The following is a 57,671-nucleotide window of genomic DNA, read 5'->3' on the forward strand; positions in this document are numbered from 1 at the left end:
TGGATGAATTTGATTTGGCTCACCGTGATCCGGGTCGTCCACCCAGAACAAATTGTGATTATAGTTCAGATCGGAATAAGATTTGCCCCCGAGCGAAGCATTGTCACCGGCGTCGCTGAACACGACGCCCCAAAATTGCTGAGGTGCCATCTGACTCTGAACCCTGAACTACGGCCACTGACGGGTAGTCATGTGGAAATACAGAATGTTTGAGCGATGGCGTGACAGCTGTCAAATCTATACAGACAAATCTATCTATAAAGACAGGCCGTCACAAAATACGTCACCGCCCGGTTTCTACGGTGATGGAGCAGGCAGTCTCAGCATTGGTGGCTGTCGGTGACGACCAATTCCGGAGCAGCAGATCATCAAGCCGGTTGATCTTGTGATCATGGATGCGGCGCAAGACGTCGACGAGGCAGGCTTGCGGGTCGAGGCCGTTCATCTTGGTGGTTTCTATGATGGTCATGGCCCGGACCAGCGTTTCGGCTCCGGTATCGGCCCCGGCGAAGAGCCAGTTGCGGCGACAGCTATCCTGCCGAGAAAATTCTACGTCCGCATCCCCTTAACCATGGGGAGGATTACCTCAGGATTTGAAAGATTGCCCGCCACGCTGACAGGCTGCCGCGAGCGCCTGCACTGCTGCGACTTCTGCGAGGAGATGTCCTCGACGCCGGGCGGCCAGCCACGTCGTTGCCAGTCCGATACTGGCGAGCACGGCGGCGATGCCGGCCACTCCGATCAGGCGCCAGGTCGGATCCAAGCTGATGGCAGCGAGAATGACGGCCGCGCCCGCGTATCCCACCGCCATGCAGCAGATCGACCAGATTCGGACCCGGTGCAAAATGAGGTCTGCCTCGCAGCTCAGATCCGCCATCACCCGGTGGATGAGCGCCGGAACCGTTATTCCAAGATTCTCGTCATCATACGAGGTGAGCACATGCTCGAGATGCTGCAATCCGGCAGGGTCCTTGGCCAGGAGGCGTATGTCGGCCGCAAGCAACTGCTGCTCGACACACACGGGGCGGCGGGTCAACGCCTCGGCAATGCGAACGGCGGCCTTCTCGGGATCATCGGTGCGGGAATGCGTCATGATCAACCTGCCGCAGCTTCAGAACGATATCTTCGGGCTTCGTAACGGCCCGGTTGCCCTTGCAGTTACCCATATGTCTCGGATGATGGTGTTTCGGCGATGCGAGCGCCTTCGACAAGATCGGCGAGGCGGGAGAGGCCGCGCCATATGACGGTGGTTCCTGGTGGCGCATCGGAGGTCCGATCGAGATAGCCGCCGAGCCGCGCGACGAGTCTGACATAGAAATCGAGGTCACGCGGAAGCTTTTGCTTGCTCTCGGGCGCTGTGCGCTCGAGCAGTTGGCGTTCGGCGTCGGTGAAGACGGCAGCAGGCGATGCTTTCGGCACCTCTCGGCCGAGCATCGTCATCCATGACACGCGCCAGGACACGACGCAGCACAACGCGATACAGTTTGCCAGTCGATCAGCCGTGGCCAGGCGCAGCTCTTCGATCCGGCACCCGGTCTTCAGGGTCCGGAAGAATGTCTCGATCTTCCAGCGCAGCGCATACCATTGGAGCTTGTGGATTGCGTCCGCGTGGGTCGCCACCGGCAAGTTCGTGATCAGCTTCCAGAAGACGGGCACCCGGCCTTCCGGCGGGTCAAGCTCCTCGGCATGGATGATCTGAAGATTCTGATGCCGGTATTTCCGCTGCTTTCCGATCGGCGGGCGGACCGTCATTGTAGCGTGCCGGACCGAGAGCACGGCGCAATGATCCTTGCCCTGCGCATCGCGGAACCGGACCTCGTGGGTGCCGCTGGACTGCACCTCTGCCATCACCTTGGCAATGGTCGTGCCGCCATCCTCCGCCAGACGGTCGACGCAGCTGCGGACGAGGAACCCGGTCCCGAGTTCTTCGGACAGGCAGTAGAGTTCGTATATGTCGCTTTCCCGATCACCGATATGCACGCAGCGCTCTGGCACCCCTGTCAGTTCGGTGGACAGGCGCAGATTGTCGAGCCAGCGCATGCTTTCCTTCTGTTCGATCGGCACCCGGGTCGGATTGATCTTCCGTTTAAGAGCGGCGGTTCCCTTGAACTTGCTGCGCGACCAGAACTTGGCCGCCGTCAGGCCGAGCGGCAGCCCATCCGGCGTGATGGCCATGCTGGCATGCATCAAAAGCCCGCAGACCGCATGTTTCTGATAGCGACCTTCCTTCAGTTTGCGTCCAGTCGACACCGTCGTGAACCCCACCTTCTCCGGAGCCGAACGCTTGAAGGAGAATTCCGTGGTGTCCTGCAGGATCAGGATGGGACCATCGGTTGCCCGGATGCGCAGGGCAGAGGCAGCGAAATGGCCCTCGAGGATCTTGTCCTCGCTGACATTGCCGTTAGCAAAGAAGCGGTAGGCGGCCTTGGTATTCGACCAGTCCTGGAATGCCGTCGGCAGCGATTTTCCCGGCCGTTCCCCGAGGGCCTCGAGCATTGCCTCAAGCCGCCTGTTCAGCCTGACATCTCCCAGATCGCATCCGGCCGTTTCCGTTTCCACCCAACTCTGTCCCATGTCTGCACCTCAATTATTCGGTGCCACATGACGAATCATGATCGCTTGTGCTCAGGCAAGGCCAAGTCTGGTGGGTGAATCAATTCGCCGCACCACTTGTGGGTAACTGCAAGCCGGTTGCCACCGCCTTTTGATCTGGGTCTCGGACCTTAAGCTACGTCGTTATTGACGTCCTTACCGACGTCGTATCGGGGAGCTGAGATCTGTGGGTCATGTTGGGGTTCTGGGACGGGAGCGTCGCCGTAGATGGTCGGATGCCGAGAAGATTTCGGTCCTGGAGCGCGTGGGTGTCAACGGCAGGACGGTGACGGATGTTGCGCGCGAGGCCGACCTGACGCGGCAACACATCTATCAGTGGCGCCAGGAGATGCGGCGCAAGGGGCTTTGATCGTTACGACATCTCCGACCGACCATCCATCCGTGATGTAGACCCGCTGCTGTCCTGCGAGCGTGTATGTCGTCATGATCTGGACCTCGCTGCAAGCGATGCGGACCGGGCAATCGTGTCGATCGCATCGGTCGTTCCGTGGAGGACCGGCATCTGCGTGGCGCCGATCTGAATGATGACAGGCTGCAGGTTCCGTCCACCTTGCCCGGCCTGGTCGGATGACGGGAGCGGCGCTGCTGATCGATGAGATGGACGACCAGGGCGAGACCGCATTCCGCGCGATTGCCTTCGAGATCCTGGACATTGCCGATACCCCCGATCCTGACTTTGTCCGGGTCATCGCTGAGCGCGTGAACGCCGCCTTCCAGCTCGAGCTGCATCAGATCAAGCTCGGCATCGCCTACGACCGCTATGCCTGACCGCCTTTTCCGCCGCGCCGCCCTTCGTCGGCGGCGCGTATGGTGATCGACATAACCCCGGCCGCGCGGGGCCCTCGATCTAAGATCAGGGATAGCGCGGATGCAGATCAGCGGGTCGTGCTGCAGTCATGATCAACGCCCGCAGCCATGGCCAGCGCCTCCTTCGCAGGTGACATGGCCGTCGATGCCGGGGCCGACGAGACCCGCTCCGGATTTCAAAGCCGGCGCAATGCGCCGGCCTTTCTAGCTCTGTCGCCAGCATTTGATTGTGGCAGTCTCTGGAGATGCCGGGTGGGCTTGGGGAGCGGATTCACTGAGCAGGGAAAAGCGGCGGAACATCCATTGGCAGCATGATCGCACCAACTCCTTGAAGTGTCGCCGGACTGTCATTTCCAAAAGTAACAAACACCGGTTTGTCCCCGCTCTTCGACCCCTTGCCAGCATCCGGTTTTGATGCGGCAACTCGCCTGGGAGCGGGCCGTCCATCTGTCATCAGCTGCGGACTGAGTTCAAACTTGACGGTGAGCGCATTTGTCAGGGAGCTGCCATTGGAAACGGTTGGGTTAAGCACCAGCGGCCCCAATGCAAAGAAGGCGCCCCCGTTCTGCTGATTGGCCTTCACGAGCTTCAGCGTAGCAAAGTTTCCATCTCCAGGCGCCCAATTGAGACAACTTGGTCCGATCTTCTGGACCTCATACTGGCTCAGCATGAAATTGTTGCGCAAGGTGAGGAGTGTTGCGGCAAGCGGGGTGGTCCCTCCAGGCCGCGGTTGAATTTGTTCACCGATCTCGACAGCGTAGCTGTAGTTCATCGAGCCCGTTCTGGATCCACCGGCTCCGAAGAGGGCTCTGGTCATGGCGCCACCGGTCCCTGCCATTGTGGTGTTCAGTCCGCCGCCGGACGAAGTCTCAAGCGCCAGGCTTGCCACGGCAGAGGTTATGTCGAGCCGAATACCTCCTGGTCTTCCACAATAAATCGGCGCCCCCTGGTAGCGCTTCAGCACGGGATCCTGCTCAGGATGCAGAGCGAGCCAGTCCATGTGACTCTGGTAGTCGATGAGCTGGCTCTTGACGTCTGCGAAGGCGAGATAGGCCTCTTCCTGCTGGATAACCTCGACGCGATCGCCTTGGGCGCAGGCTGCAATACCGACAAGGATGGATATGGAAAAGGAAGCACGAAACATACCTGATTACTCCGTTAAAAAACAAGGATCGTTTCGAATTGTATTTCCGGACCTTCTGGCCTTGAACATTTCAAGAAGTAATCCTGATACTTCAGATGCACGCCATTCCGCACCTCCTCCACGGATCGAGACCATCCCTCGGAGGCTTTGGTTTCGCATGGGGGGGTGGGGGTTGGGGGTGGGTGGGGTGACCTTTGGTTCCTTCGCAGGCCCTGGCGTAGGCTTCAAGGGATCCGCCGATATTTCAACCAGACTCAGGATATAACCCATCTCTCGATCGGTAAGGCAAAGCGGATGATTGGCCGAGCGGCGGCAATGCGGTTGCGAAATCGGCCTGAGCCGGTTAGCGATTAGCCACTCCTTGAATTCCACCACTATCGCTTCATCGTCCCTACCTGCTGTCGCAGTGAAACCGGTTGCATCACCATTCTTCAGGATGGGCAAGCCCGCGAGAAGACGATGATAGCTAACCGCGAGTGTCGGCAGGATCACCGGCTCCTTGTCAATAACGGCTGGCACTTCTGATGAAACTGGTGCCGCTTGCTCGGCTGGCGGAATATCTGGTGATACTTGTGTCTCCGATGGTGACGTGGGTGTTTCCCCTTCAGCCGCCGGAGGCGATACGGTTTCTTCTGCTATCTCCAGATAGCCACCTACTAACCCCGCCGGGAAAGCTAGAGAGGCCGTGGCAATTGCAGCATCTTCTGTATTATCCGGCGCCCCGTTTGAAAAAGTAACTCCTGCCAGATCTTTAAGGGCCATGTTGATGTATTCTGCCTCCGCGGCATCCAGAGCTGTCAACGAGCAATCGAAGTTCTCCACGCAATCCCAGAGCAGCTTGTCGATGTTTCGGGCAGTGCGGAGCGCGATGTCACGATGTTCCTTAACCCGTGATTCCCCTCCCGCAAGAAAGATGGCGTAGCGGCGTGGCTCGCGAATGACTCGATCATAATCGGCCGCCATATCAGAGAAGTTGTAATAGCTGAGCACGAGGTATTCTTGGTCGACCGGGCTGACCCGGTTCTCGAGACTGGCAGGCCAATTTGCCAAAGATCTGTAGTTCTGCGTGTGAAAGACATAGGGCCGAGGGTTGAAATTCTCATCGACCGTGTATGTGGTAAACTTCGTCGTGAACTCGTCAAGGGTTGCGGGGATGCTTGTAAAAGCGCCGCCGACCTGCTCAAAGGAGATCTCAAGATTGTTGCTAGCGGATGCCGTCTCGACGCTCTTTCGGAATGAGGCATTGGCACTGAACCCCCCGAAACCACCCTTCGCTTCGGCCTCGATCCGTTCCTTGTCGGACTTGGCAAGGTTCGAGATCGTCAGCAAGGCATTCATCCGCCCGCCACGGCGGTAAGATGTCACGAATGAATCCCCGCAGGCCTGCACGAAGCGACTAGGCCCCTCTGGACCAGTCAAAAGCTTCAGGGCATCATCGCTCAGCCGAACAGATTTCTGTGCGCCAGGTCCGATAAATTCTCCGCCGGTATCCACGACCGTGCTCATGACGAGATTCAGGTCCTAGTTGCTGAAGCTCTTTTCCTTGTGATAGCTCGCCGACCCGCCGAATGGCCCGTAGCTTCCCCCGACCGAACCAGAGATGGACTCGAAGTAGGATGCCCGGTCCTGAACCGAGGAAAAACTCGCTGCGAGATGCGTGCCAACGAGCGGCAGCACGGTGCCCTCGATGCAAACATTGGAACTTGGGCGGTTCAGGAAGCTATTCCACCCCTGTCCGATCTCGACACCAGTGGGCGGATACTCCCGAGCGGTTCGCTCAACAAGCTGGCGGTTCAGGATGAACCCCGTCACCTTCTCTGAAGGAGCGGCGGCGCTAGCAAATGGCAGCATTGGAAATGTGGCGTCTAACCCCGCGCCAGCACTTTCTTCAGATTGCACGGGCAGCGTGGACGAAATCTGTCGTCCCTTGCCGCTGGTTTCTTGTTGAGGAATTGTCTCTTGTGCCGGTTCTTGCGCGAGGGCGGACGTTGAAACAAGAGCTAAAACAGCAACATAACTACGCATTACGCACCCGATCACGAAGAATCATAGCATCGTGATCATCGCATGGATCGTCGTTTTGTCCAACAAGAAACAGGCGACGCCACCTGCAGCGAATTATTTTTTCTCGCAGTCGGCTGGTCTGGGTCCAAGTCCCTGTTTCAATCGGATCGATCATCACTGCTTTGACAAGAGTTTTCCGGATTTTTGTTCCCTTATCGTTCCTGAGACTCCATGCCGACCCCGGCACCAAGCAGAACACGCTTGGCCTCTCGCGTTTGTTACCCGCGCGGCCGCAGCCCCATGTTTGCACATATTATTTTTCCAACCCGCCCCCGACACCTAGCGAAATGCCCAGCAATCGTTGGGCTTCCGTCGGCCCTGCGACACCGCCGTCATCGGATAAAGTATTTCGCAACCCATTGATAGATATATATATTACACTTTAAAGTTGTTGAGCGGCCGGGGGCGGCGGGGTATCTTTGAGTCATCGAGAGCGGCAATGTAGCCGCCAGGAACGAAAGGACCAAACCCATGCCGAACGTGACCCCCATCGACAGCGCCGAGACCTACACCATCGCCTATGTCAATGACGCGCTCATCGCTGTCGTGCCCGATGGCGACACAGATGCCCTCGATGATGCGATCAAGCTGCACATCGATATGTGCATGGCCCGGGATATGGACCCCGAGGAGCCGATCATCCACCGCGACCTGACTCTCTATGAGATCACCTATGATGCTGAGGAGGATGGCGCGGCTATCATGTGGAGTGACCGCGATACCGTCGCCGCCCTCCCGCCGTCCGCGGCCTGATCCAACCTCCAAAGCCCCGGCCATCGCGCCGGGGCTTTCTTTTTCCGGAATCTGACATGCTCCCCAATCTTCCCGATCTCCCTGGTCGAGCACCTTCCGGAACAGATCCGGATTTTTCGCGGCCAGGACGCCGACGATGGTTTCGGCTTAGGGCCGAGATCGTCCTTCTGGGCATCACGCCGGCGATGGTCCGGCAGGCCATAGAAAACGCCGCCTGAAAGGCCCGGATTCTGAGGGGGCGTTACCGTTTGGTAACGAGGGCGCACCCCAAACCGCTAGCTGGTTCGGCGGAGATTTCTGGAAAATTCAACGATTTCAGGATGTTGTGGCGGAGACGAAGTCCGTCACTTCAAAATCTCGACTCAATAATATCAATTACTTATACGTAATTTACGCTCCATATTGTGAACCTAACTGTGAACCAGTCAAGCATACCCGCAACGGCTCAAACCGGCTGATCCGTCGCCCCAATCTTGTATCCATTCCGGCAACACGGGCAAGCGCGGATCGCGCGCGCGGCTGCATTTCTGATTCGGGGGTGGCGCCGTGAACGCGCGCCCCGAAATCCTGACCGGTTCCGAGATCACCACCGGCCGCCGCAAGCCGTCCGAGATCGTCGCTGAATACGAGGCCAAGCGCGAGGCGCTAGAGGGCGCGCTGTCCGAATACGAGGCAGCCGGAAGCGCGCTGAAAGCCGCTGCCACGATCGGCGGCACATGGGGCAACGTCACGCTGGACACCGGGCGCGGCATCTATCTGAGCAACCTGAAACAATCGCTGCTGCAGTCGGCGTGGCGGCATGTCTATGACCTCTACGGGCTGGAGGCGATTTCCAGCGCCACCGACAAGCGCCGCTATGAACAGATGTTCAGCGCGCCGCCGCCCTTCACTGTCGAGAATATCCGCGATGCGTTTGGCGATCTGATATCGGATCCATGGGGCAGCGTCCTGCGCGGCATGGCCGAGGTATTCGCCCAACTCGATCCGGCGTTCAAGAGCCACGAGAAGATGAAGATCGGCGTCAAGGGCCTGCCCAAGCGCGTAATTCTGTCCAACGTGACCGGCTATGGTTCGTGGGGCCGGGACCGCCTGCGCGACATACTGAACGCTCTGGCCGCCTATCAGGGCAAGCCGCTGATCGAATATCGCGAGATCGAGGCGCTGATGAGGGACGGAGAGGCGCTTCTTGAGGCATGGACCGCGCCGGGGGATGGGCACCGGCCCGAGGTAGAATTTCCGCCGCGTGGCGTCTGGCTCAAACGGTTCGCCAACGGCAACGGCCATCTGTTTTTCGATCTCACCACGCTCCGCGACATCAACCGGGCGCTGGCCGAATATTACGGCGACGTGCTGCCCGACTGCCCCGAGGATCGCCCGGCCCGGCAGTGCACCGGCACCGATGTCAGCAAGGACCTTCAATATTACCCGACGCCTGTGGCGGTCGTGGAGCGGGTTTTGGCCGAGATCAAGTATCGGATCGAGGGCCAGCGGGTGCTGGAGCCGTCCTGCGGATGCGGGCGCTTCATGGACGCGCTGCGCGCCGTCGGGGCCGATGTGGTGGGCTGCGAGGTTGATCCGGTCCGCGCGGCGATGTGCGAGGCCAAAGGCCATCGCATCATGCGCATGAACTTCCTCGACACGGCTCCAACGCCGGATTTTGACCGGGTGGTGATGAATCCGCCCTTCGCTGGCCGTCACTATGCCAAGCATGTGCGCCACGCGCTGCGGTTCCTCAAGCCGGGCGGCACGCTCACCGCGATCCTGCCCGCAACCGCCCGCTATGACCACGGCGAACTGGATGACCTGCGACCGCATTGGGATGACCTACCGGTCGGATCGTTCACCGAGAGCGGGACCAACATCAACACCACCGTCGCGACAATTCATGCACCGAAGGAAAAGCGCCGTGACTGATCTAGCTTCCAGGAAGGACGACAGACATTTCGATGTCGATGTCATCAGGTTCCAGATCTACGGCCGCGGGATGGCTACTGGCGAGCGCCGAGCGGACAGCAGCTGCCGCCATTCCCATGCCTTGATCTCCGGGGTCCATGATGGTGTCTGTCTTGATGATTACTCCATCAGCCTTTCTTTTCGCGGTGTAATGATAGGTCGTGGTCATTGCGATGATCCTGTTCAGGAGATTCCTAGACCGACTATCGCCCAGGCGGGTGTGATCCGTCCAACAAATTGCTGCGTGGCGCGCCATGGCTGCTAGGATCACCTGCTGCACGCCGGGCTGCCACCGAACCTGCATCAATAAGCGCGGCTGGTCGGAATGGATCTGCCAGCGCCATTGGTCTGCCGTCCCGAAGGAAATGCGCCGTACCTATGCCCGCGTAAAGCTTTCCGCCTCCGCTAATCGCCTTTTGGCAATGCCTTTAGATTCCGCTTGTCAATTTGCAAACGCACGCCCTCTGGAAGCCGGTTGTGCATATCGGCAAGCCTTTTTGCATGGGATATTGTTTGCTCCACAATGTAATTAATAATCTGAAATAAAGAAATTGCGGTGTCACGGTTGTCATCGAGTAATAACGTTTCGGCTGGATGAGCCGCATTATTCCCTGTTACTCGTAGCACGTCGCACGCTTTTGTAACGTCCGGTGAAACGCCCTTCGCCACCAGTTCACCGATTTTTTCATTAATTCTATTATCAGGGTCGCAACCAAGTTCATGGGTGAGTTGCTCTAGCGCAACGCGCAATAGGGCTGCAGCGCCGCGAGGGGAGGCATCAACAATTTCAGCTGCTTCATGGTATATCGTTGAAACGGAAGCCGGCATGTCCTCGTGCGGTGGATCCACGTTCAAATTTGGGGGGAGCATTAATCTATCTTTTATCCATATTGAAAACTTGTGGCAGTGCTCACAGACGCTTATATTTATGCCATTAAGTATTTGCATCTTCTGACTATGGCTGGAGCGTGTAACGTAGCAATCATCATCAACCTCGCTAGCATTGGCACCTCCGTTGTACAGCATCGTGTAGCCGACCCAACCCCATGACTGCCTTGCATACACACCGCAATATGGACAATTAAATGCTTTCAAGTTAAATTCTGCGGGCGTAAACTTCACCATCATTTCCTCGGAGTAAACTTTTTCTGAACAAACTGTGGCACGTTGCGAATATTTTTCAATAGATTTCTTGTCCAACGGTTTAAAATTTGTTATCGTCTATCAGGTCCAAGCTGTCATCTGGCAGCGGCCGCTGCAACATGGCCGCCGCTATCCCATCCATCCACGCATGCCAATCGTCCGGCTTGGTCAGGATCACCGGCATGGCTTTGGGGTGAACTGCCTTCACCTCGGCGTTGGGCTCGCAGGTTAGGAAGGCGAACAGGTCATCTTCTGTCGGGCCGTCCTTCACCTTGCGCACCGATGTCCAGCTGCGGACCTCGATCCCAGCAAAGAACATCGTGGCGTCGGGGTCTGCCGAGGCGAACCACTGGTTGCCCTTCCCCTTGATCGGCTCCGCGAATGCACTGACCGGCACCAGGCATCTATGGGCCCGGCCAAGCCAGCGCCGCCAATGCCCCGATCCGAGATTGCGCACGTTTGTCACGCCGGGGTCGCGTTCCGTTTTCAGCGCGAATTTCGGAGAAGGCATGCCCCAGCGCGCCTTCACCAGTTCAAGGCCCTCGTCGTCATTGCGGATGATCGGGGCCAACTGGTCGGGATAGATCAGCCCGGGCTGGATATTCCCGGCCCGGTCGGTCATTCCCTCAAAAAGCCGCCGCAGCGCGTCCTGAGATACCTTGCTGGCAAAGAGATTGCACACGGCCATTCCTCCATCATGCTTCGGAACGCGATGCCCTATAGCCCGGCCGACCTGACGCGCTCACCGATCCCCGACCGTAGCGCATCCGCAATTCGCTTCAACTCTCGCGACCGCAGTCCCGAATTTGTGATGGTCAGCCCCTTCCACCAGGCAGCGCGCAGAAGATCGCCCTTTGGATGGCATCCACAGACGATATCCAGCGCCCGGGCGACCTCCTTAAATCCTCGCAAATCCTCGTAAAGTGTGTCGGTTACCGCTTTGTCGAGGCGCTGCATGGACGCTTCCAGAAGCTCATCACCCACAATCTGCTCTGACCATGCCCCGCCGAAAGCGACGTTGCGCAACTGTGCTTCCCTGTCCATTTCGACCCCTTGCCCAACTAGAACAAAAAGAGAACATAAGGGACCTCACAGAGATTCGGCAAGACAGTCATGGGACCATTTCGGACGCTCTACATCGACATGAACAGCTTCTTCGCATCGGTCGAGCAACAACTCGATCCAATGATCCGTGGACGGCCTGTGGCCATCACGGCGATGGAGAATGAAAAGGGATGCTGTGTGGCGGCCAGCTATGAGGCCAAGGCCTTTGGCGTCAAAACCGGAACGAGCGTTGGCGATGCGCGGCGACTCTGCCCGGGCATCGTGTTCCTGCCGTCGCGCCACCGGCTCTATGTGCGCTTCAACCTTCGAGTCGCCGCCGTGCTTGATCGCTATGCCGAACTGGAGCGGATCAGGAGCGTGGACGAGTTCCAGATAGGGCTGTCGGGCGAGACATCCGGGCTGGACGGCGCGCGCGCCCTGGTCACGACGCTGAAACAGGCTGTCGCGGTCGAAGTCGGGGAATGCCTGCGGTTCAGCGCCGGCATTGGCCCCAATCACCTGCTGGCGAAGATCGCCGGGAAGCTGGAGAAGCCGAACGGCTTTCAATGGCTGTCGGCCGAGAACATGCCGGAGCGCATTGCGCATCTGGCGTTGGATGATCTGCCCGGCATATCCCGCTCGATGAAGGCGCGACTGATGCGGGCCCGCGTCTATGACGTTGAGGCACTGTGTCGGCTCGATCCGCGCCATGCACGCCTTATCTGGCGATCGGTCGAGGGCGAGCGATTTGTGCGGATGCTTCAAGGCATGCAGATCGAGATCGCGCCGACCAAGCGCGGAGGTTATGGCAACAGCAAGGTCTTGGCGCCCGATCTTCGCCGGCCGCGCGAGGCCTATCTTGTATCCCGTTGGCTGATCGAGAAGGCGGCCGCCCGCCTGCGCCGGGATGGGCGCGTGGCCGGGTCATTCAGCCTGCATCTATCGCCGCTCGACGCGCCGCGGTGGGCACGATCCGTCAAGACGGCGGCAACGCAGGACACGGCCGAGTTTCTGCGGATCAATCGCACCCTCTGGATTGAGGCATGGCCGCGCATCAGCCGGGTGCAGCTTCTGGGGATCGGGGTGCAGCTTGGCGATGTCGATATGCTGGATAACCGGATCGGGGATCTGCTGGCCCCTCTGGCACCGGCCGAACGCAGCACGGGCGAGCGGGCTTCGGCGGCGGTGGACTTCATCAATCAGCGTTTCGGGGCCGGAACCATCACGTTTGGCGTCAACAAGCCGCATCCGGGGTTCTTCGAGCGGGGGTGAGTTGCGGGGAGAACAGTTTGGGCTTAGCAATGACAGCTAAGCGGACAATCCTGCCATTCGCTACGTTGCAGAATTCACCTCGCTCCCGCAAAAACAACGACTCACGCGGCCGGGAAGCGGCCGCTTGTTGCGAGTGAGACAGTCGGTCACGTCGTGCAGCAGGCAACAGTTTGATCAACAGCAGGGTTTACCTGCGCTGAAAATCTGCCACCGAAAAGGGGCAGCAGATGAGCCTCGCCTGAGGCAAGGCTTATCAGCGTTCATTCATGTAAATTACGCAGGGCTCAACATTTCAGCGGCTATATTGTTGAGACGCTCGGACCTGATCGCCGCCATCGACAACCCGCTTTGGTCAAGCGTTTTCGCAGCGTCTGCTCGCCATGCGAGGTCGCCTTCCCGATGCAATTGAGTTTTAAGCTGGCGCAGCGTTGCTAAAGCATTAAAAGCCCACGCTCGGAAATCTTCCGTGGACCAGTAGGATACGGTTGTAAGGTGAGGGAATGCCCCCTCATGTGCCTTTGTCACCGGGCCTACTAAGACGGACAGTATGTCACATCCCTCTGCAGCAGCAACTTTCTCTTTCAACCACCTCGGGTGGCTAGCTGCCTGCCGTGCTTTGTTCGCGCCCAACGTCTCTTGCTCAGCACCAACATAGTCCTCGAATACGATACCAGTAGTTTCTCCAAGCCACCAGGGATCAGGTGCCGCATCGCTTTCATCATTTCCTGATGAAAATCCTAGAAGATCACCGAGCAAAACCTGAGCTCTCTCAAAGTTCTTTGTACCGTTTATACCCTGTAAAATTTCTCTCTCTAGTTCGGCGAATTTTCTGTCATGACTCATTCCGAGTTTGATGAGCTTACCCTCAATTCTTTCTACCTGAAGCGCAATTTCTCTATCAGTGCTGATTTCCGCGTCATTCAGTTCATTTTTGGGGAGGAGGGTTGATGTCCACGGAAGATTGGTGGCCGCCTTGATTGCAGACCTGAATTGGTCTTTAGAGGTTTCGGTAGCTGCTCGGTTGCCCTGCAGACTTAGCAGGAATGCTGCCGATCCTGCTAAGTAATGCCAAAGCGCTCGGTATCCACGCAATTCAGGTGCCGAAAGATGCCCGAGAACTGACCGCGCTTCTTCAAGGGCTTTCTCATAATCTGAGGCCCAAATTGCTTTCTGGTATCTAACTTCATTCCGAACGGACGCCGCCAGTTCAGCCGATGCAGGAAAATCAATTTTCTGCATAGTTTTAATTTCACTGATAATGTTCCCGTCAACCTCATGCCAATCATCACCATTCTCGAGGAATATCTCATAATTGTCTTTGAAATCTGAAGACGAAACGCCGATTGACTGCTCGACACCAAAATCGATCTCTGCCTGAAGTTCCGGCAGAAGGTGCTGGCGCAGATTTTTATCGGTTAAATAGTCCTGCAGTTCTTCGCCAGAAATAAAGACCGCCGACCTATCCTGCAGGCTTCGTGTGCATCGACCAATTGCTTGAATTACTCGCGTCTGGATGCGAGAACTGAGCAGAAGCTCCGCTCCCATCTTTCTCGAAAAGAACCTTTCTTGCAAGTTGGACGCCTTAGGAAGGTTGTCCACACAAAGCATTCGGCACTCGTCATCTGGAAAGTCTAGTCCGTCGTATCGCCCGGCTAGAACGGCAACCGCATTTTTCTCTTGAGTGAAAGCCGTTTTAGATACTTCAATATCCTCTGCGGAGAAGAAAGGAAAACCAATTTCCTCGATTTTCTCGATTGCCTTCAGGGCGACTTTCTTGCTCGGCGTCAAGATCACAGCGCGACCCGATTTTTTAATTAGCTCTAGGCGTAGATCCTGAATATCGCCTTCTTGCAGCGACATTCCAGGGAACATGAAGAATCGCCGCCCAACGCTTTCCAAGTTGTAGCCAGATGGTGCCGCTAGTCTGGATACAACTTCTCGACCAGTCAGCCTCTCCAGATCGCCTCCTTCCCCCAAAGTCGCAGACATATAAATTCTGTGCTTTGCAGCTTCGAAGGCGCTCAACGTCCAAGTTGGTGGAACTAAAGGCCTGATCAAGATTTCGCCATAAGATATGTAGACATGACAAGCCATGAGGTGTTCACGAAGCAGTTGCCAAGAGAATGAGAGATCAGTGCCATGCGCATGAACATCCAATGCCTCGGTCAATGGATCAGCGATCTTGCATAGGATTGGCGTGGGGATCTTATCTACCCATCCCACATCGGCGAAAGATTTCGCGTCCCCATTTAGAATCGAGAAATCTAGCCGGCCGATGTGAGGCTTTAGGATGTTGGATACTGCTTGCAGAGCCGCTTTGCTTTTCTCATCTGTAATGCTTAGCTCTAGAGACCACATTTTGCTGATGTAGTTCTCAGCAGCATGGGCATCATCAATGATGATCGTATCTGCGTCATCAAAGAATGGTCTAGTATTAAACACGCTCTGATATGTTGTAATTGCAATTTTGCGGCATTGTCTATATTCTGCAATAGCGCTCGGGTCATAAATCTTTTTAGACCCCGTAAAGCCAAGAACGTCCATTCCGTATTTTTCCCGACACTGCTCGACCGTTTGGTTTACAAGCTGTCGAGTTGGACAGAGGAAAACGACTCGTTGGTTAAACTTTCGGCGGCGCCATTCTCCAATAAGAGTCCCCACGAGTGTTTTACCGCTACCCGTCGGAAGTTGCAGCGCAACGTCTTTGCTTTTAAGAGATTCCTTGACGTATGATTCTATTATCGCACGCTGATGCGGCATTTCGGTGGGAAACTTGCGACGAGATAGCGATCTGAACAGATCGATGGGGTTGTCATGAATGTCTTGCTTTGACCTGTTCTTCTTGAAAGCCATCTCGCGCCTCACTGAGTTTCGCGCGCATTTTGGCATTTCCAGCGCAGCTTTCAAGCGGCAGATCGGGGTGAGCACCACATGGCCCTGTTGTATCATCCCTTCGTCAGGCTGAACCAAGTGCGGGTGCTTGGCGAGGTGCGGTGTTGACTGCCGACGGTCTGCTCTTGGCCGGCCTCCATGCTGCGGCTGCGGCTCGCGCGTCCAGCGGAAATGACTGCAGTGGGCTCAAAGCTACCGCTCCACCATCCACTCCACAAGACACCGCAGCGCAAGGAAAAACCAGCACGTCGCTGTGGCTGGTGATCTGAACCAACTGCCTCCGGCTTTTCGAACCGAGGCAGGAATAGGATCTGAATAATACCCGCCCAAAATGCAAAAGCCCCGGCACGATGCCGGGGCTTTCCTGTTGCCCGGTCGAGCAGCCTTAAAGCGCGCCCGCCTTGGCCAAGGCATCGGCCAGCTTGTCAGACTTCACCTGCTGTATAGCATCGCGGACATAGGTGCCGATTCGGTCGTCAGTGATGCCCGTGGCCTTCACCGTGCCGGGGTTGCCGGTCTTGATATAGCTGATGCCGGTGCGGATCAGGTCGGACAGGTCGGGCTGGCCGATCGTGGTGGCGCCAAGATAGCGGGCTTGCAGCAGGTCGATGATGCTGTTCGCATAGCGGGTGGCCGATTCCTCGATGGTCTGCCGGTTCAGCCGCTCGACCAATCGAATACCGATCTTCGATCCGAACCACGACAAAGCTGCAAAGCCCGCAGACATGACCCCACCCACGATCCATGTCACGATCTGGACCTGAGCAGTGTCGATGATGGGGTTTGCGATGGCGCCGATACCAGCGGCAGACACGGGCAGCGCGAGCAGAATGAAGGCGGCCGCCAGCAGCGGGGCGAGGCGCCACAGGAAGATGATCGCGCAGACGATCAGCACGACAGAAAGCAGAAAGAAGATGGCAGTCATGTTAGGCGGCTCCTTTAAGCCATGTGGGGACGTTGAAACCGGGACAGGCGCGCGCCGCATATTGGTTGTGTCCGGTGATCCGCTTGATCACCGTGCGGGCGCTAATGGCCTCGATCAGATAGGCGTTGTTGCAGAAGTCAGTGTGTGAGCGCAGTTTTCCCTTTCCGCGTTGAGTTCATGCCACGCGTTTGATCTCGGCGGATCCGAGGGCATTGAAGCGGTTCATGAGGGCGATGCGGATATGGATTTCGGCGGTCTGGCGGTCCGGGTCTCGTGATGAGATGCGTTCACCGAAGGCCTTGAGGCAGCGCATCCTTGCCTCGATCCTGCTTCGGACGTGATAACCTGACCAGCGCTTCCATATGGCCCTGCCCAAGCGCTGGGTTGCCCGGAGGATCTCGTTGCGCGCCCTGGCTGCGGGGCAATCCTCCTTCCAGAGACGGCCATTCCTCCGGATCGGGATGATGGCGGTGCCGCCTCGATCCAGGATCGCGGTGTGGCAGCGTCGGGTGTCAAAGGCACCGTCGCCGGTGACGGTGCCGATCTGTTCATCCTCTGGGATCTGGTTGAGCAGGTCGGGCAGAACAGGGCTGTCGCCTTCACGGCTTGAGGTGAATTCGACGGCGCGGATGTCACCTGTAGCCGTGTCCATCGCCAGATGAACCTTACGATATTGGCGTCGGCGATGCGGGCCATGCTTGCGGGCAAGCCATTCCCCATCACCAAGAAACTTGATCCCGGTGCTGTCCACCAGCAGGTTCAGCGGCCCCGGCGCACGGCGGCTCGTGATCTGAACCGTGATGCGCTTCTGCCTGCGGCTCAGGGTCGAGAAATCGGGCACCCGCCAGTCGAGCCCGGCCATCGAAAGGATGCTCGCCACCATCCCTGTCGTTTGCCGCAGAGGCAGGCCGAACAGAACCTTCACCATCAAGCAGAACTGGATCGCGGCATCAGAGAAGACCGGCGGCCGACCATTGCATCCGGATTTGGGTGCGCGCCAAACCATGTCCTTGTCCAGCCAGATCAGAAGGGACCCGCGCCGCTTCAAGGCATCGTTGTAGGACTTCCAGTTCATCGTGCGGTAGCGGGTCGGCTCAGGCTTGCTCATACTCGCCCCTTAGCCCACTGGATTCGCAGTGTGAATCCCTCAGAAAACGGAGTTCTGCAACAACGCCGATCAGATAGCGCAGGGACGAGTCCTGGCCGGCAGTGAAGTTCTTGCTGAACGGGTCGCGTTCGGTCGAGCCCAGGCCGCCCAGCAGGCAAATGCCGATGGTGCCGCGGTTCTTGTTCTGCTGGCCCGTGTGGGCGCCGATCACGTTCTCGGCCCGGCCGGGCAGGAACTGGCCGTCGCGGTCGATGATCCAGTGATAGCCGATATCGTTCCAGTTGTTCGACGGCGATGTGTGCCATCGCCGGATCTCGGCCAGCTTGTCGGCCAGAGGGCGGCCAGCCAGCCATGCCGGCGCCGTCGCGCTGCAATGCACAATGATCTCGTCCACGGGATACCGCGCAGCCCCCTGATAGATCATCGCCCCCGTGCTGGAGACGGGCTTTTGGGTGGCTGCGGCCTTGCCGTCGGCGGCCAGCCAGCGTTCCGCAGCGGTGCGGGTCTTTGGGCCGAACAGGCCATCAGCCTTGCCTGGATCATGCCCCAGCGCGGCAAGGCCGGTCTGGATCGACCGGATAGCGTCTTTCGTCATGGCGTTCTCCATTGAACGGGGTGCAGATTCATCACCGGGCACTCACCAGAAGCGGATTTTCGTGGGGTGCATCCATGCCTTCCACCACGGCCAATCCGCTCGCTCGTGAGCGGGGATCAGGGCTTGGCGGCATTTCAGGGCGCAATAGATCGACAGCATCATCAAGCCGCTGAACACGACGTTGAACATCCGACCGCTGACCAATTCCGACCACGCAGCAGCAGCGCCGGGCGCATAGGCGCGCGCCAGCGGCAATGCCACGTCCCAATAGAGACCCCGCAAGATCAGGATGAACGATAGGAGGGCGAACCCGACGACGAACCACCACGTCGCCTCGCCAACCACCCGCAGGCTGGTGCGGAATGCCCAGACGATCATCACCAGACCGACCGCGTTGATAATGGCGATTGTCCCGATGATCAGTGCCATGCCGTGGTGTCCTTCTGTAGCTGGCGCACGAGCCTTTCAACCGTGGCCACATTTTCACTGATTTTGCGCTTTTCAGGGGCGACGGCTTCCTTGTGCCGGCGCAGTTCTTCGTCGGCCTCGGCTTCGCGACGGCCCTTGCCGCACAGTTGCCGAATGATCCGCATCATTTTCGACCCTCCAATATTCGGACGGCCTGCTTGATTGCCTCACCATAGGCATTGATTACGGTGTTCGTTTGGGTCGTCAGTTCGCGAAGCTCTTTCGACATTTCGCGTGTGACATCGAGCAGCTTGTCCTGAAGTTTGTTGTTCTGACGATGCAGAGCGATGATCGCGCCAACTGCGAAGGCCAGCATCAGCGCGAGGATTTCCATCGCGTTGCCGGATGCCAGCCGGTCAACTGCCTTTGACGGGTCCATCACGCCCCCCTTTGCCGGGGAGTTCCCGGCGTGGATTGGTTGCAGAACTGATGGGTGCAGCGCACGGAAGTATCCTCTTGCCTTGAAGCAAGGGCGCACTTCCTATGTGCCCGTCAGTGGTGTTTTAGCACTAAATGAACGCCACTGGTAGATGCCGCGGCAGGTCCGCGCGAATGTCGCCTATCATTCTTCCTTCAGTAGACCCTAAAATTCTTGACGCATCATGCCGTCAGGAGGCACAATTTCTGAAGAAAATTCAGGATTGAGGGGCTTGAGATGAATAGTGCAGATATTTTTGCCCGAGGGATGCGCCGGGCACAAGGCGAGATCGACATGGAGGACGAAACTCAGGTAGAGACCGCTATGTTTCTTACGGGATTGGCTGAAAAAATTCGGAAACTGGAATCGCCTATTCCCCTAACCGTTGCGGAATACAATAATCATATGATTGTTTCGTTGCCAAATTCTCATGAAAATTTTAATTTTTTTACTGTGCGCTGGCACAATGGTTGGATGATCGATCAGGGTGAAAATCTACTATCTGTCCAAGACCAAGAGCGACTTTTCACAACCCTACCTGACGGTAGAGGTGAAGGTTTCGATGCGGCTGATATAATAATAGAAGCACTGGGATACTGGGTGAAAACATCGTCCAATTCCGACTAACGGTCAGTATAATCTTTACTGATCGAGGGCCAGCGTTGCGGCGACATAGGCCAGCAGGGCGATCAGCCCTGCGCCAAACGACAACGGATCGTCAAATCCCATCGTCCCGACGGCATCCACAGCGCTGAAAAATGCGTCCGCGGCGGTGAACAACGCCACCCCCGCGATCTTCGCTCGGACTAACCACCGCACGTCTCGACATTCGGATCATGCAGCGGACAGCCTCTAGTCAGCCACAGGTCGCCCCAACGCTCGTTGTCCTGCGGCTCGCCGTCTCGGGCGAGGCAGGTGCAGCCTTGCTGGATGGCGTCGTATCCGCCCGGTTCTAGTTCACGTTCCTCGCTCATGCCGCTACCGTTGCTCCTGTGATACAGCCTGCCACCAACGCGATGTTGGTGGTCTCGCAAATGACCTTCTCGAATGCCGCCGTGATTTCCACCTGCCCGCCTGCAAGGGCGACGTTCACCGGCTGGATGCCAGCCCAATCTGACAGGTCGATCACGTCGCTGGCAGTCAACCCGCCGATGGTCTGGACCTGTCCCGTGCGCATGACCCGCACGGTGTCCGTCCCGGCAGCACCGGTCCAGACGAAGTGCGAGCCGTTCTGCAGAATGATCAGATCCTCACCAGAGTCAGCGTTGATCCGGTCGTTGCCAGCATCAGCGATGATCGTATCGTCGCCGGCCCCACCACGGATACTGTCATCTCCGGCACCACCAATCAGCAGGTCGTTGCCAGCACCACCCATCAGGGTGTCATCGCCGGCACCGCCATAAAGCTCACTGTTGCCGGGACCAAAGCCCCCGGTTCCGCTGCCGCCATAGATCAGATCATTGCCGCGACCGCCGTAAGCAATGACCCGACCGCCAGTGACGGCAGCGCCGCCGTTGGGCGATCCTGACAGGGTGTCATCGCCATCGCCCATGATGACGGTTCTTGTCGCACGGCCGCCAGCCAGGGTGATGAAGTTGCCGCCATCGTTGCCGACAACGGTTGCCCCGGTGGTGGTGTTGCGCAGATAGATCGACCCGACCCCCAACGGCATCTTGATCAGCCTGTCAGCCGGATCGCGCCAGATGGTCCCCATCTGATACATGCGACGATAGTTCGGAGAACGGGCGCGCTCGTCCAGATCGCCCATAACGAACAGTGAGTTCGTGGGCGAGTGCGGAGACGGTTCCCATCCCAGCAGCGAGGCAAAGGGAGTGCCGGGCCTGATGATGGCGCCGTCAGCCACGATATCGAGGCCCCAATCCCGGCAAGCCTCGTAGAGCATGTCCCGATATTGCAGAAACAACGGGTTGTCCGGCTCTCGTGCGGCGATGTTGTCCTTCATCCACGGGTCGGTCATGACGTTGTAGAACTCGAAAGTCTCGTCCTGATAGACCGAAACCCGCCAGTCATCGATGCCGCCCGAGGCCGAACCATAATGGAAGCTGGGGATCATTCTTTCAGGCATGGTGCCGCCTTCGACCAGCGGACGAAGCGAGATGCCCCGGAAGTGATCCGGCAGATCAACCCCGAGATAGTCGCAAACCGTGGGGCCGATATCCACGAGGGACACCGGCTGCCACACTGTGCGTCCCGTGGTCTGGCCCGGCGCCGAGATCAGCAAGGGCGCGTTGCAGGCTTCTTCCCAAAGGCTGAACTTGTGCCAGACGCCCTTGTCGCCCAGGTGATAGCCGTGATCCGACCAGCAGGTGATCAGCGTATTGTCGTTGAACGGGCTGGCCTCAAGGGCATCGAGGATCACCCCCAGCTTTTCATCTGCGAAGATGACGGCGGCGATATAGTTGCGGACGCTTTTCCGCCACCAGTCAATCCGTTCTTCATCCCATGTGCTGGGGCTGGGCGAGCCCAGATGCTGGCCCATACCGGTGAACGCCACGGCAAACGGCAGAAGATCCCACGACAGAGGCCAGTCCTCCGGCATGACGATATCGTCAAGATCGATGCTCTCATAGATCCTGTTCGGGGTGTACCAGGGATTGTGCGGGTGATGGAATCCAGCCTCCCAGTGCCAGAACCGTCCTTCTGCGGCGATGCCCGGCGCGATATTGGCGAGGAAGTCAGCGGTGGTTTCGCTGACCATCACATCATACCAGTGTTCCTCGTTGTCGAAGCCGATCCCATAGAGGCCACCCCAATCGGTCCGCTCAGTCGAGGGGTTGTGGATGACGGTGAAAGGTTCAGAGTCATACAGTGCCTGATAGACGCTGCTGGGTTGTGGCACATACCCATGAAACACCTTGCCGACAGTGCCCATCCAATAGCCGGCTTGTCGCAGATGGTAGGACCAGATCTGCTCGACCTTGATATGATCCCGCCAGTTCTCGTCGTTCAGCACCCCCGTCTCATAGGGGCTATAGCCCGACATGATCGAGGCCCGGCTGGGACCACAGGCAGCGATCGTGCAGGCAGCGCGCCTGAACGATGTTGAGCGGGCTTCCAACCGCGCAAGATTCGGCAGCGACACCTCGATACCGAACGGGCTGCGCCCCCACTTGCCTGACGCCTGAATGAAGTCCTTGTAATTGAACAGATCGTCAAAGGCGATCATCAGGTGGTTGACCATTGGATTACCCCGGATAAGCCGTCTGGTTGTACTCGTTCCATGCCGTCATCAACTCGGGCATGGTGCGAACGTCGCCGTGAACGATGGCGAGATCGGAGATCCTTCCTTCGGCAAAGGGCTGCGGAGGTGTCCCTTCCCCCATCCATACAGTCACATCGCCAGCAGGCGGCATCGAGATCGTCCCCCCGGATGGGCTGACGCCCTGGTCGAAGTCGCCGTTGTTCAGGCTGTGGAAGATCTGGCCTGCCGCGAAGTCGATCACTACCGCGTTGAAGTTCCACTGGTCGAAGGGGGAAGGGTTGGCCGTGAAGTCCCAATGACTGCCATTGTTCGCGGTGGCGCGGCTGCCGTTGCGGTTGGGCTGGAACCACCAGAAAGAACCATCCGGCCAGCGAAGGCTCCATGCCTCTGTAGCGCCTTGAGAGACGTTGCCGTTAAGCAGGACAGAAACAACGTTTCCGAGGTTTGGGATGGTTGCCCGATACCTTCCAGTGCTTCCCCCAAGGTTAGGAAAGAACGGCACTTCATACCGGCCACGGCTGCCCCATTCCACAGCGTCATCATTGGCGGCCATGGGAATATCGCCTTTGCGAGCGGGGATGCGCAGCAGACCATCCGTAGGGTCGCGATAGGTCTTTTCACGAATGGCCGTCCACATATGCTGAACCTGAGGCTCAGCATTCAGGACCGAGGTGAAGTGACGCAGATCCGTAACCGGCCGGTCGATGATGGTGTTGATCTTCTGGGTCATGACGAAATCCTTACTGAACGTTGACGCGGCCCGAACGGGCATAGCGGTGGAGGATGTTGCCGGGCACATGCAGGGAAACATGCTCCCACTCATCGGTCAGACTGCCCCGGTTGGCAGCAAAGCCGTCCCCCGGATCGCCAGTCTGGCCGAAGGCGTATTGCAGGGTCAGCGGCCCGGTCGGGGCCGAGGCCAGCGTGATCGTGGCGTAGCTGCCCGAGACGCTGACGCCGCTGATCGCGGGTGCCCCAGCCTCTGCGAAGCTGAAGCCGTGGTTCGCCGGATCCCGGATCACCAATGGCGACATGGTGGCGCAGCGGGCCGTGATCGTGCTGCCGTCGATCGTGGCTTCTTCCAGTGACGGGCAGAACCATTCGCGCCCCTGACCCAATTCGGCCAGCGCCAGCGTCTCGATCTCGCGGATCAGCAGCCGGGCATCCCGCGTGGGCGTGGCCAGCGTCCCCGGCTCCAGCGGATAAGGATAGAGCGGCGTCGGGACTACGAAGCCCACCGAGTAGAAATCCCAATCCAGACGGCCCTCGGCCAAGATCACCTCGGACGTGCCATCAGCCCGCGTCCCGATGGACTGGTTCACCAGCAGCAGGGGCGCAGCACCTTGGCCGGTGGCTTCGGCTACATCCAGACGCAGGCCATTGCCGACCATGCCGTAATGTTCCCGTGCCGTGGCGAAGGGCGTGGCAGGTGCGCCGCTCAACAGACTCAGCTTGATCCATGCCGCCATCAGTGTCTTGCCGATGGTCTCGGCGCTGGCGACCGCAGATTGAACGCGCTCGATGATCTGCTGACGGCGAGGGGAACCCGCCAGAGCATCCGCCTCGGTGGTCGAGCTGATGACCTCGGCAATCGGGAACATGATCGACCGTTCCCGCGCCTCGCGATGCTGCTTGGACAGGTAGGCCGCTGCCAGACCGTTTGCCGCCGTGCCCATGTCCTGTGGCTCCAGCGTCTCATCGAACACATGCCAGCGGTGTTCTTCCAGCGACGATTCAAAGCCGGTCTCGCCGCCCCCGAAGGCCAGAACGGCGATGGCAAGCTGCTGGGTGTCGGCGAAGAAGATCCCGTTACGCTTTTCCAGCCCCAGCATTTCACCATCGGCAAGCCGGGTCAGGAACTTGATCGTGCCATTGGCATCCTCGACGGCACCGAACACATCCCCGGTAAACTCGGGGTCAACGAACTTGACGCCGGAACCGTCCGGGTCAGGGTTCGGTCCGGGATTGGGGCCGGTGCCAAGGCCGTAGGGCGAACCGTCGCGGGCATCGAAGCCGAACAGGACCACATTGTTCAGGCTTTCATAGGCCGGGATGATCCAGTCCCCCGGCCAGCTCGACAGTGCATCTGCCTGACCATAGGGCGAGCCATCCCTGACATCGATACCTCGCAGAACCACACCGCGAGCATCGACCAGTTCCTCGGCAATCCAGTCGCCTGGCCATTCAGGCTCTCGCAGAAGCAAGGTGGCCTTCATGTCGCCTTCGCCGGTCACCACCACGGCGGGACCATTCACGGCTTCGACCAGAACGGCATCCTCATCACCGGGCCAACCGTCATTGAGCAGGCGCTGACGCACCTCCCCGGCTTCGCCTGCGCGCAGCATATCTTGGTAATCCCCCGCGAACACATCGTCGGCCGAGAAGGTGCCTCTGGTAATGCCATCGCCCTTTGTGACCAGAGCGGCACCGTTCACCGCGTCAACGACGATGCTGTCGTCGCCCGGCCATTGATTTCCATCAAGTTCCGCGATGGCTTCGATGCGCTCGCGGGCTTCAGTCGAGATGGCCTCGTTCAGTTCTTCGCGTGTTGCCCGTTCAAGAACATCAGCGATCAGAGCATCGATCACCCGGTAGGTGGGGATGCGGTCCAGAATGCCCCAGGTCGGATATCCTTCGAACAGCGGATCATTTCCAGCATTTGGCCCCCGAACATTGACCCAATCGCCCTCGAATGTGAGGACGCGGCCAAGGGCCGGGGCAAGGTTATCCTGACCCGCGTTCACGGCACCTTCGCGAGATGAAAAGACCTTTCCGCTGTTGGTGATATCGGCCTTGCCGCCAATCAGAAACGACAGGGCAGCCAGTTCCACGCTGGTCGCGTCACCATTCGCCACGCGAAGGTTACCGCCACGCCGGCGCAGTTCGTAACTGCGTCCAACCACGAAGGAATCGGCAGGCCATGCAGAACCATCTGCATTGCGAATGCCAAAGGTCTGGCCGCCGATCGCCAGAGTCGGGCTGTTGCCGGTATTGGTAGCGACCGGAATATACTCGATCACGGAGGCCCCGCCGAGAGAGGTAATCCCTGCCTCGATGAATGATGGGGCGATATCCGCTGTGATAGCGTCTCCGGTTCCCCCGATATTGACCGTTGTGATGATTCCACCGTCCCGGATGGCATTACCGACCGCAGCATCCCGCATCCGGGCCCACCAGCGGCCATTGGCATCCAACTTGACGTTATCCGTCTCAAGGCCGTCCTCGGGTGCACCACGGGGACGCCAGTCCCTCGTCGTTCCGCTGGCGTTGTGGCCGGTGGTGACGAAATCAGCCCAGGTGGGGATATCCGATCCACTCGGATCAGTGTCCGCCGAAGCGTAGTATACCCGGCCGTCGCGGACCTCGGTGCGCAGGTCCGCCAGTTGCTGTGCCGCCGTACCGGAATCCCAGGCCCTGATCCACCATTGGCCGGTTGCGTCCTGCTGGTGAACAGCTGGATCGAGAGGATCGGGCTGACTACCAGTAGATACCCAGATGCTGAAGGAGTTGTTTTGCCGCTGGATTACGGTGTCGGTTCCACTGGGGAATGTCGTTCCCGAGAAGTTAACAATCCAGATCGAAGCCACCCGGCGCGACGATAGAGAGGCCGACAATCCGGTCAGGTCATTGACAGTCACGTCACCGCCAACGACGCGAAGGACATTGGCACGACGCCGCAGCTTATAGCTTCGTCCCACCACGAAAGCCTCCGCAGGCCTTGTGCCGCCATCCGAGTTTCGGATGGGGAAGGTGGTTGCACCAATCGTGATCGTGGGGTTGGCTGCGCTGTTCGTTGCGGAAGGGATATATTCGATTTCGGATGCGCCGCTTAGCGTCGTAATGCCAGCGTCTTGAAGCGTGGGATGCAAATCCGCCGTAATAGCGTTCCCCGTCCCACCGATGTTGGTCAGATTGAGGATTCCGGTATCGCGCAAGGCAAGGCGCTGACGGTTGATTGCCGTATCGCGGGCTGTTGCCTCGGCTGCAACCGATGTCGCAATCTGATCCAGAAGATATTGAAGCGCATTGCCTCGAAGAAGCGTGACGTTGGCCATGGAAAACCCTTGCAAGGTTGCGAGGGGCCACGTCCTATGGCGCCGGTTATTGCGGCCAATCTAACAGACTGGCCGCCCATAGGTCTAGTTCCAGAACGACTGCCGCGCGAATGGGCCGTCAGCCCCCATAGAACGACGGAGGCTGACTTTCCCGCAAGGGCCGGTTCAGGCGAGGATTGAGAGCAACGCCGAGTTCGTTGCGATCACTTGCGCGCTGACGTGCCCTGACCGATTGGCGGATGCTGTCGGCCGTGATCGCCCATTCCGGGATATCCTGATTGAAGCGGCGCATCTTCTCGACTGCTGAGTCGGGGATTTCATCGCCCTTGCGCACGGCATCGCCAATCTCGCGCACGATGTCCTTGCGGCGCTTCTCGATCCTCGACTGCTTGTTCCGCAGGCGGTTGTTGATCTGATAGCGTTCCGCAACCTCGGCAGGGGTGAAGCCTTGCAGCTGCATCAGCAACTGCCACGGGCTCACGTCCTCGACCAGAGGATCGCCATAGAAGGTGTTGACCCCTTCGGTCGCATAGCGCGTCGTCTTGATCGTGTTGCGCGCGAATGTCGGCACCATCTTCTCCATTCCGCGCATGACATGGCCTTCGCCAAGGGTCGCCGCACCAGAAACCATGCTGCCGACGATGCCGACGGCTGGTCCCGCGATCTGTTCGAGATAGTAATGCCACAGATCCTGCCCTTCCAGATCACGTTGCGACGACTGGAACCAGAGATCCGGCATGCCGATCCGATTGGTCAGGTTGATGCCGAGGGCGTGACCCGGCGCACCGTTAAGTGCCAGACCCATCGTCCAGTTCCAGGCGGCAACGCCCAGCCCGTCGCCCTCGATCAACAGGGCATCCTGCAACCATGCGTCGATGTCGTCGCTATCGTCGGCGCCGGGGAAAAACAGGGACAGAAGCCCGGTCAGCAGCGCATATCCCCAGACGCCACGGATGCCAGCGTGTGACATCATCGACAGCGTGACACCGGCCAGCTGGTTGCGTGCCTCGCGACGGGTTTCAGCATCGGCCCCATGCAGCGCCTGATGCGTGTCGCGGAACATGCGGAACAGCATGTTGACCTGGAAGTTTCGGAACACGGTAAGGATCTTCGCCGCATCGCCGGTCATAGCGCGCGGCTTGCTGGTGTTCTGATAGTCGAAGTGGACCTTCCAGGTCATGCTGGCCGCGCTGCTGATCGCCGCGTCGTGGCTCAAGCCTTCGCCGCGCGCCAGCCGATAGGACGCCAGATAGGTGACTTCGCGGTTGAACCGCTCCGCGTGGTGGAACATGAAGCCGATCACGCGCATGACCCGCTCGCGCCGGCCGCTGTATTCGACGCCCGAATCCGCGACGGCCGCCAAATCATTCGCCTGCGTCTTGTCGATCACCCCGCGATCATAACCCTGCTGCATGGCCCGGCGCTCGTCGGCGGTCAGGTTCGGCGCGTTATCGACCGACCATTGGTCAGTCCATACGGGCATGCCCCCGACGCGCTTGGACACCTTTCCTTTGCCCCGCATGAAATCCGCGGATGCGGCGGTCAGGGCCTTGATGGACCCGCCGACACCCGCCTTGCGGAAGCGCGTGGCCATCAGCGGGACGCCCACCACCGTCGTTTGCGACACGTTGACCGCGGCGGCGGCCGGGCTCATCCCCAGATACCAGACAAAGGCCGCGCTCGTGGCCATCGTCACCAATGGGTTGTTGGTCGGCTGCATCGTGAAGGCGTGGCGTTGCTTCATTTCCCGCACGACGAAACCGGCCCGGTTCGGATCCGGCTCGCTCTTGGCCTGTTCTTCTGCGACCTCCAGCGTATCCTCCATTTCGGCACCGAAGCGCAGGCGGGCCTGCTGGTGTGCGCCGTGGAACATGGCGCTGGAAAAGGCGCGGATCGCGTCCTTGTTGAAGCCCGCACGCCCTTTGCGGTGGATCTTGTTGGTGCGAACCGACTGATCGGGCAGCGTTTCAAGCCAGCGTTGCCATACCTGATCCATGAGTTCCTTGCTGGCGCCGGATTCGGCAAGCAGTTCCTCGACATCCGCAAGGAAACGGGGATCGACCTGCTCACGCAGGTTTACGTCACCGCCCAGAACACCGCCATCGACCTTTCCAAGACCATCCTTGCGGGCCTGTTCCATGAACGCCTGTTGCTGTGCGGCCTTCTCGAACCGGCTGAACGACACAACCTTGCCGTCACCGTCCCGGATCGTGACAAAGTAATTGCCGAAACGAGACAACGGGAAATATGGCCCGGACAAGCGGTTGTCCTCGAAGATCTGGCGCATCTGCTTGAGCCGCGCCCCTTGGCCGGTGGCCGCCCGAGCGTGGGCATTGGTGCGCTTCTTGTTCGCCTTCTCGATCGCCACGGCCCGAGCCTCGCCGGTCAGGCCCTCATCTTTGATCCGCTGGAGTTCCTTGCGGTGTTCGCGGTCTGCCTTCCTGACGACCATCTTTGCCGACGCCCTGATATTGTCCATCAGCGCGGCATCCATAGCGTCGGCCATCGCCGTGTATTCGTCGCGGATCTCGCCATAGAGTTCCTGGAAGGTTGGTGGCAGGGCATCATACATTTCGCGCAGCCGGTTCCATTCGGCCTCCCGCTCCTGCGCCTCGTTCAGCGTGATCCGCGCCCATTCGTTTTGAGCGGGCGACGGCTTACCCTTCAGCATATCCCGCGCCTGATCATCGACCGGTCGGCGCCATGATCCATCCTTGCTGGGGTCGATACCGGCAAGTGTGGAATCGTGCATCAGATCCATGAGGCCCATATTCGCGGTCGGGCTGCGGCGCGCGGCTGCGGTCCATTTATCCACCATTTCTGCGGCGCGGGCCTGCCACTTGTTCCGGTCAGCGTCCATCCTCTCTTTCAGGCCGATATAATCCTGTGCGGCGGGGATGTTCTTTGCCAGTTCGGTGAACAGGGCCCGGCCCGGCACCAGCGACAGGACGTTGAACCGTGCATTTCGGCCCATGGCATCGGTAAGCAGGTTCGACATCAGGTCTTTCGCCCCGGTCCAGCCGTCCTTTCCGATCATCCCCAGCGACTTGCCCTTGGACCGGAACAGAGCCTCTTTCAGCGCGGACAGGTTGCGCTGTTCCTTGGCCGGTTCCGGGCGGCTCCCGCTTCCCGGTCCATCCGGGCCGCGACCACCAATCTCGCCATTGGCAATCCGCTCCATGATCGAGGCCGCGTCCTGGAAGCCTTCGCCGCGCAGGGCCGCTGCCATGGCATTGAAGAACGACCGGATGCGGTCGAACGCCCGCCCCAGCGCGCCCGGTGGGTTCGCGGCCCGGCCGGTCGCCCAATCGGCATAGAGTTCGGCAATCATTTCCTCGGTCTGGGCCGCCGTCGTCAGATCAGGATAGGCTTTCTCGACCGCTTCACGGACGGCGCGGTTCGCGCGCGCCGCGCGGGCCAGCGCCTGCCATTCCTGCTGGCTGAACAGCCCGTAATCTTTGCCCCAAAGGTTCGCATCGCGCAGAGCGTGGATGATCTCGTGACGAACCACATGGGCCGGATCGGCCGCACCAGCGTTCACGTTGATCTCGCCCGCGCGGTATGTGCCGAGGATGCGGGCGCCGCTTGCCGAAAGCAGGTTCCGCACCACCCGAGGGGAAATAGAGCGATCAAGGCCGTGATGGGCGACGATCGACCGCACCAAAGCCGCAATGTCGCGCAGGGCAGCAGGAGCGATAGAAGCGTTGCCCGAATCCGATTCGATCTCTATATTGATCGTGTCGGGGTCGCCATCCAATGCCGGAGCGAATACCTGATCCCTCTGGGATTTCAGATTCACCGCGGGCCCTTGTGGCCTGGCCCCGACATTATCCTTCGCCAGACGGTAGTGGAATTTCCCGCTGGTGGTTTCGCGGACAATAGCGAATACACGCTCAACACGTCCGTCCACTTCAACAGGTGCAGAGAAGCGATGGACAGCCTTGATGCTCGGGCGGCCTTTCCTATCCGGCTCAGATCCCTGATAGTCTGCATTTGCCAGAATGTCGGGAAGGGTCGGGATTAGCGCAAGAATGTCATCACCCGTGCGCTGGACGGTCTCTTTGGCCCCGCTCATGTTGAAGCTGATCTGGAACCCCGTCTGCTTGTTCTCGATTGTCTGACCAACGAGATTGTCGCGGAACCAGTTTATCGCTGCGCGCTGTCTCTCGGGCAATGTTGCGCCTTTGATCGTTTCAAACGACTTCACCTGCGCGACCGGCTCTGCCATGTCGCGCTGATACAGTTCTACGCCGCTATCCGTTTCACGGGTCTGGATTGCTTCGAACAACGCATCGAAGGCCGGGCGCACCGTCTCGACCTCATCCGGCTTTAGATATGGATAACTGTCGCCCAGACCCGACATTTCTGCGTGGATCTGCCAGACGGTCCCTTCAACGATATTGGCCAGGTAGTCGTTGGCAATGCTTTGATCTTGCAGTTTCGCGATCACATAGGACTCGAAAGCGCGGGCATGGAGTTCAACGCCGGTGCCCCAATATGCCTTATGGCGCAGCTTGTCGATGTTCTCTGACCGCTCTTTCAGCTTCGTCTTTCCGATTGCTTGCCGAACGACGACAAAGGCGTCCATCACTTCCGGGCGAACGCCTGTGACCGGGCTTTCCGGATACCGACTATCGGTAATATAGCTTCCAGGCTTCCCATCGGTGCGCTGTCGCTGGAAATAGTTATCCATCGCATGAAACCACTCATGCGCCAGTGAACCCGCACCGTTCATCTTGGTCAGGTTGATGACCACCTGTCCGGGCTCGAAATGCGCCGCAGCAGGGGACACGCCGCCGCGGCCTCGCGCACCGAACGCCAGCCCCAGCGTCCCGTTCAGGGAAATGGCGCGCGGAGGGATATCCAGAACGCCTGCCAGATCCATCAGCGCGTCAAAGGCGTCGTTCAAGTCTTTCTGGCGGCGCCCACCTTCCACCCAATTCCCGAACTGGACGCCACGAAACCCAAATTGATCCTCGAACTGCTCAGGTGTCACATCCAGACCACCGCGATGATCGAAACCGACACGCGGCGCATTCTCTGTGCGCCGGTCAGCCGGGATTTCGCGCATCTTGTCGAATTGCTCCTGTAACAGATCGGCTTCGTCACTGATGATCCTGCGCGCTTCCTTCACGTCACCGACGCGGCGCAATTGAATATAGGTGCTGCCGATCTTCGTCCCGACAGTGAAATATTCCCCGCCATTATGGCGATACACGAGCCATTTGCGGCCTGTGCTGGCCTTTTCTTTTTGTTGACCCAAAGTCCCATAGGCTTTCTTGAACGCATCAAGTGCCTCGGCCTCCGACTCTGCCCGCGCAATGGTTCGCGGCATGTTCGAAAACGCCGTGGCCCTTACTTTCTGCGAGACTTCCCAGAACCCCTTTGGTGTGTCGTATCGGACGCCACTGAGCATGGAATATGCGACCTCGCCAAAGGACATGCCTTTCAGGCTCTTTCCGTGGCCGACCGCATCATACAGCTTCATCTGGCCCTGAATGTCGCGCAGCGAACGCCCGCCCTCTTTCAGCGCATCATCAAGGTGCCTCTGGTCGATTTTGCCATCCATGATATCCTGGGCAAGCCCACGCAATTCTGTGACCGCTTTGACCCAGCTTGAGAGGCGATAAGATTTCTGTGGCTTTGTCGGGATACTGTCACGCGCGGCGCGGATGAACCCGACTTTCCAAGGCTCGACGCCAGCATCTATCAGCTTCACATAAACGGGTGCGGGCCATGACTTCGACAAAGGTTCAGCAGCAATATCAACCGTAGCGGCGTCCTGCATCCTGTCCGCATAGGCCATCCAGGTATCCTTGCGCGCGCCCTCGATCTTCTCACCGAAGTCCTCGATCCTATCGGGGGTCGCCGGGGTGGACGGCGCTTCTTCTGCCGGGGATGGCGTAGGAGCCGCCGACGCTGGAGCGGCGGTCTGGCGGGACGAGAACATATCCTGTTGGGTATCGAACAGCGGCCCGGCATCGCCGCTGTTGCCGTCGAGCCTTCCAATGCGGGATTGCTTCTGGCGGGCTTCGATCTCGGCACGCTGCTGCGCGGTCAACGCGGAACGCGCCTGTTCCTCGCTGCCCTCCATGCCGGGCAGGATGGTCTGCGGCAGGCCATCGGCGCCGGCCTCTTCCGTGACAGCGGTATCGCCAGACAGCGGCGCACCGTCAGCGCGCAGCGCCGCAATGGCTGCGTCGGGCGCGTCATAGACTCCGATCTTGCGCGTCGGCACGGCGATGGTGCCAACCTGATCCGTCACGCGCGATGCGTGGAATTTGTCGCCGATCTGACGCACGACCCACCGCCCGGCGCGGTCCCGCCGTTCGCCGTCCAGAACACGGGTGGCCGGATCCTTGCCCGGAGCCATGCCGGCTGCATCGAACGCCGCAAGCGCGCCGGCTTCGGTATTGACCGCGGGGCTGGCTGTGGCTGCCCTGCCACTTTCTTCCCTGCCGAAAGTTGCCTCGGGGTTGTCGCTGGCCCATGCCCGCGCGTCTGCCTCTGTGGGGAACCCGCTGATCATTCGGTCACTGGCCATCAAGACCCAGCCGCCGCTGACCGCATCATCGAAAACCGTCCAGCCGCGCGCTCGCCCGGTCGAAGGCACCGATCTTTTCCAATTGGCAAATGTTTCGGGTGTCGTTTCCCCGACCTGCGGATCGGTGGCCTGTTGTCCTAGCAGTTCCTGCAACACCGGATCGGTTGCTTCATCGCTGGCAGTCTCGCGCAGGACCGCGCGGCGGTCAGCGATCCGGCTATCGGTATCTGGTTCTGCGTCCGGGGTTAGGCGTCCCGAGTCCGCGGCGGAATCCGCGTCGTTTCCTTCGCCTCGCTCAACGCTTTCAATATCGTTGCCCGGCGTTCCAGATCCGCCCGTTTCTCCGGCGTTAAGTTCGGACTGGCTGCCATCTCTTTCATCGCCAAATGGGACGCCCGTGCCTTCGCTCGTTGCGCTTCCGTCACCGGCACTTTCTCGAACTGCATTGGCATCACTCCTGACGATGAAGTCGTAAATCGTGTCCCAGATATCCGCACTGGTGTCATCGACCTCATCCACAATAGATGCTCGCTCGGAGACGGTCAAAGCCTCATCCAGCCCCAGACGCTCGATTTCAGCATCAACCGCACGCGCGATGTCGCCGCGGCGCTCATCATCCGTGCGAATGTCGGCTTCTCGATCAGGGACAGCCCGATCTGCGGCCCCAGCGTTGTCGCCTACCGAATATCCCGATTCGCCATCGCCCGTTCTTTCTGCCTGTTCGGCACGTTCTCGGTCGCGCGCTTCCGCCTGAACTTCCGCCTGCTCACCGATCGGCTGGGCATTGCCCGCGACTTCCTCGGAAATGGCCTCGATGATCGACCCCGGTTCGAAATAGCCGGTTTCCTGATCGACATTGATGGTGCCGATCAGATCCGGGTGTTCCGAAGCAACGATGTTATCCAGATCCTTTGCCCCGCTGCGCCGGAACAATCCCGGCGCGGTGCGGGCGTTCACGCCCCTGTGGCGCAGTTCGGCGGCCATGCTGCCGGTCGGGTTGATGCCACCGAAACGATCCCCGACATACTTGATGAAGGGGCGCCGTTGTGGCGTCCGCACAGGCGCAGACTGTTCCGGTGCGGTGCTGGCCGGTTCTGTCGCGGGTGACGGATCAGGATCTCCGAAGCGCGGGCGCTGGGAGTCCTGCGCAGGGATCGCCAGCGCGGGGCGCGGGTTCTCGATCGTGCCCGCATTGGTGATCGTGCCTGCGCGATAGAGGCGGCCATATGCGTCCGTCAGCGCGCGGCGCGCCTTGACCGGGATCTTGTCCCAGACCAGGCCTCTGCGCGCGGCACGGGCCGCCGATGGGCCCGCTTCCTCCATGATGGCCTGCCGAACGTCGTCCGGGGCATCCTGCCACCACGGCGCACGCTGCGGCGTCGGCGGATCGGTCAGTTCGACCCCAACCGATTCCGCCGCGGCCGCGCGCGCTTCTGCCTCGCTCTCGGGCGTGATGATTTCGCCGTCCAGCGCGTCCGATTGCGGCGCCGGGGTCTGCTGCTGGTGCGCGCGGCGCTTGAATGGGAAGTCCAGCCGACCGGCAGCCGGCCGTCGCATCTGGCCACCTTGCAGCCATGACTTCATGCCGTCGGTGGTGGTTTCGGTAATCGCCCCGATCCGGGCATCCCCTTTCCCATCTGAGAAGCCGTCCCGATACAGGGACAGCGCCGCGCCGCGGGCGGTGGTGCCGACGATGACCTTGTGTTCATCGAACTTGCCGGTATCGGCATCGACCTGATCCACGATCAGCACATAGTCGGATTCGGGCACATCCCCCATGTAGAAATCGACGTGATCGCCGTCGGCGCCTTCCGTGCCCCGGAAATAGCCATAGTGCGCGGGCATGGTGACAGACCATTCGGTTCCGTCCGGGCCGGTTCCACGCCGCTCGCTGCCCTTGGCGTTCTCAATCGAGAGGTCCAGCCCGTTCCAGCGGGCGTGTCCCTTGCGATAGTTCCCGGATTCCTTCTGTGCTTCGGTCGGCTCGGGATCGGCTTGAGCCGCGGCTATAGAAATGGGATCAGCCGTTCGCGCGACCGGCCCGCGGACCAGCGCGCGATCTTCCGGCATGGTCCCGTGCGTGCGCTGTTCGCCGACACTGATCCACTCGCTGCCCTCCTGCACCACAGGCTCGACAGTTACAGCCCGGCTTTGGGGATCATATGAAACGACCCTTTGACGTTCGCCGCCATATCCTTCGATGATATTGCCGGGGGCGAGATAGTCAGAGGTTGCAGCGTTGCGGTTTCGGGCATTGATCTTCCTGCCGCGCCAAGCCCAATCAGCGGGATCTACGGGGGTGGTGCTGGGCTGGCCGGTTTCGGGCGTGGTCAGCGCCTCGCCGCCCTGCATATGCTGGGGATCTTGACCCGTTTGGGGTGGTGCCGTCAGCGCCTCATTCAGTGGATCTCTAGGTTCCCCGGTGCCATCTGCCACATCCACACGGCCCAGACCGTCTTGTCCAGCCTGCTGCCCTTCTTGATCGGAGGCCGCCCCCCGTCCATCCAGCGTTTCAGGTTCCGAACCTCCTTGCGGCTCAACAGGCCCGCCCGGCGCAGTTCCTTCGCCGCCCGGCGCCAGCCCATCAGAAACCCGAACGGGGCCTCGCATGTCGGTTCCGGCCCGATCATCTGTTGCTGCGGGTTCCACATTGCCGGGGGCCTCCTGTGCTGCCTCGATCCGCGCTACGTTGTCGCGAACCATGTCAAATTTCTGCGGAGTCAGGTCGATCTGCTGGCCACTCACGCGGACGCGGGCGTTCCCTTCGGGTGTCTCGCCCATGAAAACCGCATCGTGAATGTCGCCCGTAGAGGCGTTGCCCAGCCGCAAAGACGATCCCGGTTTGTATTCGGGGAAACTCGACTGGACCTCGGTCGCAGATTCCGACGTGTCCTCGATGATGGATTGCGCCGCCTGTTCGATCGGCCCGGCCGGCGCGGGAAGCGCCCCGAACGATGGGGGTGCTGCCGCGCCTGCTGCGTCCGAGAGGGGAGTCTCCGCAGCAGGCACGGCAGCCATACCGGCTTCGCTGCCCTCGATGCCGGTATATTCTGGCGCGGGCAAACCCATCAGGCTGGGGACGCCGCCGCCTTGTTCTGTCCATTCGCCCTCGATGGCCTCGGGCTCGATCTGACCATCCGGCGCGCGGCGGATGCCTTGCATCGGGGGCAGAACTTCGCCGTCGATTGCGCCCATGGCTGGAAGGTGGCCCGGCCCGGCGCCGCCGCCATCGGGGTCGGTCGGGATCAACCCGGTTGCCGTTTCCCCATCAGCACCATCGGCGCCCGTAGCATCGCTCGGATCGGTCGGGGTGCGCTCATCACCGCCGCCACGCATTGCGCCCATCCCAGCGCCCATGCCGCCGCCTGCCAGACCGCCGAGAACGAAATTCCCAAAGCTGTCCTCGGTCACGTCAACATCGGCACCGGTGGCCGCTGCTATGCCCGATTGAGACGCCACGCCCTCCAAGGCTTCCTGCGTGCCTTCTTCAATGAAGCCGGCCGCGCCCTTCTTCCCGGCCCGTGCGAGACGACCGCCAGCACCAAGCCAGCCGTCAGCTGATCGCATGATCCTGTTGGTTGCTGCGCCGCCGACGGCACCGATGATGGATTGGCGGAAACCGGACTCCGATTCAGCCATCCGGGCAAGCTCTTGGGCGGCATCGTCCGCACTCATGCCCTGCGCGATCAGATCCTGATAGCCCGGCATCTTCTCGATGATCGGGCGGCCGTCCTCATCGGCTATCTTGGCCGCGTCCAGAACAAACTGCCGCCCCGCGTCCGCGCCTTCGCCGCCCGCCATGAGGCTGCCGAGTGCCGCCGCCGTAACGGGGTTCGGTGCGGCCACCAGCGGCGCCATGGAGCCAATTCCCTGCGCAGCTTGCAGGACCGCGCCGCGCACGCTCGGATCTTCGCCCATGGTCCATGTTGAAGGGCTGAGCAGGTCGCCACCCGGTTGGGTGTTGCGCATGGCTTCCTGCCCCCGCTCCGACATGCTTTCGGTAATGGCTTCGCTTGCCCCGCCGATCGCATCATTCGCCCGGCGCGATCCGCTGCGAATATAGGACTCGCCCTGAACGGTGTTCGGATCGCCGCCCGCCGCCTCCAGTTCGTCTCGCACCGCGTTCCGCAGGGTGTCGTCAACCGCAACCCCGGCCATCTGCACCGCGCCGCCTGCCGCGCGCACAGCACCAGCGCCGAAGGCCTTGCCGACATCGGTCACATCGGTCAGCAGGCCCGGCTTGCGTTCCGGCTGTTCCGGCATGGGATAGAGTTCATCCGCGATCTGATAGCTTCGATCCATGACAGATCGAGCCGCTGCCGGATCGCCGGTCAGCGATGATACCGCATCTTCCAGCTTCGCCCCGCGCTCCATGGCGCTGGCAATAGACTGCGCATTGTTCCGCGCCGCGTTGGTATCGCTGCGCCCACCGTCGAGCGCCATCAACACGTTGGCCGGGACACTGGTTTCGCGCGCGATGGCGTCAAACTGGTCTTTCGGATTCTGCTGGGGCTGGTCAGGCAGGGCGCCCAGCTTCATCAGGGCGGAATTGAGCGGCGAGTTGCCGGAAGTGTCTTGAGCCATCGAAACCTCACGCGGATGGGGTCGAGGGCTGCACTTCCTATGCGGCCGGATTTCCTCTTACTTATGGCATGACGTGGCGGCTTGGCTCAAGCGAGAAGGCGATGCGCGCCAGTCATCCGCTGGCCAGATCTCAAAATGCCAACTCTTGACACGAAGTCAATTTCGTCAGTTATACAGATGCAATATGTTATTGAATGGCAGATAGAAAAATTGAGGGATAAGTTGAAAAGTAACCTTTTGATTTCTTCATTCGCTATCACTTTGATCTGTGCCTCAAGTCTCCCCGCCAGTGCGAACGGCGAGATTGCGGAGGTCGTTGCTCGTTTTCGCGGTTGCGACTACTTCATCGCAGACGGACCAAACGGCCTCTATGTCTTGGAGTGGTATGGGGGATATGATCCTGATGTTGGCGATCGACTCTATGGCGCCATATCAAGCTATGGAATGAAAGATGTAATCTACTTGCCGTCCGAATTGGTAGGACGAGTATGGGTCGAAGATTATATGGAATCAGAAACTGCTGCGCTAGACGAAATAGCAGACCATTGTAATTAATGCGTGGGCATAGTTCTGTTATGATTCGACATCCGGGGCGGCGCGTAAATGCGACCGCCCCATCATCGTCACTGCGGTCGCCGCGCAACCGGAACTTCGCCATCTAGCGGTGCCGCAGCACCTTGGCCCGAGAATGCGCCCTGCGCCTCTTGCAGCGCCTCGGCATAGGTCATGGTCGGCTGACCGTCCAAACCGATGCTGTTCTTGTAGATCTCCTGCGCGGCTCGGGCGATGCGGTCAGGCTCTGCCTTGATAAGATCGGTCGCGGCACCCCGGCGCTCGGCATCGGCTTTCAGCAGCGCATCCTGCTGGGCGGCCATTCGCGCCGACGCAGCCTCGAACGCCTTTTCCGGTGACGTGATCCACAGTGCCCGCTGGATGAAGTTGTCGATACGGTCTTGTTGAACGACTACCTCGCCCGTGGTCTGGTTGCGCATGGCAAGGCGCACGCCAACAACGTCGCCGCCATTGTCCCGGATCAGCGCGCTATCATCGCGCAGGATTTCATAGCCGTCATCGTAATAGCCCGCGGCGTTGTAGGCATCGAGCAGGTTATCTGCCGCGCCGTCCACATCGCCCTGCATGGCCGCGAACATGCCGCGCCCCCATGCGTCCATTCCCTCGCGGGCCGTGCCGCTGCGAACGAACTCATCAAATTTCTCGGCTTGATCGATCCGACCTTGCCGCAGCAATTCGCGCATGACGATGGGCGCGCCGTTCTTGCGATAGCTTTCCATGAAGGTCTTGGCGCCCTGATCGCGCTTTGCCTCGGTCATGGGCTTGCCGCGCGTGGCCCCCATGGCGTCAACCGGGACCGCATCTGCCGCGGCCTTCATCGACGGGCTGTCGCCAACGTTGTTCATCACGGTTTCAGCTGCTGTCGCGACCTGTGCTTTGGAGCCATCCGTGCCGGGTGCCGACGCTTGGGCTGCCGCAGCTTGCCCGTCGTCTCTGATCGCCCCCCACGACTGCGCCAGCGGCGTGCCGAGGGTCGAGGACAGGCCATCGTTGTTCAGGTCAACCCGCTCGGGGGCGCCCACGACATCGCGGCCGAGTGCATATTCGGACGCGGCTTGCAGGGGGCGGTTGATGCCGCGCACCACGTCGACGCCCTCGTTGACGATGGTTTCGCCAGTGCGGGCCAGCGCATCGCCAACGAAATCACCTGCAACCCGGCCAGCCTGTTGAATGTCCTTGCTCAACCCGCCCGGCTGCGCCCATTGGTGCTGCCGGTTGTCGGTCGGCTGATAGCCGCCATCGGGGGCGGCGGGGAACAATCGTGTCACCGTCGATCTGGGGGGGCGAGGCTGGGCCGGGGCCGATGCCGGGGCGGCACTCTGGTCAGGCTGGGGCTGGGCCGGGGCGGCTGGCACCGGGTCCGATGCGACCGCCCCAAGGCCAAGCGGAGTTTCCTGCCACGGCACCGTTGCATCCCATTCGGGGATGCGAAAACTGCCGCGCGCGGGCTCGGGCGCAACGGCATCGGGCATGGCGCCAAGGGTGGCGGTCCCGCTCGTGCTGATCCCGGCATTGGTCAGAAGCCCGCCCTCGGCAGCCTGATCCGCCTGTGACAACGCCTCGCGCATCGCGCGGCTGTCGCCCCAATCCTGATCGGTCTGCCTGATGCTCTGGCGGCGGGCCTGATTGATCAGCCCTGTCCCCTCAAGGTTTACCTCGTGGGCCTCTTGCGCGCGCCTGTCCTGATTCTCTCTGATCTGGTCCAGCCGCTCCTGCCGTGCCTGATCAATCTTGCGATCATCCCAGCGATTGCGCACATCGCGCCCGCCGACAAAGCCGTTGACGAATGCCGAGATCCCGGTGCCGAGTCCGCTCATGGTCTTTCCCTTACGATACCGGGCGCAGCGCGCCCATGCGGTTGTTGCTTGCCTCGAACCCGCTGATTGCGTTGTCCAGTTCGGCATCGCTTACATTGCGGAATCCGTGCCATTCGTTGCGCAGGGCCCGGCGCTTTGCCACGGGGTCATTCAGGCCACGCAGGCGAGCGCTGGCCAGATGATTGATCATGGCATCCTGAACCTCTGGGGTGAACCGCGTGTCGCCTGACAAGCCCATCTGTTGCGCGGCGCGGCGCATGGTGCTGCCGACGATCTGACCGGCGCCAACTGGCGTTGCCACGGTCCCGTTATTCTGCTGGGCAACCCATCGGCCATAATCTCCCTTCGGATCGGTGAAGGTATAGAGTTCATCGAGAGTCATCTGCGAGGGGCGCACACCGGCAAAGCGCCCGCCGTCGCGTTGTGCATGGCTGAACAGGGTGTCGTAATCGCCCGCGCCCTCCGTGCGGCGTAGCAGTTCCGCGAACGACCCGCCCGCTCCAGCACCACCGAGCGAAATCGAACCGTCCGCGTTCGCCGTGACGCCTGCGCCGCCGCCGCTGTTGGTCAACTGGCCCGGATTGGGGAAGGCGCCCATCCCGCCCGACATGCCGCCGCCAGATTGCAGGGGGCGGTTGGCTTCCTTCTCCATGATGTCCAGCCAGCGATCCTTGCGCGCGGAATCTTCCTCCCGCGCCTTCCGGTCCCGCTTCGACTGGACAGACCCCGCGAAGCCCTCGGCAAATGCTCCAAGTGATGCAATCGACATTATGCGGCCTCCTTCTTCCCGGCGAGGCTGGATACCTTCGCATCCAGATCCTTGATCGCGCCCATGGTCACGCCGATGGCGCTGATCACGTCGATGCTCTTGCCGTCACCCCGGCCGGTGGCGGCGGCGAAGTCCTCGGCATAAGGACCGATGTGTCGGCCGCCGTCGCCTTCGCCCTCGTTGTAGGTCCATGCCTCGACCGGCATTTCGCGCAATGCCCCAAGCGCGCTGCCCTTGGGCAGTTCCTCCATGTCCTTCTTGATCTTCTTGGACGATCCAAAGACCAGCCCGGCCATCGTTCCTATCCCACCCATGACGCTTGAAAGGCCCTTTTGCCCAGCCTCCCATCCTTGCAGCTGCTGCTGGTATTGAGTGTTCAGCAATTGCCCCTGCTGCCCATAGCCCGCCATCGCGCCTTGCCCGCCTGCCTGCAAGGCGCCGTTGGAAAGGCCCATCGATGTTGCCGGGTTCACGCCCAGCCCCGACCCAAGGTTGATGGCGTTGCCCATCCGCGCTTCACCCTCAGCCTGAACCTGACGGTCGGACAGGTTGATCGCGCCAGCCTGCGCCAGCCCGGCATCCAGCGAAGCCCTGCGCGCACCGGATTGGAATGCCCCCGATCCCGGGTTGATTCCCATGGCCATGGCCTGACGAACGCGCGTGCCCTCGGCGGCTTTGATCTGCTGGTTAACATCGGCAACGGCTTGGCTCGATCGCTGCTCGCGCCGCGCCGTGCTGTCCCATTCCTGCGCCTCTTTGATGTATTGGTCTTGCAGAGGCCGGAACACATCTTGCCAGCGCGCCCGATCCTCGGCGGCCCACTCGTTCGTAATCTCGGCCTGCGACTGCATCCATTCCAGCAGCTGCTGGCCGGTTTCCGCGCTTTTCAGGGCGGCGATGCCGATGTTCTCGTCCGGTTTAGGTGCCTTGCCGCCGCCCATGCCGTTATCCTTTCATCATTCCGTCTGCACGATTTCAGTTTTCTGGACCTGCGAAAGCACGTCTGCCCGATCCAGCGTTGACACGATCACGTCGCCGCCATTGGCCAGCGCCCCACGCTCGCGGTGCTGGATCTGGAAACCAATCTTCAACAGGGCGCAGATCGCCCTGACGTTCTCGACCGGGGTTTTCGTGACCAGGCGATCCAGATTGAACAGCTTGGGGTGGAATGCGACGGTCACTCCCATCTGGATGATGTCCACCGATAGCATTTTCCCGAAAGCCATACCGAAATGGAACTCGGCGCTTTGGTTCGGGCGGAACGCCTCGAACACAATGATCCCTTTCAGATAGTCGGGGTTGTTCTCGAACCCATCCTGATATGCCGCGATGGCGCAGGCATCTTCCATGAAGCCGGGGCTATTGGTCAGATCCATCGCTTTGGCCAGCGTGTCTTTCTGGCGCGTGGTGGTGAACGTCGTCGTCATGGTTCCCTCTCTCTTTCAGCCGGGCGCATTACTGCCCCCCGGATATGACCAGCCGCCCCTGCCGGATGTAGTAACCGGCCGTGGTGGTGGTTTCGTCGTTCCACTCCGTCGCATAGGCGATCACGGTAACGGTCGGCGTCACGTTGGGCGTGTTGAAAACCCCGGTCAGCGCGAAGGGGAACATCCCTGACATGTCCGCATCGGGCGAGCGCACGCCGGTCTTGGTGCGCGCGACCTCAACGCCGTTGATCGACATGATGATGGTCGAGAATGAATTGCTGACATGGGTGTTGTCGGTGTAGCCCTCGAACGTCGCGATGAACCCGCCGTCCTCAAAACCGGCAACGGAATCCGACAGGATGGTCAGCGGGTTTGCCTGATTGCGCGTACTGTTGACCAGGACATCGGCAACCGGGGTCGAGGATATGCCATAGATCGAGCGGGCCGCGGCGGCGGCCTTCCTCGCCTCGACCTTCGCCCTGCGGTCCGCAACGAACAGCGCGGCATCCACCGCCTTTTGCAATTCGCCATAACGCACCGCCTGCTTGTCCTTGGGACCGCGTTCGCCAAGCAGTTCCTCGACCTTGGCATTGAAGATATTACCGGTGCGGACGTTTCCCTTCTGCATCATCTCCAGACCTCCGAAAGAGATTGCCCGATTGCAACGCGGATGATTTCGACCGTGCTGCGGATCTCGATCTGCCATTCACGGTATCGGCCCGCAGGCAGCCTGAACGGGGTGTTGGCGCCCCCGGTCTTGGTATAGATCAGGTTCCCGTCGCCATAGAACCGGATCTCGAATCCCTCGGCGCCGCCCCATGATCCTTCTTCCGTCTGGACGGAAACTCGGAACTCGTTTTCCCATAGGATCAATTCATCGGGTATCGTGGCGTTGATCCGATAGGGACCGTCATTCGTGAACGTCAGATCGTCCAGGGTGGCCGTGAACTCGTCTATCGCGATCAGGTCGATCGTCCCGCTTGGGCGGTGCGGTGTCGATGCGGCTCCAGCCTCAACCAGCCCGGCGCTGTAATTGACCGGGGCGGTGTAGCGAAACGGCTTTGAACGCCAGATTGCTTGCAGCGTGTCGCCAGAAGGCGCGTCGAACCGATAGATGGCATCTGTATCCGACTGCGGGACACAGAAGGTAAAGTTGTTCGTCGGGTTGTTCCAGAACAGGCGATACAGTTCCGTGCATCGTACAAGTGATGGCTGGTCGCCGGTCACGTTGACGATGAATGTAAACCGCCTGCTCGGGTTAGCATCCCATGTCGAAAAGATATAGGCATCGCCGTATCGCCCCGCCGCGAAATACTCGGCGTTTGCCAGCGCCTGCCAGTCATCCTTGGCCCACAGATCCCGAGTGATCAGCTGGGCGCCGCCCTCGCTGATCTGCACCAGACCCTCGTTTGAGGCATAGATTGCATATGCCCCCATATCCACAATGGAGTCGGGTGTCAGGCATGGCAGGATGCTTTCAACCTTCTGCATCGCCATGCTGTCCGGGTGCAAACCTTGGATGATGTAGGGGGCACCCTTTGTCAGAACGATCAAAGACGTGCCGACGGCGCAGAGACCGACAATGCTGTAATCGCATACCAAGCGATAGCCATCCGGCCATGCATGCGGCTGGTATGGTTCGCAGAACAGGATCTCTTTGCCGCGAAACCCGGCCATGATGCCATTCGCCATGCCGGTCAGCCCGCGCAGGTCGTTCGGTGCTGGCAGAAAGTCTTTCGTGGGGCACGGCTCGGCGATCGGGTTTTCTCCGAACACATCGACAAAGGTTGTGTCCAGAACAGGCACGGTCGCGATGTAATACAGATCGGTCACGCCGGCCGCGCTGGTCTGGCTGCGATAGAGCCTCTTATGCAGGATCATCCGGCCGTTCTGGACCGTAGATCCGGGCATATCGCTGACGGTGATCTGGGTTCCCTCGCTGAACTTCCGGGGCAGGCTAAGGTTGGAGGGAGCCGTTTCCTCGCCATAGATCGAGACGATCGTATAAGCATACATGACCGTTTCGGCCGTATCATCGTCTACGGTTCCCGACAGCGTTACCGACGGCCGGGTTGCCACGCGATCGAAGGCAAGCGGCTCCAGCGTGGCGCCCATATAGACCTGTGGGGATGCGGTTTCGCGCGTAATGTATAGGCGGTCGGCATCAATCGGACCCGGAACGCAATTCGCCCGGCCAGCCCAGCCCAGCCATGTGTTTCCGTAACGATAGATTGCGTTCAGGTCATGCTGGTACTGGTGGACCAGATTATGACCCCGCATCGGTTTCAGAGATCCACCAGTCAGACGGGCATTGCTGGCAAGGACGGCCTTTTGTTCCGGCAGAAGGTGCGGCGCGATCCGGGGGGTTTCGCCGTCAAAGATGGTGAAGTCGAGAGTCGCCATCAGAAATCTCGGAACACTGTGCGGATCGGCGCGCGCTGCTGGCCACGCATGTTCCAGCGGAACGCATTGTCCAACCGCTCGCGGAACTCGATCGCATACCGCGCGGCCTTGCGTTCATCGGTCCATGGCTCGCGCGGGATCGACAGAAGCTTGGCCAGCGCGCCAGCAGCGATGGTGCCGCCGTGGATGTCCACCATGAATTGCGGGACGACGTTGAAGCGGTCAAACAGCGGGTCGTTAAGGTCGGTGCTGAACTCGCTGCCCGTAAGGGGCTTGAGGAAAACCGAAACCTCCAGCGTGCCGGGTTCCTCGAAGGGGCTGACAGTCAGTTCGTTCGGGGAAACCTGCGTGACATAGCGCGGCAGGCCGACAGATGCGGCCTCAATGGTGCTGAACTGCACAGGCGTCAGTGGCTTGCCGTTGAACTTGGCAAACTCGATCTCGTGGATTGCAGCGACATCCGGCGCGACAGGGGTGCCCGCCGCGCCGGTAATCTCAACCGTGGTCAGATGCCGCCACGCCCGGCTCCGCTCGCAAAACTCGATCGCCGCGAACCTCGCGTGCTGCTCGGCCAGGAAGTCAGGACATTCCGGGCAGAACGGCAGGATCAGCGGCAGGAACGCCTTTGTGCGGGCCATATCGACGGGCATGACGTTTCATCCCCTTATTGTTGCGAGACGCCGACGGGACCGTATGCGTTTGCCAGCGACATTGTTGCCTGCGCGACCCCGAGGGCCTGCAAGGATTGGTTCGCCAGCGCCAGATGAGCCTGCGCGCGATTGGCGGCATCGGGGGCTGCGCTGTCCTTCGAGAATGCACGGAATAGCACGAAATCAAGCAGAATGCCCTGATACTCGTCGGCCAGCGGCACCACAGCGGTATAGCTGGACACGTCCAGCACACCGCTTGATGGCGTCGGGACCGGCGTCGGCAGGATGCCCACGATTGCCTCGATCCTGCCGCTGCCCGTGTTGCCCGGGATCACGTAGAACTCACGCGGGCTCATGGGGTCTTGGAACGCCATATCCACTACCGCGGAATAGGCCAGCCCGCTCGTGCTGTGCCAGTCGGGGATCTGGGCATCAATGATCTCGCGGCGGGCCAGCGTTCGGATCGCCTTGCCCGGTGCATTGCCGGGCGAGGTGCCAACGTTGCGGACGATCTTCGACAGGATCATCACGTTTTCCGGCAGCGATTGCTTGGTGCCGCTGACCAATGTCAGCACCATGGACTCGGTCTTGGCATTGGGCTTGATCGTGACGATTGCCCTCATGCCCTCATTGAGCCAATCGCGAAGTTCGACGGCGGTCCAGTGGACGGCATCAGCGTCTTGCAGGATGGTGGATGCGCGGCGCATCACGTCGGCGGCGGTGAACGACATAGCAGATGCTCCTTACTGGCGCTCGGCCATGGCGGCTTCGATCTGTGCCTTCATGGTGTCGATGCGCATGTTCGCGTGTGGCTTGCGCCCGATCAGTTCCTCGAATTGGGCGCGCAGGGCGGCCTCGTCGTCGGGAAGGGTGCCGGCAGGTTCATCGTCCTGCTTATCCTCATCTTCACCTTCCGGCTCCGGTTCGGCTCCGATCTGGCTCTGTTCCGGCTCCGGTTCCGGTTCCGGCTGGGGTTCGGGTTGGGGCACGGGCTGGGGCACGCTGCCATCGTTCAGCAGGTGATCGAATGGGCGGCCGGGGAAAGCCTCGTCCAGCGCGGCGCGGGCCTCGTCCAACGTCACGGGCGCAGCCGGGATGTGATCAAGGGCGCGATAGCCTTCCGCAATGGACAGCAGCACGCGCGCGTGCGCCTCGTCGGCCACGATAGCGACATGGCGCGGATCGGGGCCTTCCGGCTTGAAATGATACTCGGTCGCGCCAAGGGTGATGTTGGTCCCACCGGGGCGACGGATGATGCTTTCGATTTTCATGGGACAATCCCTCTGGGCGTGATGGAAAGCGGCCCCCGCGCTTGGGGGGCCGCAGGGGTGCTTACGATCCGGTGGCGTAGCGCAGCCGCAGCACAAGCCTGTTCGCCGGGTTGGCCGACACAGCCTCGGTGAACACGACGCCGATGGATCGCGGGATCTCGGACGACGCCAGCCCGGCAAGGTCGATCAGCGGCGCGCTGGTCTCGGTGGTCGGGGTCACTCCGTCAAAGATCTCGTCACCCGAGGTCCGGTCAGCATCGGGCGAGCCGACCTCCCCGGTCATGAAACCGACATCGACATCAGCATCACCGGTCCCGACCGCCACAATCGTCGCATCAAGGATGCGGCAATAGGCGGGCAGATAGGCCAGTTCGAGGATGTCGGTGGTTGCGATGGCTTCGCGGAAGTTGTGAGTGATCAGCACTTCCGTTGCAACGTTCGCGACATAGGGCGAGGGCAGTTGGCTGCGACCGTTGCCCCCGGTGTAGGTGGATTTCTTGATCGCCATGGCGATAATCTCCGTTCTGGTTTGGGGGTGAAGCCCGGCACCATGCCGGGCATCGGGTCTTAGGCGGCGACGGCCGGGTTCGGGTTGCGGGCGGCGGTATCGACAGCGATCACGCCGAAGTCGCGCCCATTGAACCGGGTCTTTTTCACGCCAGCGATCACGCCGGCATAGATGGCGACACGGTTCTTGGCGTCCTTCAGTTCTTCCTCCCACTGGAAGCGGGTGCCGTTGCCTGCCTCGCCATATGCGACGACGCCAGCCTGACGGCCGAGGAACAGCGCGCGTGCGGCATCGACGTTCGAGCCAGCGCCATAGTCGCTGAACCGCAGGACGTTCTCATGCTGGTGCAGCACGACATCGTTCAGCATCCCCAGCGCGCCCTTGAACAGCGGGTTGTTGCGGCCCTCGGCGCCAGCGGCGGCCTTCTGGATGTCGGCCCAGGTCAACTCGCCTTTTTCGATCCGCAGACTGTGCGCCTGGAAGGGCGACATCAGCATCACGAAATGCTTGCCGCCATCGACGTTGACCGGGGTCATCTTCACAACGTCCGGGTCAACCGCGTTCATCATCCGAGGCATGACGGACACGCGCTCGATCAGGTCGCGCGACATCGTGTCGGCTGCGGTCAGAGTGGCCTTCGATGTCGCGGCTCCGGCATAGGCCATGTGCGCGGCGTCGGGCGCCTGAATGGGGTTGCCCGCGAAGGCGGTGGTCAGTTTCTTGTCCTCATTGATCGCGGCGAACGTGGCGTCACCGGACAGGTAGAGGAAATACAGTTCATCGAACCATTCCGCGGTGTATTCGGCGGTGCGGTCCTTGGCGATCTGGCGCAGATCGTGCAGCGTGCGCTTGCGGGTCATGCGCCCGCCAGCATCCGCGCCCTTCCGGGCTTGGTCGATACGAACCTCATCCGTGTAGAAGGTCAGGTTTTCTTCCTTCCCTTCCACGGTATCGTCACCATAGGTCATGCCGCCGCGCAGGCGCATGGACAGATCGAAGCTGATCCGGTCGCCCGCGTCGGACTCAAGGTCCACCTTGCGCTCGATGATGTTGTTTTCGCCTTTGCCGACAAAGCGCGAGAAGTAGATCATCTTCTCGGTGTCGGTGGCGAGGCTGGTCGCCCAACGCTTTACGGCGCGCGGATCGCCCACTCCGATAACGGTCTGCATGGAAGTCTCCTTATGATCACAGACACTTGGTTTGCGACCTGTCGGCACTTCCTATGCGTTCAGTCAGTTATCGGTTTATCACAGCCCCTCCGGTTCGCGCAACGGTTCACACATCGGTTCACAAATGATGATCAATCGTGGCCTGCGGCCATGCCCGCCCTGCGCTCCGCGTTTTAGGGTCAGGTATGTGATCGCAGACTCCGAACCGATCAAACTGGTATGGGAAGGGCCCGCGCCGTTTCCGGGCGGGCCCTCGGGCGACGACTGCGCGTCAACTATCGCCGGGATTTCACTGTCTCGTCGTTCTCGATGATGATGGGCATATCCTTCGGGGCCGCCACGCCGATCTTGGATGAGCGTTCACCGATGCGGAAGATCACCACCTCGATGTCACCGACCTTGACGCGGATCGGTGATGACGCGGATATGTTTTTGATCAGCATGTTGGCTGTGCCCCGTTATGCGCCGCGAAGATAGGCTTCTTGCTCGGCCTTGCTCATGGACTCGAACGCAGCTTCCGCCTCCAGCCCGTCGGCCCGGTCGATGGCCGAGAACCGCCCGTCGCTGGCATCGATGTCGGTTGCTGCGCTGACATTGGCGAGGGTTTGCAGCGCCTGCCGCCGCTTGCCCTGCTTTTCGACTGCCTCTTTGGCGCGGCCCAGCGGATCGGCCTTATCGGCGGCCTTTCCAGCCTCCGTCTCGCCCTTCGCTTGCTTGTCGGTTGTCTTTGGCGCTTTGCCCGGCTTTTTCAGGCTGAACTCGGCGGCTTCCTCGCCGGTCAGGCTCTTGATGTGGTCGCGGACCATGCGCGCGCCGATCTCGATCTTCTGATCCATCGACAGCTTGGCATACTCCGGGCGGCCGGTGACAACGCGCAAAGCCCGGTCGAACAGGACCAGCGACGAATCCCCGCCGTATTCCTGCTTTGCGGTGTTGTCGGCAAAGGCGGGATGGGCATCCATGAATGCCTTGGTTTTGCCGAACCAGACCTCCTGCACGCCTTTCAGCGCCTGTTCGTCTTGTCGCTCTGCGGTCTTGATCGCAGCTTTCGCCTCGGCAATCTTGTCGTTCAGCGCGTCAAGCTGCTCGTCATATTCCTCGTCGGTCATGTCGCCGTCGCTGTAAGCCTCGCGCAGTTCCTTGCGCTTGGTGGCGGCGGCATCGACTATAGCCTGTTCCGCCGATACATCGGTCGGCTGGAACACCGGGTCGGGGGTGTCGTCGGCTTGCGCGGCTTCTTCCTCGCCTTCTTGGGCCGCGTTATCGTCGTCGCCTTCGCCGTCGCCCTCATCCTTTGCCTCGTCGTCCGTTTCGCCGTCGTCGTCGCCGCCGTCGTCGTCGGATACGGCAGAATCTTCCGCCTTCTCATCCGGCAGCGTGGTGATCGGATCGTCACCTTCAGCCAGCCGGGCGATTTCCTCGGGCTCCAGATGGTCTTTCAGGCTATCCAGCGTGAAACTGGCGGGCAGGCCCATGGCTTTCAGCGCGTCGTCGTCAGCACCGGTCAGGTCGAGGGCATCGGGGGTGTTCTGGTCGGTCATTGCGGCATCATTCCTTGTGCTGCGGGGTCAGGGGTGGCCGGGGAGGCCGGGGTTTGCTCGGGTTGTTGCGGGGCGGCCAGTTGCCCGGCCGCGAACGCTTCTTCGGTCGCCTGCCGCATCATGGCATCGACGGCACGCGCGACGGCCGGCGCACCGCCCAGCTTGATCGCGGCATCCACGGCGGCATTGATCTGATCCAGATTGTCGGTGCGCAGCCCTAGCAACGAGCGGGCGGCGTCGGCGCGGGTCTTGGCGGTCTTGGCTTCCTCGCCCTCGATCTGGGCCATCATGGCGCGTTCCTGCATCTGGGCGGCCTTTTCGGCGGCCTTCTGCTGGGCGATGGTTTCCGGGCTGGGGTTGTTCGGATCTTCGTCGGGGTCTGACACGCCGGTTTCCTGCCGGATGCGCTTCACCAGTTCGTCACGCTTGGGCATGTCCATGGATTCAATCACGAGATCCAGACACTTGATGACGATCTGAGGCGCGGTGGCGGCGAGTTCGCGCATCAGGTTCATCAGCTGCTCGGCCTGCGCCTGACGACTGGTCGCGCGCCAATCTTCCTCGTCAATGATGAAGTCGGCTTTGAACAGGCTGATCGCGTTCGGGAACGTTCCATCATTGATCGTCACATATTGCGGGTTGCCGCGGGTGTCGGTGATGCGGAATTGCTGTTCGTCGGTGTAAAACTGTTCGATGTTGGTCAGCAGCTTTTCCCCATTCAGGCGCATGGCGAAGCGGAAGTTGTCGAAGAAAATGCTCGTGGCCAGCTGGCCCTGATCCTGCTTGGCGAGGATGGCCCGGCCCGATGTGGCGTTGGTGTCGCGGCCCAAGTTCTCGTTGGTGACGCCGCCGACCTGCTGGATCATGTTGGCGTCCATCTGCATCAGGTCGATATGGGCCGAGGCCATTTCCGCATCTGATTTGATGTCAGGGGGTTGATAACCTTGCTTGTAAACGATCACCGAGTCGGGGCGGCCCGCCTCCGTGCGCAGTTCCTCGATGTCGTCAACAGCGCCTTCCTGAACCTTGACCTGCGTGCTGGACAGGTAATGCAGCGCCTTGGATGCGCGCTTGTTCAGGTCGCGCTGGATGTCGCGCAGCCCCCTGATGATGCCATAGGGCATTCCGTCACGGCTGCGCCGATAGCCCCAGATCGGGGTGAATGGGAAACGGTTGTGCCGATATGGCGATTGCCGCACATCCAGCAGGCCTTTTTCGGTCATGAGCGCGACGTGGATCAGTTCGCGCGGTCGCTCGATCAGCGTGGCCCGGCCCTGTTCCAGATCATACCAATGGCCCTCTGACCACGGATCGAACAGTTCCCGGTGAAAATCCCCGCCCTTCATCACCGGGACCATTTTCGGCTCCTTATACCACATTTCCATGCAGCGGATCCGGTGCCGAATTGCGTTGCCGCCGCTGGTCACGGGCGCGCTGAAACGGCTGTCGTCCTCGGATGAGTCCATCGGGTCATCGCCGTAATCGGACAGGCCAGCGATCGACGACAGAAGGTTGCCCTCGGTGGACAGGCGCAGCAGGCCCTTGCGTTGTGGCCAGAGGGCGGATGCGATGTCGAAATCCAGCCATTTCGTGCGGCAGATATATCGGGCGTCTTGCAGATCCATCTGCTTTGCCCGGCTGTCCCACAGCATGTTGCGCCAACCCTCGTGGCGCTCGAACACGATGGGCCCGTCGGTCGGATCGCCTTCGCCTGTCTCGATCCAGCCCACACCGGCCTTGACGGCATCAGCGAAGCCGGCGGCGCGCGCCTCAAGCGAATGGTTCTCGTCGCGCAGGTGGCGCATCAATTCGTCTTTGCGCTGCGCGGGCTTCAGCCCTTCCTCACGACGGGGCAGGATCTTGTAATCCATGCTTGCCCGGCGTTGCGATCCCAGCACCCAATTGATCGTGGTCTGAATGAGGTTGAACACGATGGGGGTCTGGCCCCGCTCCCGCAGGGCGGCAACTTCCTCGGCTGTCCATTGGATGTGGTCATACATATCCTCGTCCAGCGCCATTTCCGCGCGGTTCTCGGACTGCCTTTCGAGTTCATAGCGATAGGTCGCCAGCAGGCGGCGATGCAGGCGCATGGCGTCGGCTTCATCGAGGGGATGGATGCGGCCGTTCTCGTCCAGGCTGACATGGCGGCTGGCCTGCGCTTTCGCCCCGTCGGCCTTGAACAGCACTTCGCCGGGCGCCTGATAGCTGCGCCCCTTTTCGGACAGTATCTGCCCGCCGCTGAAATCAATCTCGAACATTGCTGGCCACCACCTCGATTTCCTGAACCGTTTTGCCGGATTCCCTCTCGGTGATTTCGATTTCGCCCACGGGGATTGCCCCGTGCTTGATGGCCGCCTTCGGGGGCAGAGGCGGCATGGACCACAGATCACGCAGGCGAGACTGCACGGCGTCGAAGATGCGGAAGGCGTCTGACCTGTCGTCAGGGACGCCGGGCAGCGCGCCCGAACTTATCCAGTCATGAACGACGCGGGCGACGTGGGCGGGATCACCCATTTCGCGGGTCCACTTCCACATGTCGGACAGCGGGATGATGCACGGGATGGTGCGGCCCGGTCGCACGGGGCGGTTGGCATCGAGCAGCACAAGGCAAGGCTCTGTCTGCCGGGACACGGGGTCCATATACCACGATCCGATTACGCGAATGCCGCGCGTCACGGTTTCAAAGGCCCTGAATTGCAGATCGAGAACGGGCCGCGCGTCGAGGGACAGGATGCGGGGGGCGCTCATGCGTCATTCCCCTCGTCCTGCGTGGCGCCGGCATAGATCATGCGCTCAGCCAGATCGGTGATGCGGGCCAGATCGAAGCCAGACCAATGCTCGGACTCTGACACGATGACGACGGGCGCGCTGCGGTATCCCATACGGGTGACGCGGGCCAGCGCCTCGGGGTCTGCTGTCAGGTCCACCGTGTTGAATGGGATGCCTCTGGCGGCCAAGGCGTGCTTGGTCGCGAGGCATGGGCCGCAATCCGGCTTGGTATAGATGGTGATTGTCATGCGGTCATTCCCGATGTTTTGCGGCGTTTTTTGGCCGTGGTACTTCCTGTTGCGTGGCTGGGGTTCCATCCTTGCGCCCACTGGCGCAGGGCGTCGGGCGCCTCGGAATGGCCGTCGTGCTTCTCGGGCTCGTCGTAGAACATGCCCAGCCGCGTGTTGAACTTCTTGCGGTAGAGGGTCAGGTGCTGGATGCCTTCCTTGCAGCCTTCCTCGTCAAACCACGCCTCGGCCATACGATTCCGCAGCATGGTGATGCCAGCGGTGAAGTCATGGACGCGTGGGACGATGCGCCAGCGCCAGTCAGGGGCCAGTTCGGTCAGCATCTGGATAGGCGCGCCGACCTTATCGACAAGCTGGCGTTCTTGCGCGGCGTCGTGTGGCAGCAGGTGTTCCCCGAACAGCCAGCCGGTGCTGCGCATCTGGTTGACGTAATGGCTGTAGCCCTTGGCCCAATCCTCGATGTAGCGAATGAAATGGGTGGCCAGCCCGACCTGCTGGAAAAGCCAGATGCCGGTGCCGTCGCCTGACCCGATGTCCCATGCCGAATGGACCGGCAGGCTGGGCAGATATGGCACCTTGCCGATCCGGCCGGCAGCCCGCGCCGCGTCCAGTTGGACGGTCAACCATGTTCCTTCGGTGGACTTCGCCCAGCATTCGGCCGGGGTCGAGGGCATTTCCTGGAACATCTTGAACTGGTCGCCCGAGAAATCATGCTCCAGCTTGTTCACATACCAAGCGCGCTGGGGCAGCATGATCTCGACGCCCTCCGATTCCTCGATGGAATCGAAATATTCGTGCTGCTTGAGGCTGATGCGGACGTGCTTGGGGTCAGCGACATAGCCCGGATCGAGATACCACGGGAAGAAGTGGAACAAGAACTGGCCGGGGCCCGGCTGGACGCCTGCCTTAGCCATGTTCTCGGCCCTCGTAGCGATCTTGTGAAACTCGCCTTCCTGCCCCTCGGCGGTGGATTCGATCGTTGCGATGCCGGATTTCGGCACGGCGGGCAGCGAGCCCGTGACGATTTCCACCGCCTTTTCCGGGTATCGCTTGGCGATCTTCCCCATCTCGCTGATGTGCAGGAAGTGGATCGTGCCCGATCGCATCGAGGTCGCCACGCGCAGGCTGCTGTTGTTGTGGCCGAACAGCAGTTCCTTGGCACTTTCGCGGGTCAGCGGCATCCTGTCGCGCAGCGGATCGGGCAGGTTCAGATAGGCGAACTTCACCTTGTCGCGCAGGATCTCCGCTGCTGCGTCCAGATTGTGCGCGATGATCCCGCACCGCTGGTTGGGAACCCACAGGCACCGATCCAGCGCCATGACGCTGGCCATCGTGGTGAAACCCAGCTGGCGGGCTTTGAGGATCACGTTGCGATCGTGCAGCCCGTGCAGGAAGCGCAGCTGGTTGATGTTGGGCAGGAACGGCAGGACGGTGACGGGCGATTCCTCGGCTTCCTGATCGTCGCCCTTGATCATGATCTTGTAGAGGACGCCGGAACAGATGCGCCAGAACGGGTCGGCCAGGCACCGTGCCCATTCCTCTGCCGTCGTCGGCGCGGAGAGTGGCGCCGGTAGCGGTGTTGCCCAACGGCTCATTCATCGCCGCCCTCGGCCCGCTGTGGCGCGTTGCGCGTGGCAATCGGGATCGTGGTGCCCTGCGCAGCTGCGATAAGGTCGGCCAGCCCGTCGGCAACCTGCCGGTTGTCCTTCTCGAACATGCCAAGGTGGCGCATCAGCTTGTCGATGGCGGCCCCCTTGTCGTGCATCTTGATTTTGAAGCTGCCCTTGTCGGTCATGCTGACTTCGGCCACGGCGCAGCTAAGGCGCCGCGGCAGGTCTTGACTGGCGACGGGGCGCACGAATGGCCGCATGAGGGCTTCACCATTCGGCATGGTCACGGGCAAGCCTTCGTCGTCCTCGACTTCCTCCAGCCCCCATTCCATGACATCGCGAATGTCGGCCCGGACGATGTGCGCCAGCGTCTCGACAATCTCGTCTGCCTCGATGTCGGATCGCTCCGACTTTGCGGCTGTGAGGCGCGCGACCTCGGCCTGCACATGCGGCATAGCCATCAGTTCATGGGCTTGCACTTTGGCGCGCTTCTCGCTGTATCCAGCCTCGATGGCGGCTTTGGCACCGTTGAAATGAACGACGTAGCGCCTCGCAAATGCGGCTTGCTTGTCGTTCAACTTGTTCGGTGACTTTGCCACGTCTCGGTCCTCGATCGCCTGCGCATTGGCGGATAAATGGTTCCCGTTCAGGTTCACATTTTCCACGGTTCGGCAAGATTTCGCAATAGGCGCGGACAAAAGGAACGAAGCTACGAAATATCGGGGTCCAGTTACGGTCGGTTACAGGCAAGCCGGAGGCTTGTTTGCCCCCAGCATTTTCAAGCCCGTCCCGGCGTCTGACCGCTGGTCAGAGCGTTCAGCAGCAGTTCGGACAGCATTTCCGAGTGCCTGCGAGACTGTGGCTGCGCGAGGAAGGCAGCCTTCAGCAGCTTCGTCAGCTTGCTTTCCTTGTCCTCGACCGGTGGCTTTGCGGGTTCCGGCTCGGGATTGTAATCCCCTGCGATGAAGGCCGCTGCGGCTGCTTCTCCAACTTCAGTAAGGGAGTAGATGTGGATTGTCGGATCGGCCCTGTTCCGATCAGCCAGTTTGACCACGCCGCCAGCGATCATGCGCTTGATGCGTCCGCGCGCGCTGTGATCCGAGACACAGCCCCGGCCGGCATAATCGGCCACAGTCAGTTCGATGGGCTTGCCTGCGCGGAAAAACGGGGCTGCGTGGGCCAACAGCTTGGTGTCGATGATCGCGCTCATGCCGTTGCCTTCTCGATGCTGATGGCATGCAGGACAGTCAGCACGTCGTCGCGCTTGAAGCGGTTGCCTTGGCCGTGGGTGGTATCGACCAGAAGATTGAACCGCTGCCGGATGAACGAGGGGCTGAACTCCATGACGGCGGCGATATCCCGGACGTTCTGCCCATCCTTTGCGCGATCAAGCATTTCCAGATCGTGTTGCTGCGTCCATTTTCCGCCCTTCTGGGCGAGTTTTTCCAGATGGGCTCGGATCTCTGACGCATTGGGCGGCATGGGTGTGCTGCTGACGCGCAGGCATGTCGGCATGGCGCTGTCGTCCACGTCCTCGTCCGCGATTTCAACCGGGCGGTTGATGTCCACCACTGTCACCACGGTTTCATCGCTTCCGGGCTTTGCCAGATCGACGCCGACATGGCAGGGGCTGATGAAGATCCTGTTTCCGGTTTCTTCCTCGAAATTGGCGACGGCGCTTGCCAGTTTCAGCATCGCACCGGACATGCGGTCAGCGGCTGCGATTGCATCTCGCAATTCGTTGGCCTTGGCGGCGAGGTCTGCGGCATCCATCGCTTCGGTCAGTTTGGGCAGGTCGAACATGGTTATCTCCATTCGTTCGGGGTCAGGATTTCAGGTATGCGGGCGGTTGATCGCCGTATTTCTCGTAAAACTTGATCATCTGCCGGGCGCTGGTGATGAGGGCGGCGGACTTATCGGCGCCTTCCGAAATGTCGCCGGGCATGGGCTTTTTGCCGCGCTTTGGGTTGTCCTTGGACAGCCACGCCTTGCAGGCGGCTTCGATTGCCCATGCGGGATATTCCCGCAGTTCCGTGATCCAATCCTCGGCCATGGCCTCGATCGCTGCCGGCGCGATGTCTGCCGCGAAATAGTGATACAGCAGCGTGACGACACGTTGGCCGATCCACAGCGGGTCGGCGGGCTGGCTCAGGGGCTGGATTGCCCGCCGCGCCTCATCAGCCTCCGTCTTGGAACTTGGATACCGCCCGCGCAAAACCGGCTGCAAGATTGTCATGCGCTCGACTTGCGCCAGAGCGATATGTCGTTCGGCTTGGGCTGTGGTTTGGATCTGGTTCATGGTTTGCTGGTTCCAATTTGGGCGCCGATTGCATGGCGGCTTCGCGTTGCATCGCTTTGGTGAAATAGGTCAGGCGTCCGGGCGGGCCGTCGCGCTTTCGCGCCATGGTGTCGCGAATGACGGCCACGATGGTTTCGGGTGACAGGCCGAGATCGGTCTGCCACTTCTCGACGGTGTGCATGTCGGATCGGTTGCCGAGGGGATTTCCGTTTGGTCCGGTCAGGCCGGTTATCGGGTCGGCTCCGCAGGCTGTGAGGATGCTTTCGCGCAGCGTCATCCCGTCGCCTTCGCGCGCGCACGCGCTACCATCACCACCATGAATCTTTATCTGGTTCTGGTTCTGGTTCTGGTTAGCATTGCTCCTGCATTGCTCCTGCATATCGCATTCACTGTTTTCATTGCTTTTTTCCGGCGTGTGCTGCGAGCGTTGCTGTTTGTCACTTTGCGGTTTGACCTTCGCGTTTTCGACTCGGTCACTTTGCGTTTTGGCTTTCGACCATCTTGCTTCGGCCGCCTTTCGGCCCTGATCGGATGCCGCATCCATGGCCGATCTGGCGGCGACGATTTCGCGCTCGACACGGGCCTGCCAAAGCCCTTCGGGCACCTCGACCAACTTGCCCTCATCAAGCAGGACAGAGAGAATTTTCCTGAACGTTCCAGCTGGGCAATTGCACATGCGAGCCAGCCGCGCGGGATCGAAATTCAGCGGCGCCTGCCGCTCATACATCATGCATACCAGCGTGATATAAACGCCGGTTTCAGCTGGGGTCAGGCCGCGTGTCCCTGCCAGCCAATCGGACGGATAGAGGGCAATATGAACGGCTTTGTCCGCGCTCATTTCTGAATCCCCCAATCTGAAAGTGCCGCATCGACATCTTTGCGTGACCGCACAACCGCGACCAAACAACCGAGGGACCGCAGGTGATCATGCAGCTTGCGCTGATCTGCATCGGGATAATTGCCTGGCGCCTTGACCTCGAACATCATTACCACCGGACCGATCTCGATCACT

53 protein-coding genes and 1 pseudogene (2 of these 54 running past the window's edge) are annotated in these 57,671 nt (G+C 60.5%); 7 read left to right on the forward strand and 47 right to left on the reverse strand.

What is annotated here, in order from left to right; genetic code table 11:
• From JHW40_RS14290 to JHW40_RS14305, 4 genes and pseudogenes are all read right to left on the reverse strand, one after another.
• On the reverse strand, positions 1-150 hold the start of the coding sequence (locus JHW40_RS14290) for a Hint domain-containing protein (RefSeq protein ID WP_090618125.1). Its footprint begins 921 nt before the window's first position; 150 of the gene's 1,071 nt are visible here — the first part of the coding sequence; it begins with the start codon at positions 148-150; its stop codon lies beyond the left edge, outside the window.
• 133 nt (positions 151-283) lie between these two features.
• A pseudogene (locus JHW40_RS14295) lies at positions 284-526 on the reverse strand (transposase domain-containing protein); the annotation flags it as partial.
• Between the two features lie 60 nt (positions 527-586).
• Complete coding sequence (locus JHW40_RS14300) at positions 587-1,093, reverse strand: hypothetical protein (RefSeq protein ID WP_090618123.1); 507 nt, start codon at positions 1,091-1,093, stop codon at positions 587-589.
• A gap of 65 nt (positions 1,094-1,158) precedes the next feature.
• Positions 1,159-2,574 (reverse strand): IS4 family transposase, encoded by a 1,416-nt coding sequence (locus JHW40_RS14305; RefSeq protein ID WP_272848964.1) that lies wholly within the window; start codon positions 2,572-2,574, stop codon positions 1,159-1,161.
• 283 nt (positions 2,575-2,857) lie between these two features.
• Between JHW40_RS14305 and JHW40_RS14310 the strand changes: the two genes are divergently transcribed.
• A complete protein-coding gene (locus JHW40_RS14310) occupies positions 2,858-2,962 on the forward strand; it encodes a transposase (protein ID WP_244519385.1) in 105 nt (34 codons plus the stop codon).
• A 218-nt stretch (positions 2,963-3,180) separates the two neighbouring features.
• Positions 3,181-3,381, forward strand: a complete 201-nt coding sequence (locus tag JHW40_RS14315; RefSeq protein WP_090617607.1) for a hypothetical protein — start codon at positions 3,181-3,183, stop codon at positions 3,379-3,381.
• A 310-nt stretch (positions 3,382-3,691) separates the two neighbouring features.
• Here the strand turns inward: JHW40_RS14315 and JHW40_RS14320 are convergent, their stop codons facing one another.
• The 3 genes from JHW40_RS14320 to JHW40_RS14330 are packed head-to-tail and all read right to left on the reverse strand — an operon-like array spanning position 3,692 to position 6,589.
• Positions 3,692-4,564, reverse strand: coding sequence for a hypothetical protein (locus JHW40_RS14320; RefSeq protein WP_090617605.1), 873 nt, complete (start codon positions 4,562-4,564; stop codon positions 3,692-3,694).
• Positions 4,565-4,570: 6 nt separating this feature from the next.
• The gene (locus tag JHW40_RS14325; protein ID WP_272848993.1) at positions 4,571-6,070 is read right to left on the reverse strand and encodes a hypothetical protein; all 1,500 of its coding nucleotides are present in this window, start codon (positions 6,068-6,070) and stop codon (positions 4,571-4,573) included.
• 15 nt (positions 6,071-6,085) lie between these two features.
• Entirely contained in the window at positions 6,086-6,589 is a 504-nt protein-coding gene (locus JHW40_RS14330; protein WP_139208282.1) for a hypothetical protein, read from the reverse strand.
• A 510-nt stretch (positions 6,590-7,099) separates the two neighbouring features.
• On the opposite strand from JHW40_RS14330, the gene JHW40_RS14335 reads away from it, so the two are divergent.
• Complete coding sequence (locus tag JHW40_RS14335; RefSeq protein WP_090617599.1) at positions 7,100-7,381, forward strand: hypothetical protein; 282 nt, start codon at positions 7,100-7,102, stop codon at positions 7,379-7,381.
• 546 nt (positions 7,382-7,927) lie between these two features.
• Complete coding sequence (locus JHW40_RS14340; RefSeq protein WP_090617597.1) at positions 7,928-9,295, forward strand: DUF4942 domain-containing protein; 1,368 nt, start codon at positions 7,928-7,930, stop codon at positions 9,293-9,295.
• A gap of 1 nt (position 9,296) precedes the next feature.
• On the opposite strand, the gene JHW40_RS14345 is transcribed toward JHW40_RS14340, so the two are convergent.
• From JHW40_RS14345 to JHW40_RS14360, 4 genes are all read right to left on the reverse strand, one after another.
• Positions 9,297-9,503: a hypothetical protein gene (locus JHW40_RS14345; protein ID WP_139208281.1), complete on the reverse strand. Its 207-nt coding sequence runs from the start codon at positions 9,501-9,503 to the stop codon at positions 9,297-9,299.
• A gap of 236 nt (positions 9,504-9,739) precedes the next feature.
• A complete protein-coding gene (locus JHW40_RS14350) occupies positions 9,740-10,534 on the reverse strand; it encodes a DUF4145 domain-containing protein (RefSeq protein WP_139208280.1) in 795 nt (264 codons plus the stop codon).
• 4 nt (positions 10,535-10,538) lie between these two features.
• Positions 10,539-11,099: an SOS response-associated peptidase family protein gene (locus tag JHW40_RS14355; protein WP_272848994.1), complete on the reverse strand. Its 561-nt coding sequence runs from the start codon at positions 11,097-11,099 to the stop codon at positions 10,539-10,541.
• Positions 11,100-11,194: 95 nt separating this feature from the next.
• The gene (locus JHW40_RS14360; protein ID WP_090617591.1) at positions 11,195-11,521 is read right to left on the reverse strand and encodes a hypothetical protein; all 327 of its coding nucleotides are present in this window, start codon (positions 11,519-11,521) and stop codon (positions 11,195-11,197) included.
• Positions 11,522-11,620: 99 nt separating this feature from the next.
• On the opposite strand from JHW40_RS14360, the gene JHW40_RS14365 reads away from it, so the two are divergent.
• Entirely contained in the window at positions 11,621-12,793 is a 1,173-nt protein-coding gene (locus tag JHW40_RS14365) for a DNA polymerase Y family protein (protein WP_244519384.1), read from the forward strand.
• Between the two features lie 273 nt (positions 12,794-13,066).
• On the opposite strand, the gene JHW40_RS14370 is transcribed toward JHW40_RS14365, so the two are convergent.
• The 7 genes from JHW40_RS14370 to JHW40_RS14400 all read right to left on the reverse strand — a co-directional run bounded on the left by JHW40_RS14370 (position 13,067) and on the right by JHW40_RS14400 (position 19,160).
• Positions 13,067-15,763, reverse strand: a complete 2,697-nt coding sequence (locus tag JHW40_RS14370) for a DEAD/DEAH box helicase (protein ID WP_272848995.1) — start codon at positions 15,761-15,763, stop codon at positions 13,067-13,069.
• A gap of 307 nt (positions 15,764-16,070) precedes the next feature.
• Positions 16,071-16,610: a hypothetical protein gene (locus tag JHW40_RS14375; RefSeq protein WP_090617587.1), complete on the reverse strand. Its 540-nt coding sequence runs from the start codon at positions 16,608-16,610 to the stop codon at positions 16,071-16,073.
• Positions 16,611-16,785: 175 nt separating this feature from the next.
• Positions 16,786-17,718, reverse strand: a complete 933-nt coding sequence (locus tag JHW40_RS14380) for an IS5-like element ISPpa3 family transposase (RefSeq protein WP_026155396.1) — start codon at positions 17,716-17,718, stop codon at positions 16,786-16,788.
• Entirely contained in the window at positions 17,705-18,325 is a 621-nt protein-coding gene (locus JHW40_RS14385; RefSeq protein ID WP_090613408.1) for a peptidoglycan recognition protein family protein, read from the reverse strand. Before JHW40_RS14385 ends, JHW40_RS14380 begins: the two co-directional genes overlap by 14 nt.
• A 30-nt stretch (positions 18,326-18,355) precedes the next feature.
• Positions 18,356-18,742 carry a hypothetical protein gene (locus tag JHW40_RS14390; protein ID WP_090613410.1) on the reverse strand — a complete coding sequence of 129 codons (387 nt, stop codon included), beginning with the start codon at positions 18,740-18,742 and terminating at the stop codon, positions 18,356-18,358.
• Positions 18,733-18,909, reverse strand: a complete 177-nt coding sequence (locus JHW40_RS14395) for a hypothetical protein (protein WP_170851846.1) — start codon at positions 18,907-18,909, stop codon at positions 18,733-18,735. Before JHW40_RS14395 ends, JHW40_RS14390 begins: the two co-directional genes overlap by 10 nt.
• A complete protein-coding gene (locus JHW40_RS14400; RefSeq protein WP_090613412.1) occupies positions 18,906-19,160 on the reverse strand; it encodes a hypothetical protein in 255 nt (84 codons plus the stop codon). Before JHW40_RS14400 ends, JHW40_RS14395 begins: the two co-directional genes overlap by 4 nt.
• Before the next feature lie 276 nt (positions 19,161-19,436).
• Between JHW40_RS14400 and JHW40_RS14405 the strand changes: the two genes are divergently transcribed.
• The gene (locus JHW40_RS14405; protein ID WP_139208174.1) at positions 19,437-19,826 is read left to right on the forward strand and encodes a hypothetical protein; all 390 of its coding nucleotides are present in this window, start codon (positions 19,437-19,439) and stop codon (positions 19,824-19,826) included.
• Between the two features lie 15 nt (positions 19,827-19,841).
• Here JHW40_RS14405 and JHW40_RS14410 read toward each other — a convergent pair whose 3' ends face one another.
• The 6 genes from JHW40_RS14410 to JHW40_RS14435 all read right to left on the reverse strand — a co-directional run bounded on the left by JHW40_RS14410 (position 19,842) and on the right by JHW40_RS14435 (position 37,605).
• Positions 19,842-19,985: a hypothetical protein gene (locus tag JHW40_RS14410; protein ID WP_170851847.1), complete on the reverse strand. Its 144-nt coding sequence runs from the start codon at positions 19,983-19,985 to the stop codon at positions 19,842-19,844.
• 20 nt (positions 19,986-20,005) lie between these two features.
• Complete coding sequence (locus tag JHW40_RS14415; protein ID WP_170851848.1) at positions 20,006-20,173, reverse strand: hypothetical protein; 168 nt, start codon at positions 20,171-20,173, stop codon at positions 20,006-20,008.
• On the reverse strand, positions 20,170-22,401 hold the full coding sequence (locus tag JHW40_RS14420; RefSeq protein ID WP_090613415.1) for a sulfatase-like hydrolase/transferase: 2,232 nt from the start codon (positions 22,399-22,401) through the stop codon (positions 20,170-20,172). The genes JHW40_RS14415 and JHW40_RS14420 overlap by 4 nt, the downstream gene beginning before the upstream one ends.
• Before the next feature lie 4 nt (positions 22,402-22,405).
• The gene (locus tag JHW40_RS14425; RefSeq protein ID WP_090613418.1) at positions 22,406-23,152 is read right to left on the reverse strand and encodes a hypothetical protein; all 747 of its coding nucleotides are present in this window, start codon (positions 23,150-23,152) and stop codon (positions 22,406-22,408) included.
• A 10-nt stretch (positions 23,153-23,162) separates the two neighbouring features.
• Complete coding sequence (locus tag JHW40_RS14430) at positions 23,163-26,120, reverse strand: hypothetical protein (protein WP_139208175.1); 2,958 nt, start codon at positions 26,118-26,120, stop codon at positions 23,163-23,165.
• A 475-nt stretch (positions 26,121-26,595) separates the two neighbouring features.
• A complete protein-coding gene (locus tag JHW40_RS14435) occupies positions 26,596-37,605 on the reverse strand; it encodes a PLxRFG domain-containing protein (protein ID WP_139208176.1) in 11,010 nt (3,669 codons plus the stop codon).
• Positions 37,606-37,740: 135 nt separating this feature from the next.
• On the opposite strand from JHW40_RS14435, the gene JHW40_RS14440 reads away from it, so the two are divergent.
• Entirely contained in the window at positions 37,741-38,160 is a 420-nt protein-coding gene (locus tag JHW40_RS14440) for a hypothetical protein (RefSeq protein WP_139208177.1), read from the forward strand.
• A gap of 68 nt (positions 38,161-38,228) precedes the next feature.
• Here JHW40_RS14440 and JHW40_RS14445 read toward each other — a convergent pair whose 3' ends face one another.
• The 23 genes from JHW40_RS14445 to JHW40_RS14555 all read right to left on the reverse strand — a co-directional run.
• Positions 38,229-39,995 carry a hypothetical protein gene (locus tag JHW40_RS14445; protein ID WP_272848996.1) on the reverse strand — a complete coding sequence of 589 codons (1,767 nt, stop codon included), beginning with the start codon at positions 39,993-39,995 and terminating at the stop codon, positions 38,229-38,231.
• A 10-nt stretch (positions 39,996-40,005) separates the two neighbouring features.
• Positions 40,006-40,764, reverse strand: a complete 759-nt coding sequence (locus tag JHW40_RS14450) for a hypothetical protein (protein ID WP_090613427.1) — start codon at positions 40,762-40,764, stop codon at positions 40,006-40,008.
• Entirely contained in the window at positions 40,764-41,705 is a 942-nt protein-coding gene (locus JHW40_RS14455) for a tail fiber domain-containing protein (protein ID WP_090613430.1), read from the reverse strand. Before JHW40_RS14455 ends, JHW40_RS14450 begins: the two co-directional genes overlap by 1 nt.
• A gap of 15 nt (positions 41,706-41,720) precedes the next feature.
• Entirely contained in the window at positions 41,721-42,191 is a 471-nt protein-coding gene (locus JHW40_RS14460) for a hypothetical protein (RefSeq protein ID WP_090613433.1), read from the reverse strand.
• A gap of 28 nt (positions 42,192-42,219) precedes the next feature.
• Positions 42,220-42,822, reverse strand: coding sequence for a hypothetical protein (locus JHW40_RS14465; RefSeq protein WP_090613436.1), 603 nt, complete (start codon positions 42,820-42,822; stop codon positions 42,220-42,222).
• A complete protein-coding gene (locus JHW40_RS14470) occupies positions 42,819-44,594 on the reverse strand; it encodes a hypothetical protein (protein ID WP_090613440.1) in 1,776 nt (591 codons plus the stop codon). The genes JHW40_RS14465 and JHW40_RS14470 overlap by 4 nt, the downstream gene beginning before the upstream one ends.
• Positions 44,594-45,244 (reverse strand): hypothetical protein, encoded by a 651-nt coding sequence (locus JHW40_RS14475; RefSeq protein WP_090613442.1) that lies wholly within the window; start codon positions 45,242-45,244, stop codon positions 44,594-44,596. The genes JHW40_RS14470 and JHW40_RS14475 overlap by 1 nt, the downstream gene beginning before the upstream one ends.
• A gap of 14 nt (positions 45,245-45,258) precedes the next feature.
• Positions 45,259-45,975: a phage adaptor protein gene (locus JHW40_RS14480; RefSeq protein ID WP_090613444.1), complete on the reverse strand. Its 717-nt coding sequence runs from the start codon at positions 45,973-45,975 to the stop codon at positions 45,259-45,261.
• Between the two features lie 12 nt (positions 45,976-45,987).
• Positions 45,988-46,515, reverse strand: a complete 528-nt coding sequence (locus JHW40_RS14485) for a hypothetical protein (RefSeq protein WP_090613448.1) — start codon at positions 46,513-46,515, stop codon at positions 45,988-45,990.
• Between the two features lie 61 nt (positions 46,516-46,576).
• Positions 46,577-47,023, reverse strand: a complete 447-nt coding sequence (locus JHW40_RS14490) for a hypothetical protein (RefSeq protein ID WP_090613449.1) — start codon at positions 47,021-47,023, stop codon at positions 46,577-46,579.
• A gap of 59 nt (positions 47,024-47,082) precedes the next feature.
• Positions 47,083-48,192 carry a N4-gp56 family major capsid protein gene (locus tag JHW40_RS14495; RefSeq protein WP_090613450.1) on the reverse strand — a complete coding sequence of 370 codons (1,110 nt, stop codon included), beginning with the start codon at positions 48,190-48,192 and terminating at the stop codon, positions 47,083-47,085.
• A 275-nt stretch (positions 48,193-48,467) separates the two neighbouring features.
• Positions 48,468-48,635: a carbon storage regulator gene (locus JHW40_RS14500; protein ID WP_139208179.1), complete on the reverse strand. Its 168-nt coding sequence runs from the start codon at positions 48,633-48,635 to the stop codon at positions 48,468-48,470.
• A 15-nt stretch (positions 48,636-48,650) separates the two neighbouring features.
• Positions 48,651-49,733 (reverse strand): hypothetical protein, encoded by a 1,083-nt coding sequence (locus tag JHW40_RS14505; protein ID WP_090613452.1) that lies wholly within the window; start codon positions 49,731-49,733, stop codon positions 48,651-48,653.
• Positions 49,730-51,991, reverse strand: coding sequence for a portal protein (locus tag JHW40_RS14510; protein WP_090613464.1), 2,262 nt, complete (start codon positions 51,989-51,991; stop codon positions 49,730-49,732). Before JHW40_RS14510 ends, JHW40_RS14505 begins: the two co-directional genes overlap by 4 nt.
• Positions 51,978-52,481, reverse strand: a complete 504-nt coding sequence (locus tag JHW40_RS14515; RefSeq protein ID WP_090613465.1) for a hypothetical protein — start codon at positions 52,479-52,481, stop codon at positions 51,978-51,980. The genes JHW40_RS14510 and JHW40_RS14515 overlap by 14 nt, the downstream gene beginning before the upstream one ends.
• On the reverse strand, positions 52,478-52,750 hold the full coding sequence (locus tag JHW40_RS14520) for a glutaredoxin family protein (RefSeq protein WP_090613467.1): 273 nt from the start codon (positions 52,748-52,750) through the stop codon (positions 52,478-52,480). The genes JHW40_RS14515 and JHW40_RS14520 overlap by 4 nt, the downstream gene beginning before the upstream one ends.
• Complete coding sequence (locus JHW40_RS14525) at positions 52,747-54,345, reverse strand: terminase large subunit (RefSeq protein WP_139208180.1); 1,599 nt, start codon at positions 54,343-54,345, stop codon at positions 52,747-52,749. The genes JHW40_RS14520 and JHW40_RS14525 overlap by 4 nt, the downstream gene beginning before the upstream one ends.
• The gene (locus tag JHW40_RS14530; RefSeq protein WP_272848997.1) at positions 54,342-55,025 is read right to left on the reverse strand and encodes a terminase small subunit; all 684 of its coding nucleotides are present in this window, start codon (positions 55,023-55,025) and stop codon (positions 54,342-54,344) included. The genes JHW40_RS14525 and JHW40_RS14530 overlap by 4 nt, the downstream gene beginning before the upstream one ends.
• A gap of 113 nt (positions 55,026-55,138) precedes the next feature.
• Entirely contained in the window at positions 55,139-55,570 is a 432-nt protein-coding gene (locus tag JHW40_RS14535; protein WP_090613476.1) for a hypothetical protein, read from the reverse strand.
• Complete coding sequence (locus JHW40_RS14540; protein WP_090613478.1) at positions 55,567-56,163, reverse strand: hypothetical protein; 597 nt, start codon at positions 56,161-56,163, stop codon at positions 55,567-55,569. The genes JHW40_RS14535 and JHW40_RS14540 overlap by 4 nt, the downstream gene beginning before the upstream one ends.
• 22 nt (positions 56,164-56,185) lie before the next feature.
• Positions 56,186-56,596 carry a hypothetical protein gene (locus tag JHW40_RS14545; protein WP_139208181.1) on the reverse strand — a complete coding sequence of 137 codons (411 nt, stop codon included), beginning with the start codon at positions 56,594-56,596 and terminating at the stop codon, positions 56,186-56,188.
• A complete protein-coding gene (locus JHW40_RS14550) occupies positions 56,538-57,497 on the reverse strand; it encodes a YdaU family protein (protein WP_090613484.1) in 960 nt (319 codons plus the stop codon). The genes JHW40_RS14545 and JHW40_RS14550 overlap by 59 nt, the downstream gene beginning before the upstream one ends.
• Positions 57,494-57,671: the end of a PDDEXK family nuclease gene (locus JHW40_RS14555; RefSeq protein WP_170851850.1), read on the reverse strand. 248 nt of this gene lie beyond the right edge of the window; the window shows 178 of its 426 coding nt (coding positions 249-426); the start codon falls outside the window, past its right edge — the gene reads right to left on this strand; it ends in the stop codon at positions 57,494-57,496. The genes JHW40_RS14550 and JHW40_RS14555 overlap by 4 nt, the downstream gene beginning before the upstream one ends.

Origin of the sequence: Paracoccus alcaliphilus (assembly GCF_028553725.1) — a bacterium.
Lineage (GTDB): Bacteria > Pseudomonadota > Alphaproteobacteria > Rhodobacterales > Rhodobacteraceae > Paracoccus > Paracoccus alcaliphilus.

Bases quoted from the DNA above. Each gene is read 5' to 3' on its own strand.
- JHW40_RS14300 (WP_090618123.1), bottom strand. From the start codon at position 1,093: ATGACGCATTCCCGCACCGATGATCCCGAGAAGGCCGCCGTTCGCATT.
- JHW40_RS14305 (WP_272848964.1), bottom strand. From the start codon at position 2,574: ATGGGACAGAGTTGGGTGGAAACGGAAACGGCCGGATGCGATCTGGGA.
- JHW40_RS14315 (WP_090617607.1), top strand. From the start codon at position 3,181: ATGACGGGAGCGGCGCTGCTGATCGATGAGATGGACGACCAGGGCGAG.
- JHW40_RS14320 (WP_090617605.1), bottom strand. From the start codon at position 4,564: ATGTTTCGTGCTTCCTTTTCCATATCCATCCTTGTCGGTATTGCAGCC.
- JHW40_RS14325 (WP_272848993.1), bottom strand. From the start codon at position 6,070: ATGAGCACGGTCGTGGATACCGGCGGAGAATTTATCGGACCTGGCGCA.
- JHW40_RS14330 (WP_139208282.1), bottom strand. From the start codon at position 6,589: ATGCGTAGTTATGTTGCTGTTTTAGCTCTTGTTTCAACGTCCGCCCTC.
- JHW40_RS14335 (WP_090617599.1), top strand. From the start codon at position 7,100: ATGCCGAACGTGACCCCCATCGACAGCGCCGAGACCTACACCATCGCC.
- JHW40_RS14345 (WP_139208281.1), bottom strand. From the start codon at position 9,503: ATGACCACGACCTATCATTACACCGCGAAAAGAAAGGCTGATGGAGTA.
- JHW40_RS14355 (WP_272848994.1), bottom strand. From the start codon at position 11,099: ATGACCGACCGGGCCGGGAATATCCAGCCCGGGCTGATCTATCCCGAC.
- JHW40_RS14360 (WP_090617591.1), bottom strand. From the start codon at position 11,521: ATGGACAGGGAAGCACAGTTGCGCAACGTCGCTTTCGGCGGGGCATGG.
- JHW40_RS14365 (WP_244519384.1), top strand. From the start codon at position 11,621: ATGAACAGCTTCTTCGCATCGGTCGAGCAACAACTCGATCCAATGATC.
- JHW40_RS14375 (WP_090617587.1), bottom strand. From the start codon at position 16,610: ATGACTGCCATCTTCTTTCTGCTTTCTGTCGTGCTGATCGTCTGCGCG.
- JHW40_RS14380 (WP_026155396.1), bottom strand. From the start codon at position 17,718: ATGAGCAAGCCTGAGCCGACCCGCTACCGCACGATGAACTGGAAGTCC.
- JHW40_RS14385 (WP_090613408.1), bottom strand. From the start codon at position 18,325: ATGGAGAACGCCATGACGAAAGACGCTATCCGGTCGATCCAGACCGGC.
- JHW40_RS14390 (WP_090613410.1), bottom strand. From the start codon at position 18,742: ATGGCACTGATCATCGGGACAATCGCCATTATCAACGCGGTCGGTCTG.
- JHW40_RS14395 (WP_170851846.1), bottom strand. From the start codon at position 18,909: ATGATGCGGATCATTCGGCAACTGTGCGGCAAGGGCCGTCGCGAAGCC.
- JHW40_RS14400 (WP_090613412.1), bottom strand. From the start codon at position 19,160: ATGGACCCGTCAAAGGCAGTTGACCGGCTGGCATCCGGCAACGCGATG.
- JHW40_RS14405 (WP_139208174.1), top strand. From the start codon at position 19,437: ATGAATAGTGCAGATATTTTTGCCCGAGGGATGCGCCGGGCACAAGGC.
- JHW40_RS14415 (WP_170851848.1), bottom strand. From the start codon at position 20,173: ATGAGCGAGGAACGTGAACTAGAACCGGGCGGATACGACGCCATCCAG.
- JHW40_RS14420 (WP_090613415.1), bottom strand. From the start codon at position 22,401: ATGGTCAACCACCTGATGATCGCCTTTGACGATCTGTTCAATTACAAG.
- JHW40_RS14425 (WP_090613418.1), bottom strand. From the start codon at position 23,152: ATGACCCAGAAGATCAACACCATCATCGACCGGCCGGTTACGGATCTG.
- JHW40_RS14435 (WP_139208176.1), bottom strand. From the start codon at position 37,605: ATGGCTCAAGACACTTCCGGCAACTCGCCGCTCAATTCCGCCCTGATG.
- JHW40_RS14440 (WP_139208177.1), top strand. From the start codon at position 37,741: ATGCCAACTCTTGACACGAAGTCAATTTCGTCAGTTATACAGATGCAA.
- JHW40_RS14445 (WP_272848996.1), bottom strand. From the start codon at position 39,995: ATGAGCGGACTCGGCACCGGGATCTCGGCATTCGTCAACGGCTTTGTC.
- JHW40_RS14450 (WP_090613427.1), bottom strand. From the start codon at position 40,764: ATGTCGATTGCATCACTTGGAGCATTTGCCGAGGGCTTCGCGGGGTCT.
- JHW40_RS14455 (WP_090613430.1), bottom strand. From the start codon at position 41,705: ATGGGCGGCGGCAAGGCACCTAAACCGGACGAGAACATCGGCATCGCC.
- JHW40_RS14460 (WP_090613433.1), bottom strand. From the start codon at position 42,191: ATGACGACGACGTTCACCACCACGCGCCAGAAAGACACGCTGGCCAAA.
- JHW40_RS14465 (WP_090613436.1), bottom strand. From the start codon at position 42,822: ATGATGCAGAAGGGAAACGTCCGCACCGGTAATATCTTCAATGCCAAG.
- JHW40_RS14470 (WP_090613440.1), bottom strand. From the start codon at position 44,594: ATGGCGACTCTCGACTTCACCATCTTTGACGGCGAAACCCCCCGGATC.
- JHW40_RS14475 (WP_090613442.1), bottom strand. From the start codon at position 45,244: ATGCCCGTCGATATGGCCCGCACAAAGGCGTTCCTGCCGCTGATCCTG.
- JHW40_RS14480 (WP_090613444.1), bottom strand. From the start codon at position 45,975: ATGTCGTTCACCGCCGCCGACGTGATGCGCCGCGCATCCACCATCCTG.
- JHW40_RS14485 (WP_090613448.1), bottom strand. From the start codon at position 46,515: ATGAAAATCGAAAGCATCATCCGTCGCCCCGGTGGGACCAACATCACC.
- JHW40_RS14490 (WP_090613449.1), bottom strand. From the start codon at position 47,023: ATGGCGATCAAGAAATCCACCTACACCGGGGGCAACGGTCGCAGCCAA.
- JHW40_RS14495 (WP_090613450.1), bottom strand. From the start codon at position 48,192: ATGCAGACCGTTATCGGAGTGGGCGATCCGCGCGCCGTAAAGCGTTGG.
- JHW40_RS14500 (WP_139208179.1), bottom strand. From the start codon at position 48,635: ATGCTGATCAAAAACATATCCGCGTCATCACCGATCCGCGTCAAGGTC.
- JHW40_RS14505 (WP_090613452.1), bottom strand. From the start codon at position 49,733: ATGACCGACCAGAACACCCCCGATGCCCTCGACCTGACCGGTGCTGAC.
- JHW40_RS14510 (WP_090613464.1), bottom strand. From the start codon at position 51,991: ATGTTCGAGATTGATTTCAGCGGCGGGCAGATACTGTCCGAAAAGGGG.
- JHW40_RS14515 (WP_090613465.1), bottom strand. From the start codon at position 52,481: ATGAGCGCCCCCCGCATCCTGTCCCTCGACGCGCGGCCCGTTCTCGAT.
- JHW40_RS14520 (WP_090613467.1), bottom strand. From the start codon at position 52,750: ATGACAATCACCATCTATACCAAGCCGGATTGCGGCCCATGCCTCGCG.
- JHW40_RS14525 (WP_139208180.1), bottom strand. From the start codon at position 54,345: ATGAGCCGTTGGGCAACACCGCTACCGGCGCCACTCTCCGCGCCGACG.
- JHW40_RS14535 (WP_090613476.1), bottom strand. From the start codon at position 55,570: ATGAGCGCGATCATCGACACCAAGCTGTTGGCCCACGCAGCCCCGTTT.
- JHW40_RS14540 (WP_090613478.1), bottom strand. From the start codon at position 56,163: ATGTTCGACCTGCCCAAACTGACCGAAGCGATGGATGCCGCAGACCTC.
- JHW40_RS14545 (WP_139208181.1), bottom strand. From the start codon at position 56,596: ATGACAATCTTGCAGCCGGTTTTGCGCGGGCGGTATCCAAGTTCCAAG.
- JHW40_RS14550 (WP_090613484.1), bottom strand. From the start codon at position 57,497: ATGAGCGCGGACAAAGCCGTTCATATTGCCCTCTATCCGTCCGATTGG.